Here is a 56,853-nt window from a genome sequence, read left to right as displayed (position 1 = left end):
AGTCCAGGCTGCGCACATCCGTATAGGGCGGAACGGCGTAGATCCGCTTCTCGCGGCCGGCCCCGAAGAGCTGCAGGGCCGGCATGCGGTGCATCTTCGGGTTATCGAACTTCGGCGTCGGGGACGGGTCCATGACGTAGCGTCCGTCGACCTCGACCGGATAGGCATAGGTCGTCGCGATGTGGCCGTGCCGCGCGATATCCTCATAGAGCTTCACATGCATGAGGCCGTATTCCGCGAGTGCGTGCAGCTTGCGGGTTTCCGTCTCGCGCGGCTCGAGGAATCGCAGCGGCTCAGGAATAGGCACCTGGAAGACGAGCACCTGGCCCGCATGGAGCGGATGTTCCGGAATGCGATGCCGGGTCTGAATGACGGTTGCGTCCTGCGTGTGCGTTGTCGTGGCGACGCCGGCGGTGCGCTCGAAGAACTTCCGGATCGAGACGGCATTCGTCGTGTCGTCGGAGCCCTGGTCGATGACCTTCAGGACATCGCTCTTGCCGAGAATGGAGGCCGTCACCTGCACGCCGCCCGTGCCCCAGCCGTAGGGCATCGGCATCTCGCGCGAGGCGAAGGGCACCTGGTATCCGGGAATTGCGATCGCCTTCAGGATCGCGCGGCGGATCATCCGCTTCGTCTGCTCGTCGAGATACGCGAAATTGTAGCCCGTGAGACCTTCATTCTGCGCTTCCGCCCTCATTCGGCTGCCTCCCGGGTTTCGACGGCGTCTTCGGATGCGCGCGAAGCGTGCTCGGCGCGCATCCGGCGAACGAGTTCGAGCTCGGCCTGAAAGTCGACGTAATGCGGCAGTTTCAGGTGCTCCACGAAACCCGTCGCCTGCAGATTGTCGGCGTGTGACAGAACGAATTCCTCGTCCTGCGCGGGTCCCTTGATCTCCTCGCCCAGCTCGCGCGCGCGGAGCGCGCGATCGACCAGCGACATCGCCATAGCCTTGCGTTCGCTCTGCCCGAACGCGAGGCCGTAGCCGCGAGTGAACTGGGGGGGCACCTCGGCGGAGCCCTTGAACTGGTTCACCATCTGGCATTCGGTGACAGTGAGCGTGCCGAGCGGAACCGGGAAACCGAGTTCTTCCGGCATGAACTCGACCTCGACCTCGCCGACGCGGATCTCGCCGACAAAGGGATGCGTGCGCCCGAAACCGCGCTGCGTGGAATAGCCGAGCGCGAGCACGAAGCCTTCGTCGCCGCGCGCAAGGGCCTGGAGCCGCAGATCGCGATCCGCCGGGAAGCTCATGGGTTCGCGCGTGAGATCGCCGACGGGCAGTGATGGGTCTGGCGCGGACTCACGCTCGATGAGGTCCTCGTCGCCAAGAAGATCGGTGACGCGCGGCACGATTGTTTCGGCGGGCGCTGCGGGCGCCTCGGCTGGTGGGGGCGGGTCTCCTTCCGCTGCAAGGGCGAAGTCGATGAGGCGATGAGTGTAATCGAAGGTCGGCCCAAGGACCTGTCCGCCGGGGAGGTCCTTGAAGGTCGCCGACACGCGGCGGCGGATTTCGATCGCCCGGGTGTCGATCGCCTCCGTGCTGCCGAAGCGCGGCAGCGTGGTGCGGAAGGCACGCACCAGGAAGATCGCTTCGATCACGTCGCCGCGCGCCTGCTTGAGCGCCAGCGCCGCAAGCTCGCGATCGTAGAGCGAACCTTCCGTCATCACGCGATCGACGAGAATCGTAAGCTGCTCGGCGATCTGCGCGACCGACAATTCGGGCACTGCCGGATCACCGCGCCGTGCATGCGCCAGGAGGAGATGGGCGTTGTCGATTGCGGCTTCGCCGCCCTCCACTGCAACATACATCGGCTCAACTCTCCCCGATGATCCTCACGGAGCGGGGCAAGCCCGCGATCTTGCCCGGTGCGATGAAGAGCCAGTCGACGCCGAGCGGAAAGAGTGAACGGTTGCGAAGAATCTGATCGCGAAATCCATCCGGCTGAGGATTCGGTGCGAATGACCGCTCCGTCTCGATCCCCGGTCCTCTCAAGCGAAGCCCCAGCCCGTCATCCAGCGACGTGACGGCCAGCACGATCGTGGTCGATCGATCGGGGTATTCCGGCGTTCCGAGGGCGAAAGCATCGAACGATGGACAAAGCCGCGGCTCGCAAATGAGCGCGAAGGCGCTGTCGGCCGGGTCCTCGACGATCGCGGCGCCGGTGTGAAAGCGCAGATACTCGGCGACGGCTGGGGCCGCAGCGAGAGGCTCGTCGAGCCAGAGCGGCGCCTCATGATCGGCCAAGGCCAGCGCGACTGCCGCGAGTTCCGGAGTGAGCGGCCGTGGCGGTTCGAGATCCGTGGCGAAGGTCCGGATCTCGCCGGGCGATGCGAGCGCATGCATCACGGCGCTGAACGCCTGCTGTGAGGCGGTGACGGGATCCGCGAAGCTGAGAGCAAGGCCGGTCATCGTCAATCTTCCCCACGCACCATCGTAAAGAAATTCACCCGGGTGGCCGCAATCCGGCGCGCCCGCACCTCGCGTTCCGTTGCAATGCGCGCTTCGATCGGTGCCAGGGCAGCCGTGACGGCATCGCGTCGCTCCGGCGCCTGAATCAGGGCGTCGAGGGTCGCCGAAAGGTGCGCCTTTCGGCCGTCACGGCCGAGCTGATAGGAAAAGCCCGTGAGGCGCTCGTCGACTCGGACGGCGGCACGCGTGACGGTGGCCTCCCCGAGATTGAAGGGCGCCCCATCGCCGCCGATCCGCCCGCGCACCATGACGAGCCCAGTCTCGACGGGGCGGAGATCCTCGATTTTCCCGATGTCCCCGAGGCCGTCCAGTGCGGATTCGAGCTCCGTGCGCACTGCTTCGGCGCAAAGCGCCATTGCCCAGCGCCGCTTCGCAATTTCAGGTGGGAATTCCGTGTCGAGCATCTTGGGCTCCGCACTTCACCGCAACGTTGTCTAGTGTTATAGACAACCGAACAAAGTGGTCAAATGAAGTTTCGATGACAGTGGAGACTCTGCCTCTGGAGCGCGGCAAGGGACTGGCCGCATGGCGACAGATCGCCGAACGTCTGGAAACGGACATCACCTCTGGTGCCTGGGCTGCAGGAGAGCAGTTGCCACCGGAATCGGCGATTGCCGAACGCTTCGGCGTTAATCGCCATACGGTCCGTCGCGCGCTGGCAGCGCTCGCGCAGCGCGGCATTGTGCGAGCAACGCAAGGTCGCGGTACCTTCGTTGAGACGCCGCCACTGCCGTACCCGATCCGTCAGCGGACCCGCTTCTCCGAGGCCGTCACGCAGGCAGGCCGCGAGGCCTCGGGCGATCTGATCGGGTCGCGGATCGTCGAAGCCTCCGAGCGGGAAGCCAGGGCCCTCGCGATCGAGCCCAGCGAGAATCTCCTCGAGCTGCGAACGATACACCGGGCCGACAATACGCCGCTCTCGATCTCGCGCACGCTCTTGCCGCTCCCGCGCTTCGCCGGTCTCGACAGAACATTTGCGCAAACCGGCTCCCTGACACGCGCCTATGCGAAACATGGGGTGCCGGACTATGTCCGCATCGCGACCCGCATCTCCGCACGAGGAGCGAGCACCGAAGAGGCTGCACTCCTCGAAATGCCTGCCGGACGAGTCGTGCTCGTGGTCGACAGCGTCAATGCCGAGCCGACCGGGTCGCCGATTCAGGTGACGCGTGCCCTCTTCGCAGCCGACCGCGTCGAAATCGTTCTCGAACCCTGAGCGCACCTTTGCGGATCAGCCCTTGCCCTGCGCCGACCGCCCGATCAGCGTCTGCCGCAATCGGCTCGATATGAGATCGATCACGGCGACCATGACGAGGATCAGGAGGATGATGAAGGATACGGATTGCCATTCGAGCGTGCGGATCTGCTCGGACAGGTGAAGCCCGATGCCACCGGCGCCGACGATGCCGATGATCGTGCTCGAGCGCGTGTTCGACTCGAAGTAGTAGAGCACTTGGCTGCCGATGACCGGCAGGATCTGCGGGATGATGCCGTAGCGGATCTGATGGAGCCGCGAACCGCCGGTTGAGGTGACGCCTTCGACGGGGCGCTTGTCCGCAGCTTCGATCGCTTCCGAAAACAGCTTTCCGAAAGAGCCGATATCGCTCATCATGATCGCGAGCACGCCCGCAAACGGACCGAGCCCAACCACGTTGATCCAGAGGAGCGCCCAGATCAGCGCATCAACGCCCCGTATGCCGTCGAGAACGCGGCGGGACGCGAACTGCACGAGCCGGTTCACGGTCGTGTTGCGGGCGGCCACGAAGCCGATCGGGAAGGCAATGATCGCGGCGAGAAGCGTGCCCAGGAAGGCGATTGCGAGCGTCTCCGCCAAGGCATGGAAAATCAGAACCGCTTTCGACCAACTCCCGGGATTCGGCGGCAACATCAGCATCACAAGCGTGCCGAGTTCACCGATACCCTTGATCATACGCTCGAAGGAAAAGCCGAGCCGCCAGAACCCGACTAGCATCAGCCCAGTGAGAGCAACCACCACGGTGACCGTGACGAATCTGCGCTTGAGCGGCGGATGAAAGACCCAGGGATGGCGCGCCTGTAGACCACCGAGATCCGCGTGTGCTCTGTCACGGAGAGTGTGGCTCATCGGTTCCACTCTAGGCCGAGCAGAGCATGGCGCAGGCGCTCGGTCGCAAGGTCGATCAGCATCACGGTGAGGATGATCAGAAGCAGGATGGCCGATACGTCCGCATAGTAGAACTTGCGGATCGCCTCGATGAGGTCCTGACCTATCCCGCCGGCACCGACGAAGCCCATGACGGATGCGCCACGCACATTAATCTCGAAGCGAAGGAGCGCGTAGCTCGCGAAATTTGACAGAACCTGCGGCACCACGGCGAAACGGATCGCCTGCACCCAATTCGCTCCCGTGGAGGTCACGCCCTCGACAGGCTTCAAGTCAACGTTCTCGACCACCTCGGAGAAAAGCTTTCCGAGTGCACCTGCGGTATGGATCGCGATGGCCAGCACGCCCGGCACGGCGCCAAGGCCGAAGGCGATCACGAAGATCAGCGCGAAGACGATCTCGGGCACGGTGCGGCAGAATTCGAGAAAGCGCCTTACACATGTGCGCAGGATGCGTCGCGGCATGAGATTGGCCGCTGCGAAGAAGCACAGAAGGAACGCCGCGACTCCCCCGAGCATCGTTCCGAGATAGGCGACGAGGATCGTCTCGGCGAGCAGTCCAAGCCACTTGTCGAGCCCCCAGAACCATTCCGCTGGATCCGTCCAGACCCGCTGCCCGGTGGCAGGGCCGGAATCGAATGTCAGGATTCGATCGAAATAGCTGAAGAAATTGCCGAAATTTCCGAACAGCTTTTCGATATCGACTTCCGCGACGACGGCCGACAGGGCGGTGAGGCCTGCCAGAACGGCAGCGAACAGAATCGCCCGCGCCCGCTTGGCGGCGCCCGCTTCGGAATATCCCCGCGCAAGGACCTGAAGGCGCTCATCCGGCAACTGCGGAAGAACCGTCGACATGAATTCAGATTTCATCCGTGACCGTGAGAGTCTGCGGCATGCTTTCGCGAGTTCGTTGAGCGCAGCGCCGATACCCCTCACCCGGACGCTTCGCGTCCGACCACTCCCACAAGGAGAGAGGCGAAGCTTCACCTCTCCCTCGATGGGAGAGGTCGCCCCGAAGGGGCGGGTGAGGGGGTGGCGCCGACGGTGGGAATCACACGCCGGCGACCACGATCAGAGATTACGAACGCGCGCGGCGGAGCGAGTCGACGAACTTGATCAGCTCGACGATGGGCTCATAGGCCGAGTGATCGACCGGAACCCACGGACCTTGCTTGCCCTCATAGATCTTGTTGAAGGCCTCCGGATCCTTCTGCGGCATTGCAAGCACGGTGTCCCGGATCGCCTTGCGGAGATCCTCCGGGAGATCCGAGAGATAGGCCATTGGCGAGTTTACGATCTGGTCGGACTTGAAGATCATCCGGAAGTCTTCGGCCTTGACCATCTCCTTTCGGGCCATGCGAAGCAAGTTGGATTCGTTCTCGTCGTTCCACCAGTTGAAGGCGGCGTCGCAGGTGCCCTGCTGTACGCCGAGCACCGCATTCTCGTGAGAGCCCGCATAGACGACCTTGGAGAAGAACTGGTCCGGCTTGATCCCCATCTTGTTCATGGCGAAGCGCGGCACATTGTTTCCGGACGTCGAATTTGGATCCACCAGGCAGAGATTCTTACCCTTGAGGTCTTCGATCTTCTGGTACGGCGAATTCGCCTTCACCCAGAGGACGGAGTGATATCCCTTGGTGCCGTCGACATTTGTCTCGATCGCGAACGGCTCGATCTTGGCGCCCGTGGTGGTGGCGCGCGCGTAGGATGCCGGTCCATACTGCGCGATGTGGATGTTGCCGGAACGCTGCCCCTCGATCACGGCGGCGTAATCATTGGCGATACGCAGCGTGACCTTGGTTCCGAGTTCCGTCGAGAGATATTTCATGAGCGGCGCATAGCGTTCAGTGACGCCGGACGCGTTCTCGGACGGAATGACGGCGAAGACGAGTTCCGGATACTTGGATTTCCAATCCTGCGCCTGGGCGGCGCCGGCGATGGCGAATGCCGCGGCGGCCCCGAGAACGAGACGACGGGTCAGCATGGAGAGTGCTCCTGAGAGTTGCGATGGAACGCCCCGTTCGGGGCTCTGTCAGGCGTTAGGCCTATGCCGCGGCGAGCGGCACGGACCGGGCGACCTCGACCCGGCTCGACCCATTCAAGCGCGAAGCCTGCACGGATTCCTCGATGTCGATCACGTCTCCGACCTCGAGGCCGTAGAGCTCCCGCGCCACGTCTTCGGTCAGGTGCAGGGCGCTTCCGTCGAACACGACGCGGCCGGCGGACATGCCGATCAGGCGATCGCAATAGGCCCGCGCGAGATCGAGAGAGTGGAGGTTGCAGAGGACCGTGATCCCGTAATCGCGATTGATGCGCGAGAGTCCGTCCATCACGATCTTGGTGTTGCGCGGATCGAGCGACGCGATCGGCTCGTCGGCGAGAATGATGTCTGGCTCCTGGACGAGCGCGCGTGCGATCGCGACGCGCTGCTGCTGACCGCCTGAGAGCTGGTCCGCCCGCTGCGAGGCGAGGTTCGCGATGTCGAACTGCTCGAGAGCCGCGAGGGCAATCGCACGATCCTCCACGGAGAACGACTTCAGGAGCGAGCGGTGCAGGGGGGCCTTGTTGAGACGCCCGATGAGCACATTCGTGAGGACATCGAGGCGACCGACGAGGTTGAACTGCTGGAAGATCATGGCGCAGCGGGCGCGCCAATCCCGCAAGGCCTGGCCCCGCAGTGCCGTGACGTCGACGCCGTCGATCACGATGCGCCCTTCACTCGGATCCGTGAGACGGTTGACCATGCGCAGGAGCGTCGATTTGCCGGCACCGGAGCGGCCGATAACCCCTACGAAGGAGCCACGCTCGATACGCAGGGAAACCTTGTCGACGGCCGCCTTCTCACCGAAGCGACGGGTCAGTTCATCGATGGATAGCATGTGCTGCTCCCGTTGGACGGGAAGCGCGTAGCGCCGTCACCTGACAGTCGGATGACCCCTGCGTGAAGCTTCCATGACAGCCCTGCGGACAGCCGGAGTGACATAAGCTGCCACCGGTTGGTCAGCGCATCGTCACAGCAACGTACCGAGCGCAGCACGCTCGATCACGCGGAAGCGCCGATCGGGTCCGTCCTGCCGAAGGAGCGAAATTGCGTCGATCATGACAAGCGGAAGCCCGTCGCAGAGCTGAGCGAGCCGTTCGAGCCAAAGGGCGCGCCGCTCTTCCCGGAGCGCTCCCGTCAGCGTCATGTGGAAGCGGAACTCCTCAAAGACGTAAGGGTAGCCCCAGCGGTCGAGAAGCGCAGCCTGGCGGCGCGGCATCGCGTCCGGGTCGCGGCGCGCCCGCTCGGCCTCGGTGAGCGGCGCACGGTGTGCCTCGAAGGCCGCGACGCATTCGGCCGCAAACAGCGCCAAAGCAGTCGAGGGAACAGCAGGAACGAGCGCGACGAAACGTCCGAGGAGCACAGGCACCAGCGCGCCAAGTTCGACGGGTGGGGTCTGGGATGCGAAAGCCGTGAGATCTCGCCGAAGGGCTACCTCAGAGCTTCCCTCTGGGAGACGGAACGGCGCCTTCAGCGTCGCATGGAAGCCGTAGCGCCGCGGATCCTCAGTGAAGCGGTGCTGCTCCTCGGTATCGATGCCCGGCAGAGCCGGTTGCGGCCGAAGCTCACCGGTATTGCAATCGTAGCCCAGGAGCGCACTCCCGAACTCGCTCAAAGGGTGACCGGGAGGCGGCGTGAAATAGAGCGCGTATCGGATCTGCATGGCCAATCGGAAATGAGGAGAGAGTGTTCTCGCGAGGGGAGATGTCAGGTCCGTGACACGATCACCGCCGGGTCGCGAAGAAACCTTTGAGGAGTTCTGCAGCCTCGGTCTCGCTCAAGCCGCCGTAGGCTTCGGGCACATGATGGCAGGTGGCACTTGAGAAGAAGCGGACGCCGCTTTCGATGGCGCCACCCTTCGGATCTGCCGCTCCGAAATAGACACGCCGCAAGCGCGCGAACGAAATGGCCGCGGCGCACATCGTACAGGGCTCGAGCGTGACGTAGAGATCGCAGCCGGTGAGGCGCTCATCGCCCCGGGCTCTGCACGCTTCGCGGATCGCTAGGATTTCCGCATGCGCCGTCGGATCGTTCAACTCACGAGGCCGGTTGCCGGCCCGGGCGAGAAGGCGCCCGTCGCGCACGATCACCGCCCCGACCGGGACCTCTCCCCGCTCTGCGGCCGCCCTCGCCTCCTCGAGAGCGAGCCGCATGGGGTCGATTCGATCCGGCTTTCTCAGCCCCTCAGTCATCGCCCTCGCGTCCTCACGACCTCTCTGCTATCAGGCCGCAATGACCGACAACGACAACGACGACAAGCGGGGCCGGCCGCGGGGCCGCTCCGAAGGACAGCGCCCACGCGGAAGACCGCCGCAACGGGACGCTTCGACAGGCCGGCAGGATACCAAGCGCTTCGGCGCGAAGAGCTTCGGTGGGCCGAAAGGCGACCGTGCCGATAGAGGAGAGCCACGTGCTGGCCGCGACCGCAACGAACGTCGCGGGCCGGGCAAGGCTGCCTTCGGCTCTCGGGACGAATTCCGCGGCCGCGGCGAGTTCCGCGAGAGACGCGACGCGCCCGAGGGCAGAGGCCGCGATCGCGCCGATTTTCGCAGCCGCGGCGACAAGCCTCTCCGCGGAGAGCGGAGCGGACCCAGCACAAGAGAAGGCTTCCGCGAGACCGGTCGCGAGACGCACGGCAAGAGGACTGCCACTCCGAAGCAGGAGGCCGATGTCGCTGCGATTCCTGCGCCTCCGCCGGAGCCTGCCGAGGAACGGATCGCGAAGGTGATCGCGCGGGCCGGAATCGCTTCGCGGCGCGATGCCGAAGCCATGATCGAGCAGGGCCGCGTGACGCTGAACGGCGAGGTGCTGCGCTCACCCGCGGTGAATGTATCGCCCGACGCGGTGATCACGGTGGACGGCGAGCCGCTCCCCCTGAAGGAGCGCACCCGCCTGTGGATCTTCCACAAGCCGCGTGGCGTCGTGACGACGGCGCGTGATCCGGAGGGGCGCCAGACGGTGTTCGATATTCTGCCCGATGACCTGCCTCGGGTCGTCTCGATCGGGCGGCTCGACATCAACACCGAGGGCCTGCTCCTCCTCACCAACGACGGCGGCCTCGCAAAGGTCATCGCCCATCCTGATACCGGATGGCTGCGCCGCTACCGCGTGAGAGCCCACGGCGATGTCACGCAGGCCGATCTCGACCGGCTGCGCAACGGCGTGACCATCGACGGCATGGAATACGGCCCCGTGGAAGCGAAGCTCGACCGCGTGCAGGGCGACAATGCCTGGATCACGATGGGCCTGCGTGAGGGGAAGAACCGCGAGGTGAAGCGGATTCTCGAGCATCTCGGCCTCACCGTGAATCGCCTCATCCGCTTGTCCTTCGGCCCGTTTCAGCTCGGTGATCTGGAGGTCGGACTCGTCGAGGAAGTGAAGACTCGCGTGCTGAAGGATCAGCTCGGCGAGACGCTGGCAGCCCAAGCCGGCGTCGACTTCGAAAGTCCGGTGCGCGAACCGATCGCCCCCTTCGGGGCGAAGCCAGGCGCACCGGAGCGAGCCGAAGAGAAGCCGCAACGCAGGCCTGCAGAGCACCGCGCCGAGCGCCGTTTCGAGGATCGCCCATCGCACCGCCGCTTCGACGAGCGCGAACGACCGCATCGCCCCCGTCAGGACGAAGACGCCCGTCCACTGCGCGGCACGCGGGACGAGCGGGAACGCCGGACGTCCTGGCGCGCCGACGAGGAGGAGAATCCACGCAGGCCGGCGAGGCCGCCCCGGCGTGGGGCCGATGCGAAGCAGGATCGCGCGGCGAGCGGCACCAAGCCGCGGCAGCGGGTCGGTGCGGTGGCCTCACCCGAGGGTCGGAGGGTGGTCGTCGAGCGCCTCGTAAGCTCTCCGAAAGAGGAGGCGCATCCGCCGCGCCACGCCCGACATGGCGCTGCGCGCGATGAAGCCCGGACCTCACGCGGTCCGCGTCGGGCCGGCGGATTCGAGGCCGAGTCACGCCACAGAGGGCCGCGGCACCCTGCTCCCGCCGGCGAGGATCGGCCACGGCGTGGTCCTCCGAAGCCGGGCGGCCCACGTCCGGGCGGACGCCCGGGCGGCAAGCCGGGCCGGCGCCCGTAACGCCTGCACGCGAGCCGCATCGTGAGAATCGTCGGAGGGCGCTTCCGGGGAAGGAATCTCGGTGGCCCGCATTCGGATGCCATTCGTCCGACCTCGGACCGCCTGCGCGAGACGATCTTCAACGTCCTCGCGCATGCTTATGACGATCCGGTCACGGGCGCGCGCGTGCTGGACCTCTTCGCGGGAACGGGTGCCATGGGCCTGGAAGCGCTGTCCCGCGGAGCGGCCTTCGCACTGTTCGTGGACGACGGTGCGCAGGCCCGCGGCATCATTCGCGAGAACATCGACGCGCTCGGGCTCGGCGGATCGACGCGTCTCTTCCGGCGGGATGCAACGCGGCTCGGCGCGGCCGGACCGATCCCGCCCTTCTCGCTCATCTTCTGCGATCCGCCCTATGGGCGGGACCTTGCCCCGCGCGCCCTCGCCTCCGCGGCCGAGGGCGGCTGGCTCGCGCCAGGAGCCCTCACCGTCGTCGAGGAAGCGCAGGGCACCACGGTGGTGTTGCCCGACGGCTTCTCCGAGATCGAGCGTCGCGACTACGGCGAGACCCACATCGTCTTCGCGCGGTTCGGGAGCGAGCAGCAGTCCGGCTAGGCCGCTTCACCCACCATTCGGCTCATCCTGGCGGCCACATCTCCAATCGAGACCGCTCATCCGTGCGCTAGATCACACACGAGCATCGGTTCGTGCGTTGAGGACCGCATGCAGGTGCGTGATAGCACGGACCTATCGAACCAGTAGCTATTACAAATTTCCAATCCGCCGCACACGGCTGCACCATCGTCCTGCAGCCCATGACGGGAGGTCATCATGGTCGTTGGAATCTCTGAAGGCTCCACTTGGCGGTGCGAAGTGCTTGCGGAAACCGATGGCTATCTCGTGCAGGTGAGAGACCTGCAGACGAGCCGCGTCGAGGCTTCCGATTGCATGCTGTTCCGCTCCGCGGTGACGGCATTCGCCTACGCGAATTTTCTCACTGCTCTGGATCAGACCGCGGCAGCACGGCTCGCCGGTGAGGAAACCTGCGATCTCGAGACCGAACTCGATGAACGGCGGCTCGCTTTCAGCACCATCGCAGACCAGTTGTTCGATCGCGGGATCGACACGTCACAGATCGCGGCCTGGGACGACGAGGAGCCCCGTCTCCCCCGCCATCGGCTTCATTAAATCCCGAACTGCCAGCATAGGGAGTACGGCCATGCAGACCATTCAGCATCTCAAGCAAGGTCTCACCGATTTCTGGCATGAGCTCACGCGGGAGTTTCACAGCTCCTATCGACCAGAGCTTCACTACATGCGCGGTCCCGGGCCGAAGTGGCGGGAGAAGTACGGGGCTGCGGAGTGATGGCCTCGTGCGGTTTGCTTCCGTCGGGAGTCTGTTGAGAATTGCGCCATTTGCATTGTGCGAGTTCGGAGGGGCGAGTGAGGGTGACGGCGCCGAGATTTCAAGCACAGCGCATCATCACCCTCTCAACTTCACGAGCCACTCCCGCAGTTCCGTCTTCAGCACCTTGCCGTAATTGTTCTTCGGCAACGCCTCTACGACATGATAGATCTTCGGTCGCTTGAAGCGGGCAATATGATCGAGGCAATGCCGATCAAGTGCGGACGTCTCGATAACGCACCCTGGCTTCGCAACCACGAAGGCGACGACCTCCTCTCCCCAATCTGCGTGGGGCCGGCCAATGACGGAGACCTCTGCAACGGTCTCGTGCAGCAGGAGCGCCTCTTCAACCTCTCGTGGATAGATGTTCGTGCCACCGGAGATGATGACGTCCTTCGACCGGTCCTTCAGGGTGAGGAATCCCTCCTCGTCCATGACGCCGACATCACCGGTCCAGAGCCAGCCGTCACGAAGGGTCTTCGCGGTCGCCTCCGGATTGCGCCAATAGCCCTGCATGACGGCCTCGCCGCGCACGAGGATCTCGCCAGTCTCGCCGGGCGGTAGAATTCGGCCGGATTCATCCGCTACCTGCACTTCGACCACCGCCTGAGCACGACCGACGGATGCGAGGCGTTCACGCCAGCGCGGATGTGTGCGGTCGGCGACGAGATCACGCTGCAGAGCCGTGATGGTCATCGGGCTTTCGCCCTGGCCATAGATCTGGACGAAACGCGGCCCCATGACGGCGACCGCCTCCTCGATATCCGCGACGTACATGGGCCCGCCGCCATAGACGATCGTGCGCAACCCCTTTCCGTCGCTGCCGGTTGATTTCGCATGCTCGACCAGCCGCCGGACCATCGTCGGAGCAGCGAACATCGAAACGCTGTCGAGCGTTTCTGCCAGGGCAAGGATCTCCGCGCCGTCGAAGCCTCCGGATTCCGGGATGACGTGACGAGACCCTCGCAGCACGTGCATGAAATTGTAGAGCCCCGCGCCATGCGACAGCGGCGCCGCATACAACGCGGCTTCGGTCGGCAGGACGTCGTTGACGTCGACGAAGTAGGAGAGCGCCATGGCGTGCAGATTGCCGTTCGACAGCATCACGCCCTTGGGCTTTCCCGTCGTTCCAGAGGTGTAGAAAAGCCAGGCGAGATCGTCCCGGTACCGCGGCACCGGGGCACCCACTGCTTCGCACCGGCGAAGTGCTTCGAAATCCGAACTGCCGACTGCAACCGCGCGCTCGTGGCCGACGGCGTCCTTGAGGAGCGGCCCGAGGCCGTCTGCGCCATCCTCGTCAACGAAAACGACCTTCGCTTCGGCATCACCGATGATCCACGCCGCCTCCCTGGGATGTAGCTTCTGGTTGATCGGGACTGCGACGGCCCCTGCGTGCCAGATCGCGTAGAACAGCTCGAGATATTCGACGCGGTTCGCGAGGAAGAGCGCGGCCCGGTCGCCAGGGCTCACCCCGAAACGATCCCCGAGCCCCCCTGCGAGGTGCATCACGCGTCTCGCGAAGCCCGCGTAATCGGCAGCAACATGCGTGCCGGTGAGAAGCGCCGGCGCGAGCGGCGACCGTGTTGCAGACCGCATCAGCCATTCGGAGAGATTCATAACGCCGCCGGTGCTCTCTGATGCCCCAAGTATCGGGCCGAAACAGATGCCAATGTTCTCGGACTTTGCAACCGCGTCGTTACAATTGTGTCCGGCGGGGCTCCTGCCTAATTTGCAGTGCCGGACTGAAGCGCGCTTCTAAAGGCGCGTGCCCGTCACCCGGATCGGCTGCGAGCGAAGAGTCCAATCGGAATTCTCTGCCGCGACGACGATCACGAGGCGGTCCGCCTCGCCGGCCCAATCGGGGATGCGCACGCTCGTCCGCAGGGTCCCGTCCGACCCCGTCTTCGCCCGCTCGATCACCTGATAGGCCGCTTGCGGCCGGCCGGCGCCGATCACCACGTTGGTATCGCGCGGAAGGCCTTTCGCCGTCACGGTGACGGTCGCGCCGACCGGGCCCTCCGACGGTGAAACTGAGATTGTCCCTTCGCCGGTCTCTGCCGGATTGCCACGGAGTTGCTCGCTCCAGCGTTCCAGGCGCTGGCGCAGATCGGGATTTTTGGCCAGGATGTCTTCGGCCGTGGTCTGCGCATCCCGGGCAAGCCCCGACAGCAGATCCGCGGCCTCGTTCGCGAAGGAGCGTAGCCGTCCGACGAGATCCGAATCCCCCGGACTAGACTCGCCGCGGATCCTGATTTCCATGCCAGCGCGCAGATCGCTCGAGCCATCGACGCGAGGGTTGAGGCGCATCAGGCTGCGCTCGCTGACGTTGCATCGCTGCGCGATGCTGCTCAGCGTGTCGCCACCCTGAACCGTGACCTTGTCGCCGCAGGCTGCTGAGGGCGTCTGGGCCTCGGCAGCACCAGTTCCAGCGGCGAGCAACACCGCGACAAGGGGGAGAGCGAATTCGAGCCGCCTCATGGCAGATCTCCCGTTGGAGGGATTTTGGGAGCAACCGCGACCATTCTCTCAAGTTCCCTTCCGCGGGCGCCAAGGTGCCGAATGAGCAACCTCAGGCTCGGACGCGGAACCCTCCGAAGTGCTATTCCCGGCTTGCAAGTTCCGGAGCCGGCAGTCTAAGCACGGCTCACTCCCAGCATCATCAGGTTGTCCTCATGCCCCAGTATCGCTCACGTACGTCCACTCACGGCCGCAACATGGCAGGCGCCCGTGGCCTCTGGCGGGCGACGGGCATGAAGGACGAGGATTTCGGCAAGCCGATCATCGCCGTCGTCAACTCCTTCACGCAGTTCGTCCCGGGCCATGTGCACCTGAAGGATCTCGGCCAGCTGGTCGCGCGCGAGATCGAGAAGGCCGGCGGCGTCGCGAAGGAGTTCAACACCATTGCAGTGGATGACGGCATCGCCATGGGCCATGACGGCATGCTCTACAGCCTGCCCTCCCGCGAGATCATTGCCGACTCCGTCGAGTACATGGCGAATGCCCATTGCGTGGACGGGCTGGTCTGCATCTCGAACTGCGACAAGATCACCCCCGGCATGCTCATGGCGTCCCTGCGCATGAACATCCCGACCGTGTTCGTGTCCGGCGGCCCAATGGAGGCCGGCAAGGTCAACCTGCGCGGCAAGCTCCGAGCTCTCGACCTCGTCGACGCGATGGTCGCTGCCGCCGATGATACACTGACCGATGACGAGGTCCGGACGATCGAGCGCTCGGCCTGCCCGACCTGCGGCTCGTGCTCCGGCATGTTCACGGCGAACTCGATGAACTGCCTCACGGAGGCGCTCGGCCTGGCACTGCCCGGCAACGGCACGGTGCTAGCGACCCATGCCGACCGCAAGCGCCTCTTCGTCGAGGCCGGGCACCTCATCGTTGACCTGGTGCGGCGCTACTACGAGCAGGACGACGCCTCGGTGCTGCCCCGCGGGATCGCCACCTTCGAGGCCTTCGAGAACGCGATGACCCTCGATATCGCCATGGGCGGGTCCACCAACACGGTACTGCACCTCCTCGCCGCGGCGCACGAAGCCAAGGTCGATTTCACGATGCGCGACATCGACCGGCTTTCTCGCCGGGTTCCGGTGCTCTGCAAGGTCGCTCCTGCGGTCCCGGACGTTCATGTCGAGGATGTACACCGCGCCGGCGGCATTATGGGGATCCTGGGCGAGCTCGATCGGGCCGGCCTCGTGCACCGGGATGTCGGGAGCGTGCATGCCGAGACCCTCGGCGATGCCCTCGACCGTTGGGACGTGCGGCGCACCAGCAGCGAGGCGGTGCGGACCTTCTTCGAGGCCGCGCCGGGCGGGGTCCCAACGACAGTGGCCTTCAGCCAGGAGCGCCGCTACGAGGAGCTCGATCTCGACCGCGAGAAGGGTGTCATCCGCGACGCGGAGCACGCCTTCTCGAAAGATGGCGGCTTGGCGGTGCTGACTGGCAATCTCGCCGAAGATGGATGTATCGTGAAGACGGCGGGCGTCGACGAAAGCATCCTAGCCTTTAGGGGGCCAGCGCGCGTATTCGAGAGCCAGGATGCGGCCGTGCAGGGCATTCTCGGCGGGGCCGTCAAGGCCGGTGACGTGGTGGTCATCCGCTACGAGGGGCCCCGCGGCGGGCCGGGCATGCAGGAAATGCTCTATCCGACGAGCTATCTGAAGTCGAAGGGCCTCGGCAAAGCCTGCGCGCTGATCACGGATGGCCGCTTCTCCGGTGGCACCTCCGGCCTGTCGATCGGACACGTGTCCCCCGAAGCTGCAGAGGGCGGGCTCATCGGGCTCGTCGAGGAAGGCGACCTCATCGAGATCGACATCCCGAACCGCACGATCCGGCTAGCCGTGCCGGATGAGGACATCGCCCGACGTCGTACCGCCATGCAGGCGCGCGGCGACAAGGGCTGGAAGCCCGCCAACCGCCAACGGACGGTCTCGACCGCGCTGCGGGCCTATGCCGCCATGACGACGAGTGCCGCGAAAGGGGCAGTCCGGGTCGTGCCGGAATGAGGGTGTTCCCCGGGCGATCCTGACGCATGAAATGGCCTTCCGGCACCACGCTGTCATTGCGCGAGCCGGAGGCCACCAATCCAAGAGCCGTGCGCACCAACGTCCGGATCGCCACACCACCACTCGCCATGGCGGCAAACGCGATAATGCTCTCTTTGACTTCTGCCAATGACCTCCGCTTCGCAGAATTGAACTCTCGAGAGCACTCCAGCAGGAACCGCGGTAGTGCTACGTCCCGATGAGGATCAGCCGAAGGACATGGAGGGGCATCCGATGGACTCGGCTTGCTCAATTCCTCGAAATAGGGATCCTTTCGCCCCGAAATAATCCGTTGCACTTCGTGACGGCTCTGCAGGCAAATAGTTGAAGTGCGGAGACCGATCGTGGCGCGATATTTCTTCCACTTGGCCGACCTGTACGACGCCATTCCCGACGAGGACGGTGTTGAAATCTCGAATCTCGAGGACGCTCGCACGGAAGCGTTGACGCAGATCGAGGAGTTGTGGCGATCCGATCCATCCTCGGCGATCGGCTGGGCCGGCTGGCGCCTCCATATTGCCGACGCCGCCGGCGTGGTCGTTTGCTCGATCAGGCTCGATCAATCCTTCCGCTGATCGAGCATATCCAAGGAAGGATGTGAAGGCAGGCTCGGAGCGGGCTCTCCGGAGCGTCCGCGTCGAAGCGGAAGGCCCTATCCGGCATCGCTCCCGCTCCCATAGAGGCTCCTGGATGACCAGGCGGGAAGCTACCTCTTAAGGAGTAGCATGACACCGCCATGAGGCGGAGCCGGCCTCCCGGATGGACAGCATTCGCCATGACTTCGGCAGGCATCAAGGGAGATCCGGCCTGATTTCTCCAGATGATCCAAGCCATCGACCTGATCGGCCGTAGGGGAAGGTGCGACCCACTTGGGCAAGCGGCACGTCGACAGCAATAGATCAAGCCCTTGCGCGATGTTAAATTTACGTTAATGTTGTTGACCGTGGGGGTAGCGAGTATCCCGCCAAACACTCGCGCTCCGACCTGGTTCGGGTATCTTCCGGTGCATGCCGCGTCAGAACAATGGCTTAGCGCGTCTCGAGTGGCCGATAGGTTTTCAAGATCTGCGGCGTCTCTTGGGAAGCTTGCAGCGGAAGCGACAGGTTACTCTTGGGCACCCACGACGAGGTTGCGTTCAATGCCTCCTTCACTCCGTGGGGTACTCTTCCTCACGGATGATTGTGCCGAGTTCCGGTTCGCGTAGGGAATGGGTAGCGAGCACGGGGCATCCCGGGCTTGAATATCGTGGAGGACATGCATTCCGGCCTGGAGAGGCAAACAGCCGATTACTCTGGTATGGAACTGCGCATCGTCCTTGTCACGAGCCACCTCCGGGCGTGAAGCGCTAGTCGTGCGTAATGCGTAAATCTCGAGGATGAGAGACGGATCTGCTCGGTCGCCGGCATCTGGCTTCGCTCAGTGCCCGAGTGCATCCCGATACAGACGAAAAGTTTCTTCGAGGTCATTCGAAGTGGAACTTCTGAGAAAGTGAAAGGGCGGCAACATGATTGATTTGCATTCAGTCCCGGAGCGAGCGGAGAAGTCGCGGCCTAACGGATCTCCAAGAACAAAGGAATTGGAGGGCGATGTGCTTAATCAGATGCCGCCTCCAGCTGAGCGGACGATCGTACTCATCGATCACAGGGTGCTGAGCCGCGAGTGCCTCGCTCACGCCCTGAAGGCAACTGACACCGGCTCCGCGATCCTGTCGTTCTCATCGGCAGCCGAATGGCTGGAACAGCGGCAAGAAGCGGCGCCTGCTTGCCTGGTTATACTGCACGTCAACCAGGGCCGGCTCCACAGTCAGGAACTCGCGCGCGAACTGACGCTCATCAAGCAAGGGCCGGGCGCCCCTCCGGTCGTACTCCTCTCGGACGAAGAAGATCCGGAGGATATCATCGGTGCCCTGAACAATGGTGTGCAGGGATACATCCCTTCGAGCGTACCGCTCAGCGTTGCGGTCGAGGCAATGCACTTGGTCGCTGCCGGCGGAACATACGTTCCCGTCAGCAGCCTTCTGACCTGCCGCCGCACGATCGAGACCTCGGATCAGACTGTCGCCGAGAATAGCGGAAGCGGTTTCACGAGCCGTCAGACAGCGGTGCTGAAAGCCTTGCGCGAGGGGAAAGCCAACAAGATGATCGCGTATGAACTCAACATGTGCGAGAGCACGGTGAAGGTTCATGTCCGCAACATCATGAAGAAGCTCAAGGCCAGGAACCGGACGGAGGTGGCATTCAAGACAGCCGAACTGTTCGCGGCCGAGGATCGGCGCCGGATGATGCTGGAGAACCACTGAAGCGGCAGCCCTCAGGGCTTAAGTCTCCTGCACTTTGACAGGACTAGCGAGACAGGTTCTCACGACGCAGCAGAGCGGAACGCTTACCCGAGGTGGAGTCTGCAATCTCAAACCGAGGTGACTTCAGGCGAAGCATATCCGGTTCGGCGTCAAGAAATGCAGGTCGCTGAAGTTGAGAGCCGATTCCGTGACAGCGGAATCGGCTCTTGCCTTTGGACAGGGCGGTCTCGATCACCCACGACGTAATCGACGTGTCGCCGGATCACTATGTGCTGACGGAAGCGACGCGCGGTTGATGCGACAGGCAATGCGCCGCTCATGTGTACTCTCGGCAGCGCTCCTTACCGCCGACCGAACAATCGCTCGATGTCCGAGAGTTTCAACTCCACATAGGTTGGCCGGCCGTGGTTACACTGGCCCGACAAGGGCGTGGCTTCCATTTCGCGCAGGAGCGCATCCATTTCCTCCGGCTTCAGCCGGCGTCCGGCCCGCACCGAACCATGGCAGGCCATTCGCGAGAGCAGGGCATCCATGCGTTCGCTCACGGCGGTACGCCCGTCATCCGCTTCCGCGAGAGCGTCGGCGACATCCTGCACCATCGCCTTGATGCGTCCCCCGGCGAGCGCGGCCGGCACTTCGCGCACGAGCACCGCGCCCAACCCGAAGCTTTCGATCACGAGTCCGAGTTCTTCGAGTTCCTGCTGCGCCGCGGTCACGCGGTCGGCTTCGACGGGTTCGAGTTCGACGACCTCCGGGATGAGGAGGAGTTGTCGGGCCACGGACCGTTCCGCACGCTCGCGCTTCAGCCGCTCGTAGACGAGCCGTTCATGGGCCGCGTGCTGGTCGACGATGACGATGCCGTCCCGCGTCTGCGCAACGATGTAAGTCCCGTGAATCTGTGCTCGCGCAGCGCCGAGCGGTGAGTCGAGAGATGCTTCGGCATGCGTTGGCACGGTGCGGATGTCGGCCGATGGAGCCGACACGCCCGGAAGCGCCGGAGCGTCCTCTCGAAAGCCGGTGTTCCCGTGTGCAGGTTCCAGCGGCGCCTGCCATCCTGCGAAGGTGGAGGCGTGCCGGAAGGATGGTACCTGGGCGGAAACGACGTGCGGACGCATGCCGCCCCTCTCGGGACGCAGGCTCTCGAGCGTGCGCGTGCCGCCGGTACTCGCAGCGCGAAAGCCGCCGCGCAATATGGCTTCGTTGAGCGCTGCGATCACGAGGCCGCGCACAAGCGACTGGTCCCGGAAGCGCACTTCCGTCTTCGCCGGATGGACGTTGACATCAACGGAGCCGGGATCGAGTTCGAGCATGAGTGCGAGCACCGGGTGGCGCTCCCGCGGCATCACGTCGGCATAGGCGGCACGAACGGCACCCAAGAGCAGCTTGTCGCGCACGGGCCGGCCATTGACGACGAAATGGACGTGCGTGGCTGCGCCACGATGGTAGGTCGGCAGGCCGGCAAAGCCCCGCACGGAAACGCCTTCCCGCGAGACGTCCACGGGCACGGAGTTCTCGCTGAACTCGGAGCCGAGAACGCGACCTGCGCGACGCAGCAAGCCGGTCCGATCCGGAGATTCGGCAGCGAAGCTGAACGGGGTGATGTGGTCCCCGGCAAGCGTGAAGCGTACACCCGGATGTGCAATGGCGAGACGGCGGATCGTCTCCGCCACGGCCTGCGCCTCGCTGCGGTCACTCTTCAGGAACTTCAGGCGAGCCGGCACGGCACCGAAGAGATCGCGCACCTCGACGCGTGTTCCAAGGGCGGCGGCAATCGGCCGGACCTCGCCCTTGCGACCGGACTCGACAACGATGGTGGAGCCAGTCGCCGCATCGGCGATGCGCGTGATGATCGACAGATGCGCGACAGCGCCGATCGACGGCAATGCCTCGCCCCTGAAGCCCAGCGTCTCAATGGCAAAGAGATCGCCGTCGGGCAGCTTCGACGTGGCATGTCGCTCGACGGCGAGATCGAGGTCGCCCGGAGTCATGCCGCGCCCGTTGTCGACGACGCGGATCAGACGGCGCCCACCGGCCTCGATGGCGACCTCGATCGAGGTCGCGCCGGCATCGAGAGCATTCTCGACAAGTTCTTTCACGACTGCTGCGGGACGTTCGACCACCTCCCCCGCAGCAATGCGGTCGATCAGAACGGGATCGAGTCGGCGAACGGGCATGCCTCGCCTCAGTCGGCCTCACCCGCGAGATACTTCTTCGCGAGAATCTTACCCTCCTCGACGGCCGGCTGATCGAAAGGATCGACACCCATGGCACAGCCAGCGAGGATGGTCTCGAGCATGAAATGCATGAGGAGTTCTCCGAGCATCTTCTCGTTGAGACGCTCGAGATGGATCTGCCGGGTCGGGCGGCCATTCCGGGCCAGCGTATCCGCGGTGGCGCGTCCCTGGGCGGCGACGAGATCTCCGATGTGCTTGCCCGCGAAACCCGCTTCGCCGGCCCGCTTGGCGAGCTGTGCGTCGATCACCGGGCCGATGCCTGCCACGGCCGTCGTGATGACGGTAAACAGCTTATCCTTCGGCCCGGCCAGATAGAGCTGCAGCTGGCTGTGCTGATCGACCGGTCCGATCGCAGCGACCGGCTGAGAGCCCTTGCCGTCCTTGCCCAGACTCTCCGCCCAGAGCTGCACCCACCAGCGGGTAAACCGCTCGAGGCGATCCGCATAGGCAGCAATGACCGTGATCGCCTTCCCGTGCTCCATCGCGGCGACCGACAGGGCAGCCCCCAGTGCGGCGGGTATCTCTTTAATCCTTTTGCCGGAGAGCACTGGCGCCAGGGCCTCGGCTGCGCCAGCCCGTACGGCTGCGGGATCGAGCCCCATGACTGCGGCCGGCAGGAGGCCGACATTGGTGAGCACTGAGTAGCGTCCGCCCACTCCGGTGTGGTGATCGAGGAACCGGACGCCCTCCGGCTCGAGAAGATCGCGCAGAGCATTTCGCACGCCTGGGCGGCGTGGTTCGGACAGCCCGAGAATCGACTCGGCGGGTGATGCTTTCAGGCCTGCCCGATGCAGGGCCGAGAGCACGGCAATCGTCTGCATCAGGGTCTCACCCGTGCCGCCCGATTTCGACACGGCGACAAAGCGGGTCGTGGAGAGAGGAAGCCGGTGCAGAATGTGCTCGAAGGTGACGGGATCCAGATTGTCGAGGAAGTGGATGCGCGGGGCATCCGTGAAGCGACCGGCCCCGGGGACCGCATAATCCTTCAGTTGCGCAAGCGTCTGCCCGCCCAGGCTCGACCCGCCCGTCCCGAGCACGACGACATCGGTGGCGTCCTGACGAAGCATGGACGCGGCGCTGCGAATCTCGGCAAGATCGACCGTGGTCGAGGGCAGTCGCAGGAGCGCCAGTCGGCCCGTCCGCTCCTCGTCCCGCAGGCGCTCGACGGCCTTCTCGACCCGAGCCGACGCCTTGTCGAGCGCCTCCTGCGCCAAACCTCCGTCGCCGATCCGGGATTCGAGTGCGAGATCGATCGTCTGCTGCAGGCCCATCAAAGACGCTCCGACTGACTCCAGGACGCGGACGATAGGGCAGCGGACGCTTCCGGGCTAGAGCATGGCGCTTCCAACGGCGTCCGGATTTCCGAAAAGGCCATGCGCCCCAAAGCCTTGGGAGCGGCAGGGCTTCAGCCGGAGGGCTGAGGCTCCCGATGCCGGGTCGCGGATCACACGTGTAGCATCCAATACGGCGGGATCCGTAATTGGCTCACAAGCCGGTCGGCCGACCTGCGATTACGACGAGCAGACGCTCGTCTCCGAGGATCCGCTCTGCGACGCGTTGCACGTCCTCCTCGGTCACGGCAGTTACCATCGCGTTCCGGCGCGCCACGTAGTCCACGCCCAGGTTCTCGAACGCGATCTGCGCCAGATTGTGGGCGATCTTCGTCGATGTGTCGAAGCCGAGGGCGTAGGATCCGACGAGATAGTCCTTGGCCTTCTGCAATTCCTGCTCGGTCGGTCCCCCGGCGCGAAGACGGGCCAGTTCGCCGGCGATCACTTCGAGGCACTCGCCCACGCGCTCGTTCTTCGTCGCCGTGAACCCCCAGGTCATGGCCGCAGCCCGATAGCTCACGAGAGACGTTCCGACGCTGTAAGCGAGGCCCCGCTTCTCACGTACCTCCTGGAACAGACGCGATGTGAAGGCGCCTCCTCCTAGGACGTGGTTGAGCACATAGGCCGGGATGAAATCCGGATCGCGCCACGGGATGCCGGCAGTCCCGAAACGGATGACCGATTGCGGGACGTCGAGATCGACGACGACGCGCGAACCGCGCCCGCCAAGGCTCGTGGGCGGAACCGATGTGAGGGGTTCCGCCTCCGGAAGCTCGCCAAAGACCTTGTCGACGAGCAGACTGAGTCGCTCCGCATCGATGGCCCCGACGACGGCGACCTTCACGCGATCCCGGCCCATGACACGTCGATGGAGCGCGACGAGATCATCGCGCGTGATCGCCTCTACGCTCTCGATCGTGCCCGATGTCGGCCGACCATAGGGATGCCCCGGGAAGCCCTCTGCGAAGAACCGCCGCGTGGCCATCACGCCGGGATCGTTCTGCTGATAACGTAGGCCTGCAACCGTCTGGGCTCTCACACGCTCGACCGCAGGCAAGTCGAAGCGCGGTTCTGCAAGCGCCAGCCGGAGGAGTTCGAAAGCTTCGTCGACATGCCGGACGAGGGTCTTCAACGAGCCTCCGGTCGCATCGGGCCCGGCATTGAAGGAGATCTCGATGGCGCGCGACGCCATCCGCTCCTGGAACGCATCGGAATCGTAGGGGCCCGCGCCCTCGTCGAGAAGGCGTGCCAGCATCTGCGCGACGCCCGGACGACCGGCCGGGTCCTGGGCGGCCCCTCCTTCGAAGGTGAAGGCCATCGCGACGAGCGGAACGACGTCGGAGGCGACCTGCCAGACTTCGATCCCCTGCGGAGTCACGAAGGTGGTCACGGCCGTGGGCGACGCATCCCGTGAAGCGATGGTGGTCTTCATCGTCATCGAGATGTTCCCCTTATGCCTTCTCAAGGTAACCCGTCACCGACCGGCGCGACACGAGATATCGCTCCGCGACGCTAGCGAGTTGCTCTCGCGTGACGGCTTCGACTTCTTCCGGCCACCGCTGCACCTGCTCGATCGTTTCACCGATCGCGAGCGCGGAGCCATAGATGCGGGCAAGCGACGACTGGCTGTCCGTCTGATAGACGGTTTCCGCGAGAAGCCGGGTTTTCGCACGCTCGATCGCGGCGGGGTCGAGCGCATCGCCGGGCACGCTGGCCAGCGCCTCGTCCACTTCCTTCTCGAGTTGCTCGAGTGAGACGCCCTGTGCGGGAACCGCGTAGACGCTGAAGCGGGTGTCGTCCATCGCGGAGGTCATGTACCAGGCTCCGGCATTCACGGCGACATGCCGCTCGAGGACGAGCCTTCGATAGAGAAAGGAGGTCGGGCCGGATCCGATCACCTCGGCGAGGAGGTCGAGCGCCTGCCCTTCGCCATTCTCGGCCGTCTGGCTCGATGGAACGAGGTAGAGTCGCTGCAGCGTCGGCTGCTCGACTTTCGGATCCGCCACTGTGAGGTGACGCATGGCGCGAGGCTCTGGCTCCCGCGGCCGGAAACGCACGGGGCGCGATCCGCGCGGAGCGATCCGGCCATAGGTCCCCTCCGCGAGCCGGCGCACGGTATCGGCGGTAACGTCTCCCGCCACTACGAGGATCGCATTCTCCGGCGTATAGAACCGGCGGTAATAGGAGAGCGCATCCTCGCGCGTGAGCCCCTCGATCTCGTGCATCCAGCCGATGATCGGGATACCGTAAGGGTGATGCATGAAGAGCGAGGCTGCCATGGCCTCGGAGAGCTGGGCCGACGGATCCGTTTCGACACGCATCCGCCGCTCCTCGAGCACGACTTCCCGCTCGGGCGTGACGACGCTTTCGTCGAAGCTCAAGCCGGTCATGCGATCGGCTTCGAACTCCATCATCGTGCCAAGATGCTCACGTGCCACCCGCTGAAAGTAGGCGGTGTAATCGAACGACGTGAAGGCATTCTCCTGCCCACCGAGGCTCGAGACCACCTTCGAGAATTCACCGGCCGGATGCCGCTCCGTCCCCTTGAACATCAGATGCTCGAGGAAATGCGCGATGCCCGACTTCCCGATCGGGTCGTCTGCGGAGCCGTTCCGATACCAGATCATGTGCGTCACCACCGGAACGCGATGATCCGGGACAACGACGACATCGAGGCCATTACCGAGCGTGAAGGACTGGACGAGCGGTCCTCCGCCATTCGTTCCGCCAAGGGGCGAAGCCTCGGTGCGCAAGCTGAGCGGAGAAGCGCTATTCGCGATCAAGGGAGACCTCTCGGCAAGGAACAGTAACTCGACGCAACGGACTTATGCCGCGATGTGCGACAAGCAAGCGCAGCCGCACATCGCGCCGATGCGACACGATCGGCGGAGGAGAGAGGGAGGCTATCGTCAGCGCCCCATCCAACGCTCATAGGCGTGGTCGATCGGGGGTTCCTGAGTGGCTTTCACAGGCGCTCCGGGGGCCGGACTCAGCAGACCCGCCGGCGGATCACTCAAGTAGCGCCGCTCGAGCGGCGCGGAGTTGCGCTCCGCGAGTTGGCTGGGCGTGCGCAACTCCTCCGGTTCGAGCCTGGATTTCTCGCTCGGTCCTCGGTACGGGGTCGTAATCTGTGCACCTGGCCGCCGACCATAGCCCCGTAGCTCCTCGATGCTGAGCCGCGAATTACGGTTCAGGCGATAATAGTCGGTCTCCTCGTAGCGCTTCGACGCTTCCGCGGCTTCGCGCCGGGCAGCTGCGACGTCGGGATCCCGGGGCCAGCTGGCGTGTGCCTCGACGGCCTTCGAATCGACCGGCGGAGGAAGGTTCAACTGGGGCGGCACCACGAGCGGAGCGCGCTCCCGATAATCGATCCGCGGCGGATCCTTCGGGATGATCCCCATGTTCCCGAGGAGGCTCTTCACCGCTGCGCCCTCTTCCTGCGCCGCAGCCGGCAGAGCGGTAGCAAGCGCCAGCGCAGCCGCGCAGACGAGCAAGGAACTGAAACGCGCATGCTTCATAGCAACCCCACCTAGTCTTCCCCTGGGCTTTTACCGCCCTGGTCTCCTCGGCCTCGAGACCGGATCATGCGCCCGCAGGCCTGATGCTCCATTCCGGCGAACATGTGGCGTTCACGCCGGGTCATGCTCCGGCCCGCCGTGATCTTGGGCCACTCCGCCTCTTCTCGATGACGAAGGAGTCATAGAGGAGCCCGAGAACACCCGCAACGATGGCCGCGTCTGCCACATTGAAGACGTACCACGAGAACGACATCACGTGGAAATGGATGAAGTCGAACACCGCGCCATGGGCGATGCGGTCGATGGCGTTCCCGACCGCGCCCCCGGCGATGAGACCCAGGGAAAGCGCAAGGAGGGTGCTCTGCGTTCTCCTGATCCAGGCCCCCAAAGCGAGTGCTGCGACGAGCGAAATTCCGATGAGGAGCCAACGGCCGAGGTCGTTGTGTTGCTGGAAGAGCCCATACGAAATTCCACGATTCCAGACGACGATGAGATCCAGAAACGGCGCGAGCCGGACAGGCTCACGCAAGGGAAGATCGTAAAGATACAGAAGATAAAGCTTCGTTACCTGATCGACGAGCATGACCGCGACAGCAGTCGAGATGCCGAGGCGCGACGCGTTCACGGCTTCCTGCCGGTCGGGTGATGACAAGGGAGCCTATTGTTGGGGAAACGCAGTGTTTCCCCCCTCACCCGCCCTTCCGGGGCGACCTCTCCCACGAGGAGGAATATACATTTGGGTTCGTTCTGCCAAATTGGGGCGATCTCTCCCGCCAGGGGAGAGGTGATGTGCCGGCTGCGCGCGCTCCACCTCTCCCCCGACGGGAGAGGTCGGCTGCGTAGCAGCCGTGTGAGGGTGGCAGCATCGCCGCCGGGACTCATGCCGCCTTCCTCGCAACTTCCCATTCCCGCAGCGCTTCGGCATCGCGGGGGGTCACGTCCGGATATTCGGGATCGGACCCGACCTCTGGGGTGATCTTCCAGGAGCGAGCGCATTTGCGTCCCTCGGCGGGCTCATAGACAACGGCGACGCCGCGGACGTCGTCGAGACGGAAGGCCCCGGCGGGGCCCTCCCCGCGCTCGAGCTTGAGGGCGGAGGTGATGCAGATCTCCGCGAGATCGAGTCCCTCGACTGCTGCGAAGAGTTCATCGTCATTGATGAACACCCGCGGCGCGGCCTCCAGGCTGGCGCCGATCCGCTTGTTCGCCCGCTCGATCTCGAGCGCCCCGGTCACGACGCGGCGGACCCGGCGCACCTTGGCCCAGCGTGCGGCCAGGATCTCATCGATCCAGGTCTGCGGCACGTCCGGAAATGTTTCGAGGTGCACCGATTCTCCATCCGGATGACGCGCGAGCCAAGCCTCCTCCGCCGTGAAGGCGAGGATCGGTGCGAGCCAGAGCGTCACGCAGCGGAAGGCCTGATCGATCACTGTCAGCGCACTCTTGCGAGCAGTGCTCGAGCGGGGATCGCAGTACAGCGTGTCCTTGCGGATGTCGAAGTAGAATGCGGAGAGATCGACGGTCATGAAGCCGTTCAGAAGCGCCACGATCCGCTTCGTGTCGAATTCGCGGTAGGCTTCCCGGATCTCGCCGTCGAGTTCCGCAAGCCGATGCAGGATGAAGCGCTCGAGCTCGGGCATCTCCTCCGCCGGCATCCGATCCTCGGGCCGGAAATGATGCAGGGACCCGAGCATCCAGCGCACGGTGTTACGCAGCTTGCGATAGGTCTCGACGAAAGTCTTCAGGATCTCCGGACCGATGCGAAGATCGTCGGAGTAGTCCGAGGCGGCGACCCAGAGGCGAAGGATGTCCGCACCCGACGTCTTGATGACGTTCTGCGGTGCCGTCACGTTGCCGAGCGATTTCGACATCTTCTGTCCCTTCTCATCGAGCACGAAGCCGTGAGTGAGGACGACGTCGTAGGGTGCGCGGCCGCGGGTGCCGCAGCTTTCGAGCAGCGAGGAATGGAACCAGCCGCGATGCTGGTCCGAGCCCTCGAGGTACATCACGCTGTCCGGACCGCCATCGACCTTGCGGTTTGCGGCGAGATCCTCGCGCTTCTCGAGCGTGAAGCTGTGGGTCGAGCCTGAATCGAACCAGACATCGAGAATATCGGTCACCTTCTCGTAGCGCGTGGGATCATACCCGAACGGCTCCAGGAACCGGCTGCCGTCATCCGCGAACCATGCATCGGCACCCTCCGCCTCGAAGGCCGTTGCGATCGCCGCGTTGACGCGCTGATCGACGAGGACCGCCTGGCTCTCGCGATCGACGAACACCGTGATGGGAACACCCCAGGCCCGCTGGCGCGAGACAACCCAGTCCGGGCGGTTCTCGATCATGCCGGTGATGCGGTTCTCGCCACTCTCCGGCACCCACTGCACTGTCCGGATCGCCGAAAGCGCGCGCGTGCGAAGGGTGTCCCCCTCGCCCGACAGCGGCTTGTCCATGGCGATGAACCATTGCGGCGTGTTGCGGAACAGGAGCGGCGCCTTGGAGCGCCAGGAATGCGGATACTGGTGCTTGAGACGCCCGCGCGCGAGGAGCGCGCCGACCTCGATGAGCTTGCGGATCACGGCTTCGTTCGCGCCGGCATCCTTGCCCTTATCGTCGTAGATCCGCTCGCCCGCGAAGAACGGCACGTTCGCGAAATAGGAAGAGTCCTCGGCGACCGTATGCGGGACTTCGCGGGTACCGCAGGCCTCGAACACCGCCCTGTGGCGCACGAAGGTGTTGTAGTCGTCCGCACCATGGCCGGGCGCCGTGTGGACGAAACCCGTCCCCGCATCGTCCGTCACATAATCAGCCGGAAGCACCGGAACGTCGAAATCCCAATAGCCGCCGGCGCCTTCGGCCCCGCGGAAGGGATGAGCGCAACGCTCGATCATGACCGACAGAACGCCCTTGACTCGCTCGTACGCGGTCACCCGCGCTGCCGCGAAGACATCTGCGGCGAGCTTGTCTGCCAAGACGAGGAGATCACCGGTCTTGGCCCAGTTGTCCTCGGGCGCCTCGGTGACGCGATACAGCCCGTAATCGATGTCGCCCCCGAAAGCGATCGCGCGGTTCGCGGGGATTGTCCAGGGTGTCGTGGTCCAGATCACGACCGACGCATTGGCGAGATCCTGGTCGAGAGTCCGGATGATCGGGAACTTCACCCAGATCGTCGGCGAGGTCTTCTCTTGATATTCCACCTCGGCTTCGGCGAGAGCGGTCTTCTCGACGGAGGACCACATCACGGGCTTCGAGCCGCGATAGAGCTGGCCGGTTTCGGCGAAGCTCATGATCTCGCGGGCGATCTGCGCCTCGGCATCGAAAGCCATCGTCGAATAATAGTGCTCCCAGTCACCCTCGACGCCGAGACGGCGGAATTCGTCCCGCTGGATATCAATCCATTTCTCGGCAAAGGCCCGGCACTCGCGCCGGAACTCGATCACCGGCACATCGTCCTTGTTGCGACCCTTGCGGCGATACTCCTCCTCGATCTTCCATTCGATCGGCAGGCCGTGACAGTCCCAGCCCGGAACGTAGTTGGAATCGTAGCCGAGCATGCTCTGAGAGCGGACGATGATGTCCTTGAGGATCTTGTTGAGGGCATGCCCGATATGGATGTTGCCGTTGGCGTAGGGTGGGCCGTCGTGAAGGATGAAGCGGGGCCGGCCTTCGGCGCGCTCGCGCATGCGGCGGTAGAGCGCCATCTCGTTCCACCGCTCCAAGAGCGCGGGCTCGCGCTGCGGAAGACCGGCGCGCATCGGGAAATCCGTCTGCGGCAGAAAGAGAGTTTCGGAATAGTCGCGAGCCGTGGCTGCGGACTTGGGAGGCTGGTCGTTCATAGCATCGAGCGGTCGGGCGGCTTCGAGCGAAGCCGCTTGGCGGAACAGGGGCGCGGAGCAGTTCCCCGGCCTTCGGCACGATCAGGCCGAGGCCGGGCCGGTAATTCGCAGGGCGCGCGGGACACAGGCCGCGCGGGAGGCCCGTCGGATCATGGACATGGCCAGCCTTATAGACTGCCGCCCGATGGGAATAAAGCGTCGCCGGAAGCCTGCGCTGCAGCAGCAAACGCCTCGATGAAGGAGCGCTCGGTCGCGGTCCGGAGATGATCTCGCGCCTCCTGCGAGTCGCGGTCCATGCGGGCGACGAGGGTCTCAACACTTGCGAACCGCTCCTCGCCGCGAATCCAGGCGACGAATTCGACATCGATCGTCGAGCCGTAAAGGTCTCCCTCGAATGCGAAGAGGTGGACCTCGAGCAATGGGGCGCCATCGTCGAAGGTCGGCCGTCGCCCGAAGCTTGCGACACCGTCATGGACCCGATTACCGAGGCGGACCCGAACTGCGTAGATCCCGTGCCGGAGCCGGCAATCATCATCGAGCCGAAGGTTGGCCGTCGGATATCCGAGAATCCGCCCGCGCTTGTCGCCATGCTGCACGCTGGCGCGAACGAGCCACCGATAGCCGAGGAGTTGGTTCGCCTCCTGCACACGTCCCTCTTCGAGAAGGCGACGAATTAGGGTCGAGGAGATGATCTCGCCCTCCGCGGAGACTGCCGGAACGATCAGGCACGAAATACCGGCCGCTCCGCAAAGTGCCGCGAGTTGCTCTGGATTCCCGGAGCGTCCCCGCCCGAAACGGAAATCGTGCCCAGCCACGACCGCTCCGACCCCGAGCCGCCCGACCAAAAGCGAGCCGACGAATTCCTCGGGAGAGAGCGCTGCCAGGGCCGGTCCGAACGTCTCGACGAAGGCTCCGTTGATGCCGAGTTGCTCGAGGACGGCAAGCTTCACGGGTTCAGGCGTGAGCCGGAACACCGGATTCTGCGGGTTGAACCAGGTGCGCGGATGAGGCTCGAAGGTCAGGACAGCGCTCGGGCGCCCGTTCGCCTGTGCCGCATCCCGGGCAGCTCCGACGAGGTGCTGGTGGCCCCGGTGCAGCCCATCGAAATTGCCGATCGCAACCGTCGCGCCGGCAAGCGCCTGCGGAGGGGCGGAAGGATTCCGGGAAAGGGTGAAGGAAGATGGCATGGTCCGATGAGGCCGGGAACCTGTAGAAAACCACCCAGCCGGTCAAGCATGGGAGGATCCGGAATTGGTGCCGCGCCCCTCGATGCGCGATTAACCGCTTCGAAACGGGCGACGACTTAGGCTCCGCACGATGGCTCCTGGAGAGCCAAGTTCAATTTGACGCTGCCAGAAAGGCAGCCCTGAAGCGGAGCCGGAGGGATGGCGCTAGACCTCGCGATGCCGATTCTCGTCGTCGATGATTATCAGACGATGGTTCGGATCATTCGCAACCTGCTCAAGCAGCTTGGATTCGAGGATATCGACGACGCATCGGACGGAACGACCGCACTCCAGAAGCTCAAGCAGAAATCCTATGGGCTCGTGATCTCCGACTGGAATATGGAGCCGATGACCGGCTACGAGCTGCTTCGCCACGTCCGGGCCGACGATTCCCTGCGCACTACTCCCTTCATCATGGTGACGGCCGAGTCGAAGACCGAGAACGTCATCGCCGCCAAGAAGGCAGGCGTCAACAACTACATCGTCAAGCCTTTCAACGCACAGACCCTGAAGAGCAAGATCGAGGCTGTCTGCGGCGCGTAAGGCCCACCCTCCTTTCTCCATACCGATCATTTGATTATGCCCTTTGCCGCAGCACGCCGCCTTGGTGCCGAACTCCGCGGGCGACGCAAGGAACAGACCGTCGCTCAGCAACCGGATGACGTGCGGGCCTTCGTTCGGGAACTCGCGGAAGTCGCCGACTATCTCCAGCACATTAGGCGTGAGATCAACGCGCTGCGCGCCAACGAGATCTGGCGCGAGAGGCTGCCGGAAGCGGGACGGGAGCTTGGCGGTGTCGTCAAAACGACGGCCTCGGCGACCCACCGCATCATGGGCGCAGCCGAGGAGATCCTTGCGATCCGCAATGCTCCGGGCGAGCAGTACCGAAGCCTCGTTGAATCGAAACTGATCGAAATCCTCGAGGCCTGCTCCTTCCAGGATATCACCGGCCAGCGCCTGAACCGGGTCGCGGAGGCCCTGTCTCAACTGGAGCGGCGCCTCAACCATTTCGCCTCTGCAGTCAGGGCGCGCGATGCCGAGGACGAGCGCGATCCCGAAGCGCTCCTCCGCAATGCCCGGCGCGAGGCCCTTCTCCTGCACGGGCCACAGGACGAGGACAGCGGGATCGCACAGGAAGAAATCGACAAGCTCTTCAGCTGAGGGGAGCGCTCTCCGGCATCGACCGATCGAAGCGGTGCCGGAGCGGGACGTCATCCCCGCCCACAGATGCCGAACCTGTCCGGCGCCTATGCAGCCCAGACCAGCGTATCGATCACGCCCTTCGGGCGAAGGACCTGAGGCTCCAGCCACGAATGCACCGTGGCTTCGTCGAGCGGCCCTGCAGCGATCCCGAGTTCCGCACTGTGGATCCCGCGCGCCACCAGCAGAGCGTCGATGCCGAATGCCGTAGCCCCCGCGATATCGGTCCGCATTGCGTCTCCGACGGCCAGAATCCGCTCGGCCGGGATGGTGTCCGCCCCGGAAATGCGCCGAGCGGTCGCGAGCGCAGCCTCGTAGATAGGCCGGTGCGGCTTGCCCGCATAGTAGACCTCCCCGCCCATCTCCTCATACGCAAGGGCCAGCGCGCCCGCGCAGGGAATCAGCGTGTCGCCGCGCTCCACGACGAGGTCCGGGTTCGCGCAGATCATCCAGAGATCCCGCTGCCGCATCGCTTCGAGGCGCGGTCGATACATCTCGACCGTTTCCTCATCGTCATTGTCGAAGCCGGAGCAGACGACATAGTCCGCTTCCTGGATCGATCCGAACTGAACCGAAAGCCCGTCGAAGATCGGCCGGTCCCGGAGCGGGCCCAGATGGTGCACGACCTGTGTGAGGCGCTCCTCCACGGCCTGCCGGGTGAGGTCCCCCGAGGTCACGATCGCATCATAGGCAAGGCGCGGGACAGCGAGACGATCGAGCTGCCGGGCAACGGACTGACCCGGCCTCGGGGCGTTGGAGACGAGAATGACGCAGCCCCCGTCCGACCGGAAACGCATCAATGCATCGCTCGCATCCGGGAATGCGACGAGGCCATCGTGCAGAACGCCCCAGACGTCGCACAGGATGACGTCATAACGGGGAGCGAGTGCTTTCAAGCCGCTGACGAGAGCGACGGGCTGTTTGTGAATAGCGGACATGCTCGAAGTCGGGTGGACAAGCGGTTCGCCGCCTATATCAGACCGCGCGTCTTAGGAAAGCGCGGAACGGCTTGCGCTCCTCCGACTCGGACGCAGGGCTGCCCTGAACCGCAACGGATACGCTCGGCTCAGCCATGGGCGTTTTCACTGTATCCTCCGCCGCTTTCGCGACGGGGTGCGCGTGGAACACCTCCGACCGCACTACCCGCGGAGGTGCAAAGACGAAGCCTTGCGCAAGAGGCACGTCGAGGTCGATGAGGTCCGGAACGACCTCCTCCCGTTCGACTCTCTCCGCGATGAGCTGAATGCCGGCACGCCGAAGGACGGCCGCGAGATCACCGAGCTCGATGTCGAGACCATTCTTTGGGTCGGCATTCGCAAGGAGATCTGCCGCAATCTTCACGAATCGAACGCCTCGATCGGCAAGGGCGATCGGATCGATCCGCAGATCCGTCGCATGATCGAGCGCAAAAGGAACGCCTTTGTCGCGCAAGGCCGCGAGAGCGCCGGCCTTCTCGATATCGAGACTGCGCCAGCAATGCTGCGGCAGTTCGAGGACGACCTTGCCGGCCACATCGGGTGCGGCATCGATGATCCGCGCCACGCTCCTCAGGAAGCCCGGCTCCTCGATCGAGCGCGACGACAGATTCACGCTGACGATCGCTTCGCTGCCGCGTGACACGAGATGCCGCGCGATCGAGATGGCTCTCTCGAGCATCCGACGATCGAGCTCGGATACCCGGCTCAACCGCTCCAGCACGGGCATGAATTCTGCCGGGACGAGAACTGTGTCGTCCGCCAGGCGCAGCCGGGCGAAGGCCTCGTAAAATCTCACTTTCCGCTGGGGAAGAGCGACGATTGGCTGGAGGTGCAGTTCGAGCCGATCCGTCTCGAAAGCCTGTACGATGGCACCCATCCGGTGGACATCAGCCTCCGCGAGAGACACCAGCCGACGAGTCTGCGGTAACAGCAGCGGATCGACAGGCGCCTCGGCTGCGGGAGCGACCTCCCGCGGCAGAACCGGTTTTTCGGCAGCCTCCGGCTTGTCGATAATCTTCTGAGCGAGGCGCTCCTTGAGCTTATCCATGTCGCGATCATGTGCTGCGACACTGTCAGCAAGGTCGCGCACGAGCCCGCCAAGCACGCTCAGCTCTCCCGTCACTTCGACGACTGTCGAGCGGAGCGCGGGATCCAGCGTCGCATTCTGACTTCTCGCGATTCGCTGCTCGAGCTGAATCAGGCGATTTGCAATCGCTCCGATGTCACGCGACGACTTCTGCTCGACACGCTTCAGCTTGCGCATCTCGCTCCAACAGAATGCAATTCCGGCACCTGCCGTTACGTGAAGCGCAATAATTGCAAGTGGCGCTCCGGCCAGGAGCGACATAGCGCCCACGAGACCGCCGGCAGATGCTGGAACGGACCATGCTTGCAGCTGGCGGATAGCGCCAGCCTTCGACTTAAACGTCGATACCATCGGATGCCCCCGCCCCGTGGTTCGAACCCGTATCCGGGCGAATCATTATCTGAGTTAATATCTTGTTCTCTTTGTCGCCGACCGGCCCCGCATCTGCAAGCCTCCGAAGCGATTCTGCTCTACCACCCGGGATGCAGCAGCGACCGCGGGCATATCATTGGAAGTTTGCGGAGCCCGCCACGCAATCCTCGTCTCGGGCGGACCGAAGCCTCCTCTTGCCGGCGCGGACCTCGCGACCGACATCAGGGAATACGTGTTCGGGAGTGGACGATGGAGCTTCGGAAGGATCTTCTGATGCAGGTCGACGGGATGACCTGCGACGGCTGTGTTCAGGCCGTCACCAAGGTCATTCGCCGTTTGGACAGCAAGGCCGACGTGGAAGTCGATCTCGCCCACGGGCGTGTGCGGATCGAGACGACCGCCTCGAGCCTCGAACTGAGCGATGCTCTCACCAAGGCTGGCTACACGGCACACGCCATGACCGGGTGAACCTTCACCAATCCTTAACGGATCGAGAGGGTGCGGCTCATGCCGGCAGGCCCGCGGCATCGAGCATCTGGATGAGCCGCTCACGAATTTCTTCTGCGAAATTCCAGCGGCCGAGCGCGCTCCTCGTGCTTTTCCCATATTCCGGCTGAAGCCCGACCAGCCGATCAGCCAGCGCCTTCACGTCGTCCTTGCGACCTTCCTGCTGAGCGACTGCGATCTTGGCGACGAGCCCCAGGATGTAGTCCGGCTCGACGATGCGGGCCGCCGCCGCCTTAGCGGCAGGCCAGTCGCCTTCCATGTAAGCGGCGAGAAACCGGAAGAAGTCGTACCAGGGCGGATAGGCCGGATTCGCTTCGGCGGCGCGGTCGATCAGCTGAACGCCCTCCCGATAACGGCCTAATCGGACATACCGGGAGCCGAGTTCCGCCAGAAGGTTCGTGTCATGGGGATTGAGTTCGAGGAGATGCCTGCCGATGCCCAGCGCCTGGGCCGTATCCCCGCGTGCGAAGAGGACCGCCATCATGGCGTAATTGGTCTGAGCGCTCTCGGGCTCGGCCTCGATCGCACGCCGGGCTGCGGCAAGGGCTCGGTCCAGCGGTTCCGGGCGCAGATTGCGCTCGGTGCGATATTCATCGAGGTAGATCAGGCTCAGAGCCGCAAGAACGGTCGCAGCGCCCGGATCGTCCGTTACGACTGCCTCGAGACAGTCGCGCGCTTGAGCATGCATCTCTGCCGAAGGCGACCTCCAGTAGTCGCGCGCCATCAGCAGGCAGCGTGTCCGCTCATCGACCCGGCTACGCCGCCGCAGGTCCGCCTCCAGCACACCGTAGGGCTGTGCAACGGCCGTTCCGATCCGTCCCGCCAGCTCCGTCTGAATGAATTGCGTATTGCCGGAGGCGTGGAACGTTCGGGTCCAGACCACCTCCCCGGTCGGTTGGTGGGTGAGCCTCACGGTCGCATCGCCGATCCCATCTCCAACCGTAGCGGTCAGGAGATAGCCGCGTCGGCTCCCTGGGTGGGACCCGGCCGCGAGATCGATGACCTCGATCTCATCGAAGCGCGCCAGGACGTCGATGAGAGCGCTCCTCAGGGCTTCCGGCGAGATGCTGCTCGACCCGATTCGTTCGACGGGTCCGACGGCCAGGGTGGATTGCGTCTCCTTGCCCAGGGGTGTTGCCGAGGTCACATTCTCCTGGCGGACGAAGACCTCGATCAGGCCTGCTCCCGCTGCAATCAGGCCGGTCAGGACGACGAGAAACCCGATCGCCGCCGCTGCCGCCAAGCCGCGCCGTGCCGGGAGGAATCTCGCCATCCACCCCGCTTTGCCTGCCTGGGTCGGCTCTGCTTCGATGCCCGTCCCGACCAGCACAGGTGCCGGGCCGATCTCGGGTATGCCGGCCTCCTCCCGAAAAGGCTCCTTCGACGGTACATCAATAGGCGGTGCGCTCGCCTCCTCGGCCCGCTCGAATCGCGGAACATAGCTGCCTCGCGGGATCCGGATTCTGACCGGATCGCCCTTGCCGCTCCCCGCATAGTAGAGGTCCAGGGCGCGCCGAAGCCGTCCGGCCTCGACGCGAACGATGGGATCGGTTTGCGGGTCAAAGTCCGGCGGGCGCCCGAGGGCGCGGGTCGCGATCGTGTAGCCCTTGATCTCCTGCGCCTCACCCGCCAGCGACCGCTCGACCACGAAGGTCAGAAAGCTGACGAGCTGCGGCGTGTTGCGAAACGCTTCGCTCAGCGTAACCCGCTGCAGCGCAGACCGGATCTCGGTGGGTGACGGATGCTCGGGCGTCAAGGAGGAGTTCCGGAGGGAGAATGCGGATCGAGGATGGAACGGTACTAGGCGCTCGTGGCCGGCACCGCTACCCGAGTACCGTTTCATCCGACGCAGGTCGACCCAATCGGTGAACCACGGGAACGTGAGTGGCCAAACTATGCCACTCACCCAACCTTGCTTCCTTGACGGGCATCAAGCTGGAGCCGAAAAGCTTGACAGCCGGATAACGGTTGCCTGCGGTTGAGCGAACCATCCGGATGCCTCGTCGTTCACTTCGAATCAAGCATTCATGACAACAGACATCGAGATCGCCCGCGCAACACCCCTGCGGCCCATCGTGCAGATTGCGGCCCGGGCAGGGATTCCCGAAGTCGCACTGGAGCCTTTCGGCCGCTACATAGCAAAGCTTCATCGGGACTTCGTTGCGGAGGCCTGTGCACGGGATCCGGGCAAGCTCGTGCTGGTCTCGGCGATCAGCCCCACCCCTGCCGGCGAGGGCAAGACCACGATGACGGTCGGTCTCGGCGACGCCCTCAACCGGATCGGCCGCCGGGCGATGATCTGCCTCCGCGAGCCGTCTCTCGGGCCCTGTTTCGGGCAGAAGGGCGGTGCAACGGGAGGCGGGCGGTCTCAAGTCGTGCCGATGGAGCGGATCAACCTGCATTTCACGGGCGACTTCCATGCCATCAGCACAGCTCACAACCTGCTCGCCGCACTTATCGACAATCACATCTACTGGGGCAATCGCCTCGACATCGATTCCCGCAGAGTCTCGTGGCGGCGGGTGCTCGACATCAATGACCGCGCCCTCAGAGAGGTCGTGGTCGGGCTCGGCGGCCCGCCGAACGGCTTTTCCCGGCAGGACGGCTTCGACATCACCGTCGCCTCCGAGATCATGGCCGCGCTCTGCCTCTCGCGCGACCGGGCCGATCTCGAGGGGCGCCTCGGCCGGATGATTGTGGCCCGAACCCGCGAGCGCACACCCGTCACGGCCCGAGATCTGCAGGCGGTCGGGGCGATGAGCGCGCTGCTTCTGGACGCACTCCAGCCGAACCTTGTCCAGACCCTGGAGGGTTCGCCCGCACTCATTCACGGCGGCCCCTTCGCGAACATTGCGCATGGCTGCAACTCAGTCATTGCAACCCGCACTGCCCTCGGCATCGCCGACATCGTCGTGACCGAGGCAGGTTTCGGGGCGGATCTCGGAGCCGAGAAGTTCATCGACATCAAGTGCCGGCAGGCAGGTCTCTCCCCAGCCGTCTGCGTGGTCGTGGCCACGTTGCGGGCTCTGAAAATGCACGGCGGTGTCGCGAGAGCCGACCTGGCGCGGGAGAACACCGATGCGATCGAGCGCGGATTCGTGAACCTCGAGCGGCATGTGGAGAACATGCGGCGGTTCGGATTACCGGTCGTCGTCGCCGTGAATCACTTCGAATCGGACACATCCCCCGAATGGCAGCGCTTCTCGGAACTGTGCCAGTCCCGGCTCGGCACGGATGCGATCCTCTCCCGGAGCTGGGCCGAAGGCGCCGCAGGCGCCCTTGATCTGGCGCGTCGGGTCGCGGCGCTCTGCGACAAGCCCGCGGAGCCGGTCCACTTTCTCTATCCGGATGCACTCCCCCTCACCGACAAGATCCGCACCATTGCCCGCGAGATCTACGGAGCAGCCGACATCGCGATCGACGGCCCCGCCCAGGAACAATTGCGCGACTTCGAGGCTGCCGGTTTCGGCAATCTGCCAATCTGCATGGCCAAGACCCAGTACTCGTTCTCGACCGACCCGTCCCTGCTCGGAGCGCCCTCCGGCCATATCGTCGAAGTGCGCGAGGTACGCCTGGCGGCGGGGGCCGGTTTCGTCGTGGCGATTTGCGGAAACATCATGACCATGCCGGGCCTCCCGCGCCTGCCGGCAGCGGAGCGGATCCACGTCGACGGGCAGGGACGGATCGAGGGCCTCTCCTGATCGAGCCCACGGTTCCAAGACCGGATCGATGCAATCTGGACCGAGTGCGATCCGGTCGCCGGGACAAGGTGCTTGCCGGGCCCTGCCCTGCAGGATAGAGCGCTTCTGTCCTTGGGCACGCCCCGGCGCCTTTGCACATTGGCGCGTAGAGAGGCGGCCCATGAGACATCCGGGGCAGAAGCCACTGCCTCGCCACTTCGACTCTCGATACCTCAGGCCCGCCCGATCATGGCAAAATTCGAAAAGCTGAAAGCCCGAATCCCACGCGGGTTCGTAGATCGTGGACCGGCAGAGATTGCGGCGACCGAGCGGATGCTGGCTGCGATCCGCGAGACATACGAGCTCTACGGCTTCGAGGCCGTCGAGACGCCGTTCATCGAGTTCACCGACGCGCTCGGGAAGTTCCTGCCGGATCAGGATCGCCCCAACGAGGGGGTCTTCTCCTTTCAGGACGACGACGAGCAATGGCTCAGCTTGCGCTATGATCTGACGGCGCCTCTAGCCCGCTACGTTGCCGAAAATTTCGATGCATTGCCGAAGCCTTACCGGAGCTATCGGGCTGGCTGGGTCTTCCGCAACGAGAAGCCCGGCCCGGGGCGCTTCCGGCAGTTCATGCAGTTCGATGCGGACACGGTCGGCGCGGCCAGCGTCGCGGCCGATGCGGAAATCTGCATGATGGCCGCCGATACCCTGGAACGGGTCGGGATCCCGCGGGCCGACTTCGTGATCAAGGTGAACAATCGAAAAGTGCTCGACGGCGTCCTGGAGTCGATCGGGCTCGGTGGCGAAGAGGCCGCCGGCCAGCGGCTTGCCGTGCTCCGCTCGATCGACAAGCTCGATCGCCTGGGTCCCGAGGGCGTTCGTCTCCTCCTCGGTGAGGGCCGGCGGGACGAGAGTGGCGACTTCACGAGAGGAGCCGGCCTCTCTCCGGACGCCATCGCGCGCGTCCTCGCCTTCACGTCGGCCCGGCGCCAGGACAATGCGCCCACCGCTGCGGCACTCAGGGAAGTCGTGGCCGGCTCGCCGAGAGGCGAGGAAGGCGCGCGAGAGCTCGAAGAGATCGCAAGCCTCGTGGCGGCCGCGGGATACGAGGATCGCGTCGTGATAGACCCGTCAGTGGTACGGGGCCTCGAATACTATACGGGCCCCGTCTACGAGGCCGAGCTCACGATGACCGTGACTTCCGAGGACGGACAGCCGGTCCGCTTCGGTTCAGTCGGCGGCGGCGGCCGGTATGATGGGCTCGTGGGGAGGTTCCGCTCCGAACCAGTGCCGGCAACCGGCTTCTCGATCGGCGTTTCCCGGCTGTTCGCGGCCCTCCAGGCAATCGGCAGTCCGATCGTGTCGGGCGCCGGACGCAACGGCCCCGTCGTTGTGCTGGTGATGGATCGCTCCGAGATCGCGGCCTACCAGCGCATAGTCGCGGCCCTGCGCTCTGCCGGGATTCCGGCGGAGCTCTATCTCGGCTCCGCGGGCATGAAGGCTCAGATGAAGTATGCGGATCGTCGCCGGAGTCCGTGCGCGATCATTCAAGGCTCCGACGAGCGGGCACGGGCTGAGGTTCAGATCAAGGATCTCGTCGAGGGCGCCCGGGCTGCAGCCGCCATCACGACGAACAAGGAATGGAAGGCCGCTCGGCCGGCTCAGTTCTCGGTACCGGAAGACGAACTCGTCAGCGCTGTCCGGGATCTCCTGGCCCGCCATTAAGGCTGAGGGGCTGCTCCTCGGCCCGATCGACGGTCGGCGACTTCACGTCCTGGCCCGCCGTTGTATCGGGAACTCCCGGCCAAGCCTGACGGTTGTTCCTGAACCCGACAACACGAGGCGGTCATGGCAAAGGACAAATCGAGCAAGAGCAAGGGCAAGAAAGCCAAGAAGGCGTCGTCGGATAGTGTCGCGGGGGTGAAGGTCCCAAAGACGATTCGGAAGTCCTCCTGGTTCAGCACGCTTTTCGATTCGCCGCTCGGACGGGAGATTCTCGCTGACGCTCTCATCGCAGCCGCCGGTGCCGCCGCCGCTGCCCTGACGAAGACGCGTCCGGCCCAAGCAGTGGGCCATGCCGTGGCGGATAGAGGATCCGACGCAGCGGCCGCGACCCGAGACACGGTCCAGACGGCTGCCGGAGCAGTGGCAGAGGTTGTCGCGGATGCGGCGCGCAACGTCCTGCCGACCGCACTCCTCGGCGAGACGGAGGACGACAAGCAGGAGGCGAAGGGTCAGCGGACGCGCTACGTTCACCGCGCGAGCGATCACCAGAGCCGAAAGCATTCGAGAAGGTCCGCGAAGGACGGCTGATCTCTCAGGTGCTCTGCAGTCCCGTAGCGGTTGTTCGGGGAGCAGGGCTCCCGATCCGTTCACCCTCAGCTGCGAAAACCGTCGCCATTCCCGGACGCCGTTGATACAGACGGCGCGAACGACGGAGTAGCGGCTCTCCGCAGGCGGCGAGTCCCCTCCTCCTTGATGCTTCGCGTTCCCGACGAGCCGTAGCCGGCTTTGTCGCGGAACGCCCTGACGAGCTGGGACGGTGACGGGACAAAGCGCTTCCGAGACGCTCATCGAGGTCTTCACGCGGGAGGGATACCTGCGCGTCGAGCCTTCCGTGCTACAGCCGGCGGACATCTTCGTCGAGCTTTCCGGAGAGGATATCCGCCGTCGCATGTTCGTGACGCAGGATGCGGAAGGGGCCGAACTCTGCCTCCGGCCCGAATACACGATCCCGGTTTGCCTGCTGCATCTGCACGGCGGCTTCGAGAATCCCGGTTCCTATGCCTATGCCGGTCCGGTCTTCCGTCTGCGGACCGGCGAATCCGGCGAGTTTCTACAGGCTGGCGTCGAATCCATCGGCCGTTGCGACCGGACGGCCGCTGATGCCGAGATTCTGTCCCTGGCGCTTCAGGGACTCGAACACCTCGGCCAGCGGAACATGAGAGTCCGGCTCGGGGACATGGGAATCCTCAATGCCCTCATCGATGCCCTTGGCGTTTCCGCGCCGACGAAGCGTCGGGTGATCCGTTCCATCGTCTCCGGACGCGGCCTCGTTGGGCTTGGCGGCGCGGAATCCGGAGGACCGGAGCATCCGGGCCTTCTCGCCGCGATCGAGGGGCAGCCGCCCGAAGCCGCAAAAGCCCTGATCGAGGATGTTCTGTCGATTGCCGGCATCGCCCATGTCGGAGGGCGGAGTGCGAGCGAGATCGCGGACCGGTTCCTGGCCCGGACGGTCGATCGCTCCGTCCTGGCCGACGAGGCACGCCGGATCCTCGATCTCTACCTCGGCATCAGCGCCGATCCGGATACGGCAGCGGCCCGGATCCGGGCCCTCGCGCGAGATGCGGGTGTCGAGATCGATGCGGCCCTGAGCACGTTCGAGGAGCGCACCGGGTTTCTCGCCGCGCACGGCATCAATGTCGCGAACCTCTCCTTTGCGGCCGCCTTCGCACGCAATCTCGACTACTACACGGGCTTCATCTTCGAGATTCACGACGTAACGCGTTCGCACGAGAGGCCAATCGTCGGTGGCGGACGTTACGACAGCCTGCTCCAGCATCTCGGAGCGTCGGCCCCGGTGCCGGCCGTCGGCTGCTCCTTCTGGCTCGATCGAATCACACAGGGAGCATCGGTCGACAATGGTCGATGAGCCACTCATCCTCGCCGTGCCGTCGAAAGGGCGGCTCCAGGAGAACGCTGCTGCGTTTTTTGCGCGAGCCGGCCTAGTCTTCAGTCAGACGCGGGGCGCGCGGGACTACCGCGGGACCCTGGCCGGGGTCCCGGGTGTCGAGGTGCTCTTCCTCTCGGCCTCCGAGATCGTCAACCAGCTTGCCGCCGGCGCGGCTCATCTCGGGATCACGGGCGAGGATCTCATTCGTGAGCAGGTCGCGGACGTAACCGGCGCGTTCGAACTGCTGACTCCGCTGGGCTTCGGACAGGCCAATGTCGTGGTTGCGGTTCCGCAGGCTTGGATCGACGTGCGGACAATGGCCGACCTCGAAGAGGTCGCAACCGACATGCGGGTCAGACATGGCCGCAAGATCCGTGTCGCGACCAAATACGTGAACCTGACTCGCCGCTTCTTCGCGGATTACGGCATTTCGGATTACCGGATCGTCGAAAGCCTCGGAGCAACCGAGGGCGCACCCGGCTCAGGAGCCGCCGAACTGATCGTCGACATCACGACGACAGGAGCGACGCTCGCTGCAAACGCACTGCGGGTCCTCGACGACGGCGTGATCCTGCGCTCGGAGGCCAATCTGGTCGCCGCTCTGCGTGCTCCGTGGTCGGACAGCGCCCGGAGAACCGCCCAAACAGTGCTGACACGAATCGCAGCCGAGGAACTGGCCAGGACCACGCGGGAGGTGAGGGCCGGGTTCGAGCAGATCGATCAGGAGGAACTCGAAAGGGTCGTGGGACCGCTCGGTGCATCGCTCCGATATGCGGCGGAGCCGGGCGGCGAGGTGGTTCTCCAATGTCCGGTATCGAGACGATTCGATGTCGTTCACGCTCTGCAAGGCCTCGGGGCGCATAACGTCACCGTACGGAAGGTCGAATATGTCTTCGAGCCGAGCAACGCGCTGACGGACAGGCTGCTGCAGCGCCTTTCCTGAAAGGCAACGGCGATATCGGCCTCGCGAGATCGGCAATTCTTGTGGACGTTTCGGCATCCTGCTTCCCCGCGGCCGTATCACTAGCCTCCATGTCGAGCACGGCCGTTGCCTCTCGCGAGGGCGCCCCGTATGGTCCCGGCGTTTTCGCATATCCAAGAGGTCCGGATGCTCCTCCCTCGTCTCGTGGGGCTCGCCGCCGTCCTGTCATGCGTGGCCTGCGCCGATACTCAGACGCCTGCGCCCCGCGCCGATACACAAGCGCAAGCGGCCAAGGTTCCGCAGCCACGACAGGAGAAGATCTTCCCGGTCGGCTCGTCGTGGACGGCGGTCAGCCTGAACGGGCGGCCATTCACCGGAGAGCGCCCGAGCTTCACCCTGAACAAGCAGTATCGGGCGAACGGCTTCGGCGGGTGCAACACCTACTCCGCCACGGCCTATCCGCTGCGAGAGCAGGGATTCGTCGTGAGTCCCTTCGTCCTGACGAAGAAGTCCTGTGACCGGGCCCGGCAGCAGAGCGAACAGACCTTCCTCGTGGCGCTCCGAACCGCTGCGAAGTGGGATATCCAGGGCAGCACGCTGACGATCGAGGGTCAGAACGGGACCTTGCGTTTCGAGCGCGCGATGTGACGTTCGCGGGACCTGTCGGGTTTCGCGACGCCGCACTGCCTATTGCGCGGCGACGACGTCCTGCCGCGCGACGGGCTCTGAGATGCCCCCCTCCCCTGGCCGCATCTCGATACGACGATCGTGGAACTCTGCGAGCGTGGAGCGATGCCCGATCGACACGATCGTCGTATCGGGAAGGATCTCGCGGATGACCCGGTAGACCTCGGCCTCCGTGGGCTCGTCGAGCGCCGCCGTCGCCTCGTCGAGGAACAGCCAGTCCGGCCGGGCGAGAAGCGCTCTCGTGATGGCCAGGCGCTGCTGCTCGCCGAGCGAGAGCACATGGGTCCAATGCTCCTCCTCGTCGAGGCGCTCAACGAGATGATTGAGTCTCACGGCCTGCAGCGCTGCGATGACCGTCGCATCGTCATAAGCGCCGTCGAGGGCCGGATACGCCACGGCTCCCTTCAGCGTGCCCATCGGAATATACGGACGCTGCGGCAGCAGCATCATGGTGGCGCCGGCGGGAGTTTCGATCCTGCCCTCGCCGAAGGGCCAGATTCCTGCGATCGCGCGGAACAACGTCGACTTTCCGGAGCCGGAGGGCCCCACGAGAAGGGTCGCCTCGCCGGCCCGAAAGGTGAGCGAGTGCGCCCGGACGATGGTACGGCCGTTCGGCAGGTCGAGCCGGAGGTCGGACACGCTCAGATCCGGGCCATTGGTCTGCTCGAATTCAAAGGCCTGCGCGGCTCCGACTTTCCTGGCTCGGGCCATCGAATCCTCGAATGAGGTCAGCCGGTCGATGACTGCCTTATAGTCGGCGAGGCTCTGGTAGAAGTTGATGAAGAAGGAGAGCGCCCCCTCGACCCGGCCGAAAGCGCTCGCGACCTGGGTCATGACCCCAAGCGCGATCTTGCCCGAGAAATAGAACGGCGCCGCGAAGACGAAGGGAACGACCGAGTTCGAGTTCTCATAGAAGGACGTGAACGCGATCAGGCGCTTGGTCACCGCGATCAGCTGATACCAGTTGTCGATGACCCGGTCGAACCGGCTGCCCAGTCTCTGGCGCTCGGCTTTTTCTCCTTCGAGCAGCGCGACCTGCTCGCCGTATTCGCGCAGGCGCGCGAGGCCGAACCGGAAATCCGCCTCATAGCGTTCCTGCAGGAAGTTCAGCCGGATCAGGGGCCGCCCGATGAGGTGCGTCACGATTGTCGCGCCTGCCGCGTAGACGAGCGCGATCCAGAACAGGAGGCCGGGAACGACGATATCGGTTCCGGGAAGCGTAAAATCCGCGGAGATGCTCCAAAGGATCACCGAGAACGAGACGAGCGTCGAAACCTGGGAGAGGATTCGCAGCGTGAAGGACATCGTCGTCGAGGTGAACTTGCGGACATCCTCCTGAATCCGCTGGTCCGGGTTATCAGTCTGCCCACCGAGGATCGTCATGCGGTAGTGGTTCGCGTCGCCGAGCCAGCGCGCGGTGTAGAAGTCCGTGAGCCAAGCGCGCCAGCGGATCTCGAGCGTGGACTGCAGCACGTACTGGTAGATCGCCACCACGACGAAGACGACGACCCAGAACACCCAGACCGTCAGGAGAAGCCGCCAGAACTCCTCGCCGTTCTTCTCCTGGATGGCGTTGAACCAATCCCGATTCCAGTAGTTGAAGCGCACGCTGATCGCGACGAGCGCGAATTGCAGCGCGATCACCACCGCGACGAGCCCGAGCCCGATCCACCTTTCCTGGGCGCGGATCCGGCCGAAGGGCCAGAGCTGCAACGTGCCGACATCGCGGGACTCGAAATACGGGTCCGTCAGGCTCATGATCGTTCGGATCACGGGGATGCGGGAAATCGCGAGCAGCACCCCGACGAAAACCGTGGCCGCGATCGGCATCGCCACCGAAGGCTCTCCGACGAGGTCCGGCGAGACGAGTCCGGAGGCCCGCAGCACATGGATGAGCGTCAGGCAGATCTGCACTGCCGAGACCAGCGAGATCAGGAGCGTCAGATATATCGAGACGCTCCGTGCCAGGAAAAGAATCCCTGCGAGTGCCAGGGTCGCGAGCGGAATGATCAGCGACAGTCGATCTCCTGCCAAGCTGATCAGCAACAGAACCGCGCCGAATACGGCTACGGCCGCGCTCGCGATCCTCATATGTCGTTACCTCCGTCACTCATGCGTGAGCCATAGAGAGATTTACGCGGCGGGATCAAGGCCGCCCCGGAAATGGGTTCCGCCTTCACGAAGACTTGTTGGCCAGTCCCGACCTAAGGTACGACTTTCGTCGTCCCCCCTTGCAAAACAGCCAAGCTTTGGCCCAAAGTGCGGCCGCTTTGCCGCGAACCCAGAAAATCCAGCGGCAAGGGAGGAAGACAGGATGACAGACAACAAGACGACCGGCAAAGCCAAGGCATCTCGCCGCCGGTTCCTTCAGGTCGCGGCTTTGGGCGGTGCAGCAACCGTTGCAGCCCCCCAGATCTCGAGAGCGCAGACCGCAACCTGGAAGTTCCAATCGACTTGGCCGAACCGGGACATCTTCCACGAGTTCTGCAACGACTTCGCCAAGCGCGTAAACGACATGTCGGGCGGCCGGCTCAAGCTGGAGGTTCTCGCCTCCGGAGCCGTCGTGCCGGCCTTCCAGCTCCAGGACGCTGTCCATGCCGGCATCCTCGACGGCGGCCATGGCGTGTCCGCCTACTGGTACGGAAAGAACAAGGCCTATGCCCTGTTCGGCACGGGTCCGTCTTTCGGCTGGAACGCCAATTCGTTCCTGGGCTGGATGAATTACGGCGGCGGATACGACCTCTACAACGAGCTCACCCAACAGATCCTGAAACTCAACCTGGTCGCCTTCCTGAGCGGGCCGATGCCTGCCCAGCCCCTCGGCTGGTTCAAGCAGCCGCTCAAGTCGGCCGACGAGTTCAAGGGATTGAAATATCGGACTGTCGGACTCGCCGCCGATCTGAAGCGCGAGATGGGCACCGCCGTCACGATCCTGGCGGGCGGCGAGATCGTTCCCGCGCTCGAGCGCGGCGTGATCGAAGGAGCCGAGTTCAACAATCCTTCCTCCGACTCGGTGCTCGGCTTCGCGGACGTCTCGAAGAACTACATGCTCCGCAGCTATCACCAAGTCGGCGAGTCGTTCGAGATCATCTTCAACAAGGCGAAATTCGATGGTCTCGCGCCGGAACTGAAGGCGATCGTCAAGTATGCGGCCGAGGCAGCCTCCGCGGATATGTCCTGGAAGGCGCTCGACCGGTATTCGAAGGACCTGGAGCAGCTTCGCGCAAAGGGCGTCAACATTACCACGACGCCGGACCCGATCCTGAAGGCGCAGCTCGACGCGTGGAACAAGGTGATCGACACCTACTCCACCGACGCCTTCTTCAAGAAGGTCATCGACAGCCAGAAGGCCTGGGTGCAACGCACCTACGCCTATGAGCGGGCCAACGAGCCGTCCCGCGACATGGCCTTCGATCACTTCTTCAAGACGACCTGAGAACTAGAGTCCTCTTCGTCTCGAAACATCTCCCGCCCTCGTCCGACCCGTACCGTCAGGCCCAGGGTCGGTCGGGGGCTTCGTTTGCGTGAGCATTCATGCGGTTCATTCTCCTTATCGACCGGGTCAACACGGCCATCGGCAAGACAGCCGGCTGGGCGATCGTCGTTCTCACCTTCGCGATCTGCTACGAGGTGTTCTCACGCTACATCCTTCGTTCGCCGACCGAATGGGCGTTCGACGCCAGCTACATGCTCTATGGCCTGCTCTTCATGCTGGCGGGGCCCTACACGCTGGCTCGCAACTCCCACGTGCGTGGTGATTTCCTCTACCGGGCTTGGTCTCCCCGTAACCAAGCCCGCCTGGACCTCGTCCTCTACTTCCTCTTTTTTTCCCTGGGATCATCGCCCTCGCCTATTCGGGTTATGGATTTGCAGCCCTCTCCTTCGCGATGAAGGAGCAATCCATGAACTCGCCGAACGGCCCTCCCATCTATCCGTACAAGGCGCTCATCCCGATCGTCGGCGTCCTGATGCTGCTGCAAGGCGCAGCCGAGGTCGTCCGGTGCATCGTGTGCCTGCGAAACGGTTTTTGGCCGGAACGGCTGCATGACGTGGAGGAGACCGAGAGGCTGATCCTCGCCCAGGCAGAAGAACAGAATATCACCGAAGGTCGCATCTGATGCTTGAATCGCTGGGGATCGGTAACCCTGAACTGGGCGTGCTGATGCTCGTCCTATTCGTCTTCTTCATCATGCTCGGGTTCCCGATTGCCTTCACCTTGATGGCTCTCGGATTCGGGTTCGGCTACATGGCGATGGGCGACATCGTCTTCTCGCTCGTCGTCCAGCGCGCCTATTCCGTGATGACCAACGACACGCTGGTCGCGATCCCGCTCTTCGTCTTCATGGGATACATCATCGAGCGGGCGAACATCCTCGATCGGCTGTTCCACTCGATCCAGCTCGCACTGTACCGCCTGCCTGGTTCGTTGGCCCTGGCGACCCTCCTGACCTGCGCGCTCTTCGCGACGGCAACCGGCATCGTCGGAGCGGTCGTGACGCTCATGGGGCTGCTCGCGTTTCCGGCCATGCTGCGCGCAGGCTACGACGTGCGCCTGTCGGCCGGCGTCGTCTGTGCAGGCGGGTGTCTCGGCATCCTGATCCCGCCGAGCGTGATGCTGATTCTCTACGGCGCAACGGCAGGTGTTTCGGTTCCGAGGCTCTACGCCGGCGCCCTGTTCCCCGGGCTGATGCTCGCCGGCCTCTACATAGGCTACGTGATCGTGCGCTGCATCCTGAATCCGAAGCTCGCGCCAAAGCTCCCGCAGGAAGAGCGCGCTGGATCCGTCGGCGAGATCATATGGGCGCTCGCGACATCGTTCTTCCCGCTTGCCGTCCTCATCCTCGCCGTGTTGGGCGCCATCTTCTTCGGCATCGCGACTCCGACGGAAGCGGCCTCGGTCGGTGCGTTCGGCAGCCTGCTCCTCGCGGTAGCCTACCGCTCGCTCGATCTGGGCAAGGTCAAGGAATCCGTGTTTCTAACGGCCCGCACTTCCGCGATGGTATGCTGGCTGTTCGTGGGATCCTTCATTTTCTCATCGATTTTCGCCTTTCTGGGCGGACATCATCCGATCGAGAACTTTGTGACGAGCCTGAACCTGTCTCCGTTCTGGTTCCTGATCCTGACCCAGGTGATCATCTTCGTCCTGGGCTGGCCGCTCGAGTGGACGGAGATCGTCGTGATCTTCGTGCCGATCTTCCTGCCACTCCTCGACAATTTCGGCGTCGATCCGATCTTCTTTGGGATCCTGATCGCGCTGAACATCCAGACGTCGTTCCTGTCGCCGCCGGTCGCGATGGCGCCCTTCTATCTCAAGGGAGTCGCTCCCAGGCATGTGAACATCAACGACATCTTCCGCGGGGTCATGCCGTTCATCTTCCTGGTCATGGTCGCGATGGCGATCTTCTACGCCTTCCCGCAGATTGGCCTGTGGCTCCCGAACATGTTGTATCGGTGACGGGTGCAGATTGCGGCCCCATGAAGTCATTGGGGCCGCAGTCATCCGGTCGATTGCGGCTCCTCTGCGTGGTTGCGCGCCGGAGGCCGTACACACAGCCCTTTCCACCGCACTTCGTCCTTGCGAGCCGGAGGCGAAGCAATCTACCCGTCGACGAGTGCGCCGCTGGATTGCTTCACTTCGTTCGCAATGACGGTGAGGGTCTGAAGACGGGCAGTGCAGAGCCGGAACCGGAATAAGCGCTGGTTCCACTCGGTCGTTGCGAGCCTAAGGCGATGCAGCCCGGGAAACGAGCGCACGTCGCCGCCAGCCGATCAGACCTCACAAATGAGAGGCGCACCGGCGACTATTCCATCCGGTATCTCTCGACGGCCTGTTCATCCCAAGCCAGCCCGCTCCCTGGTGTTGCCGAGACAACAGCATAACCATCCTTGATCGCGAGCGGCTCTTGCAGGATCGGGATTGCCCAATCGACGTATTCGAGCCAGCCGCATGTGGGTGTCGCGGCGAGCAGATGCGAACTCACCTCCGGGAACAGGTGGGATGACATCTCGATCCCGCGAGCGGCCGCGATTCCTGCAGCCTGCATCCATCCCGTGACACCGCCGATGCGACCAAGATCGGGCATCACTGAGTCACAGGCGCCAGCGGCGAGCGCGTCTGCCATGGCTTTCGGCCCGTCGAAGTTTTCTCCGATTTGGACCGGCAGCGAGAGTTCGCGGGCGATCGTCGCGCTCCCCACGTAGTCATCGTGCCGGATCGGCTCCTCGAGCCAGAACAGCCCCTCGCTCTCGAGAACTCTACCGCGCCTCAGCGCCTCTGCCACGGAGAGTGCCTGGTTGTAATCCACCATCACCGCGATCTCATCCGGGAGCCGCCGTCTCACGGCTCTGGCAACGGCCAGATCCTCCTCCAGTGTCGCGTATCCGAGTCGCAGCTTGACGGCCTTGAAGCCCCCCTCGAGCAGCTTGATGGCTTCTTCGGCCGCCGCATCGGCTCCGATCAGCCCGAGACCGCTGCTGTTGTAAGCGCGAACTGGTTTCGACGCACTGCCGAGGAGTTGCGCGAGCGGCAGGCCCGCTGCGTGCGCGACTGCATCCCAGAGAGCGGCATCAAGGCCGGAGAGCGCCATCCGTACGATACCGGTGACGCCGATCAGAGCGAAGCGGCGTCCGAGCAAGGCAGCGATTTCGAGAGGAGCGGCTCTCTGCCCTTTCACGAGGGCGAATGCATCCTGGAGAACCTCGATGATCGCGCGCGCGCCACTCCGGCGATAGCAGAACAGATATGCCCGGCCCGTCACGCCTTCCTCAGTCTCGAGGTCGATCAGCAGAAGCGGTGCGAGCCGGATCACGTCGGCGCTCGTGCCGAGCGCGAAGGTCATCGGCACTTCGACCGGAACCAGCCGCAGGCTGCGAATCGTGAGGGCGGGTGGCGCGGGCGTATTCATTCAGACCGCCGGTCGACCGTCAGCGTAAAGAGCGAGGATGTCGGAAATCGCCCGGTTGAGCGGCGTCGCAACACCGGCCTGTTCGCCGAGCGCCACTACGCCACCGGACAGCCAGCGTACCTCGAGCCGATTTCCGCGCTCCAGATCGTGGTGCATGGACGATGTCATGTCGTAGGCAACCTCGTCTGCGAACTTGAGGCGCTGCTCGGCATAATCCGCGTCCAGATTTACGCCCTGTGCCCGCCCGACATCGACGACCTCCCGCATCACGTCGAGCAGGAAAGCCCTCGTCTGCGCATTCGTCCGGATTGGGCCGATCGTCGACCGCATCGTCGTCGTAGCGCCCGAGAGACCGACGAGGAAAACGTATTTCCGCCAGATTTCCCGACGGATATCCGAACTGAGTTCGGCATTGATGCCGCCGCGCCGACACGCCTCGAGCAAGGCTTCACCGCGCTGAGATCGCGTGCCGTCGAACTCGCCGAAGACGAGCCGCTGCATGGGCCCGGTCTGGCGAATGACGCCGGGTCGGTCAATTGTGGTGGCAACATAACCGACGCCGCCCATGATCTGCGCGGGATCGTAAGCCGCCCGAAGGTACTCGTCCTTGAGCACGCCGTTCTGGAAGGAAATGATCGTCGTCCGGGGCCCGATCATTGGCCTGATCAGTTGCAGCGCCTGCTCCGTATCCCAGAGCTTCACGCCGAGAAGGACGAAGTCGCATGGGCCTGCGTCTCGCGGGTCCTGAACTGCATTGACCTTGGCGACGTGCAGCGGCTCGGGTCCCTCCACGGAAAGCCCATGCTCCCGCATGGCTGCGAGATGCGCTCCCCGGGCAATGAAGACGACATCGGATCCCCCAAGAGCAAGGCGGGCGCCGAAATATCCGCCCAGGCCTCCGGAGCCCATGATCGCAATTCGCATGTCATATCCCTGTCGCGAGAACCGCGTGAGGCTCCATCGTGGGTTGGCCGGTGTCAACCGGCCTCCCCTCTCCGCTTCGGTCTGACCGGTGGTTTCGCGTGGAGAATGCGAGACGAGGCTCTCGCACTGCTGCGCACCACCTTGCGGCTTTTCTCGCGAGATTGCCGCACTTTACCCCTCAGGCTGCCCGAGATATCGAGGCGCACAATTGCCACTTTGCCGATTCTATCACGACGGACCCTTCTTTTGACTGGCTCCCTGGTCCTGAATGTCGATGATGACGAGGCCGGGCGCTATGCTCGCAGCCGCGTCCTCCGTCATGCCGGGTTCGAGGTCATCGAGGCGGCGACGGGTCATGAAGCGCTGGAGCTCACGGGTGAGCGGCACCCGGAATTGGTGCTTCTCGATGTCGGGCTGCCCGACATCAGCGGCATCGAGGTTTGCCGCGCCATCAAGCACCGTTTTCCCACGACACTGATTCTCCAGGTCTCGGCAGCCTTCACTGATGATCGCGACCATCAGCATGCGCTAGAAGGTGGCGCAGACACGTTCCTGACCGAACCTGTCGATCCTGGTGTGCTTCTCGCGACGGTCAGGGCCCTTCTGCGGCTGCGCGCTGCCGTCGCCGCAGAGCGGAAGCAGGCCGAGGAACACCAGCGTTTCCTGGTCGCTGAACTTTCGCACCGCGTGAAGAACACGCTCGCGATGGTCCAGTCGATTGCGACACAGACCCTGAGAGATGCCACAAGTCTGGAGGAGGCCAGTGAGGCAATCGGGGCTCGGATCGCCGCTCTCGCGCGCGCGCATGATCTCCTCGTGCAGGAACAGTGGGCGCGTGCGAGCATCAGAAGCGTCGTCAAGGCTGCCACGTCCATGCACGAAGGTGCCGACGGACAGCGGTTCGACGTGCATGGCCCGGAGCTCCAGCTCGGTCCGAAGGCTGCACTGGGGCTGGCTCTCGCGCTCCACGAACTCTGCACGAATGCCGTGAAGTTCGGTTCACTCTCGAATACGGGCGGGCGCGTCGAACTCGCCTGGGAGATCGTACAGGAGAACGATGAGCCTCAACTTCATCTCAGATGGGCGGAAAGGGACGGGCCCAAGGTCAATGCTCCCTCACGCAAGGGCTTCGGGTCACGATTGTTGAACCGCGGTCTTGCCGGGAGTTTCGGCGGTACGGTCGAGCTCTCTTATCCGCCGACGGGCGTCGTCCTCATGCTCACGGCTCCGCTTGCTGCCGTGCGGGCCGCGAACGGTTAGCCGCCCCGGCGCGCCGACACTGCATTCCACCTTATCGCGGAACGATCAGACGATATCGCTCATCCGCTTCTCAAAAGGGAGAGGGTGATCGCCCGGGCGGCCTGTTCCGCCATGCACCGATAGCCCAGATCGTTCAGGTGGAAGTGGTCGCCAGCCAGGTACAGCCTCTCCGCTCCGGCCTGCTGGTGCGCAAGAAACTGCATCGCCTCGAATCTGCGCACGAGAGGCACGCGATTCAGCTGGGCGATTTCATCGATGATGTCGATGAAATCGTTGTAGACCTCGCTCTCACCGAGCCTGCTCGTGTATTGCGGATCGACGAGAACGGTATCGACCCGATTCTCCTTCAGCCATTTGAGGGTGTTCTCGAGCGTCCGCGCGAAGCTCTCGGCAGAAACATTGGCCAGGGCATCATTCGTCCCGACCTGCCAGATCACGAGATCCGGTGCGGATTGTGAAACCCTCGCCCTGATCCGATCCGCCGTAGCGGCAGCCAGTTCCCCGGACAGGCCCAGATTGGTGACCTCGAAATCGATCCCGGCAAACAGCTTTTCGAGCTCGCCCTCGAGGCGCACCGGGTAGGTGGCGAGCGCCGACGAGGCGCCGACACCGGCGGTCGACGAGGATCCGAACGCCAGGACGCGAACGGTTCTCCCCGCCTTCAGGGCAGCCTTCGTCCGCTTCAGGGTTGCCAACGTGTAGAGTTTCGATCCGGGTGCCCGGCACTCGGGTGACAGGCTCGCCAGTCCTTCATCCGACGATCGCGCTCTCAAGGGAGCGTAGGAGAGCACCAATCCCAAGCCGATGGCGAGCGTGCCGCAGAGAAGCGCCAGCGACCATCGGGTTCCTGCGAAGCGCGTTTCCTGGGGCATTTCGGTTCCGGGGTGGATCGGCAACAGGAGCTGGAGAGCGGAGTTTTCGTCAAGGCGCGCGTGCCCTCGGCGAAGGCGGGTTCGAACCACCGATCGAGAGGGCGATCACGCGGGCCACGTATTCGGGAACGCAGCGGCGGCCAAGCTCCTGGAGCAGAAACTGGTTGCGTGCCGCATCGGTCTTTTGCTGTGACAGGAAGCGCAAGGCGCTGAAGCGCAGCACGAGGGGTGTGCCGGTGCGCAATGCAACATCCCTGATCGCTCCCACCAGGCTCTCGTAGTAGCCGTCGCCTGCAACTGCTGCCGTGTAGGGTGGGTCGATCAGGATCACGTCGATTTCGTGAGAGTGAAGCCAGTCGACGAGTTCGCGCACGGATGTGGCAAACGGTTCGATCTCGGTTCTAGCCAATGCGTCATGCAGGCCAACCTTCCAGACGAGAAGATCCGGCCGGATCTCTGTGACGGCATTCTCGATGTGCTCGGGAGCATCCGAGGCCATCTCACCGGGAATTCCGCGAGCCTCCACATCCACATATCTGGTCGAGAGTACGTTCCGGAGTTCCTCCTCGAGACGGGACCCATAGGTCGGCGACGCCGGGCCTGCTCCGATTTCGCCTCCCGAGGCCCCTAGCGCCAGAACCTTGAGGGGACGCCTTTCCGCAAGGATCGCCGCAACCCTCTTGAGATCGGCTACCCTGTAAAGCTCGTCCGCCGGAGCACGACATTCCGGGGAGAGGCTGCCGTCCAGGACGTCGGCTCCTGCCGCCGAAGTGCCCGACGGCATATTCTGCTGGCTGATCTGCGCGGCAGCCGAGGCGGCTGACAGCGGAAGGATCAGCGCGAAAGCGATGACCTGGGGGAACGGGAACGCCATTCGGCAAACCATGCGGTAAACCACAATCCCAACATACCAGCACCTACGAGGCAGGTGTCCAGTACAAAGCTTCGCGGTTCGGCGCTCCGGATCAGTTGCGCAACGAGATCCAGGATAGAACCAACCGCGAACACTGAGAGGGAGTTCCGGCCCAGCGCCGAAAGGAAGCTGGTCAGCCCCGGCAGGCGATACTGGATCCACGGATACATCTGGTAGAACGCCAGGACCACCATAGTGAAGTCGAACATGCGAGCCGGTGACAGGTTCGACTTGTCGAACAGGAACAGGAGCCGAGGTTCCGGAACGTTGAACGGATCAGGCTTCAGGTCCCAAAGGCTGATGGCGATTCCTGGGAGGACACCGAGCAGTGCAAGCGGCAGCAGGCGCTTGGCCCAGGATCTGAACGTTTCGCTCTCCCTCGCCCAAACCGAGCTGAGGAAGCCAGAGACGAACAGGAATTGCCAAGCGAGCGGATTGAAGAACCAGTCCCCCTCCCCGGGCCAGTTCGGCAGATTGAGCTCCAGGGTGAGGGCGGTCAGATAGATCATCGCCGACAGAGCAAAGGCCAGCCAGCGCCGGAACCGCGCCAGAAGAATAAAGACGGGCGCAATAGCGAGAAGCGCGACGTAGAGCGGCAGAATGTTGAAATAGCCGAGCTGATAGCTGAGCAGGACGAAGCCGACCGAGGCCTGAACCGGATCCGAGTAGAACAGACCTGCATTGTGCCATTCGAGCAGGAGCGGATTGTCCAGGTAGAGTGCCGCGCCGGAAATGATGGCGAGCGCCAGAACCGCGATAACAAGCTGCGCGCGATAGACCTCGATCGTCCGGTAGGAGAGGCGAAGAATGACCCTCGTCGGCGGTTCGGGAACTCCCTTCGATTCGGTCGCCAGCGCCAACGACCAGCCGGCGAGAAACACGAAAAGCTCTGCAGCGTCAGAAAGGAAATAGCCCGAGTAAGTAAAGCGCTCGAAAAAATTGCCGGGAATATGATTGATGAAAATCGTGACGAGGGCGAAACCGCGCCAGAAATCGACTGCATTCGGCTCCCGCAAGCAGATTCTCCACGATAGGACACTGCACGCCCGACTCAGGTGAATATCGCCAGATTTCGCTTTGCGCCGAAATATCCTGGCTGGCTCCTGTTCGGAGCGTCGCACCTTGGCGAATGGCTACCGATTTGCGCGTGCTTCGCCGCTTTAGCACCATCCGCAGGGTGGTGAGAACTACAGCCCCCGCGCGTGCCGCTGATACAAAAGGGCCCCGGATTGCTCCGGGGCCCCTGGTTCTATGGTGAGCCTGGCTGGGCTTAGAAGTCCATGCCGCCCATGCCGCCCATGCCGCCGCCCCCCGGCATGGCGGGCGGGGCCTCCTTCTTGGGCGCCTCGGCGACCATGGCTTCGGTGGTCACGAGCAGGCCCGCCACCGAGGCGGCATCCTGGAGCGCGGTGCGCACCACCTTGGCGGGATCCACGATGCCGGCCTGCAGCATGTCGACATACTGCTCGGTCTGCGCATCAAAGCCGAAGCTCGGCGTCGAGTCGTCCGTGATCTTGCCGACCACGATCGAGCCCTCGACCCCCGCGTTCTCCGCAATCTGACGCACCGGGGCTTCAAGGGCGCGCAGCACGATCTTGATGCCGGCCTGCACGTCGGGGTTATCGCTCGACAACTTAGCCGCCGCCGCCTTGGCGCGCAGAAGGGCAACACCGCCGCCCGCCACGATGCCCTCTTCCACTGCAGCGCGAGTGGCGTTCAGAGCATCATCGACGCGGTCTTTCTTTTCCTTGACCTCGACCTCGGTGACA

At 64.1% G+C, this 56,853-nt stretch carries 52 protein-coding genes (1 of these 52 cut by a window edge); 22 read left to right on the top strand and 30 right to left on the bottom strand.

What is annotated here, in order from left to right; all coding sequences use genetic code 11:
- The 4 genes in view from BN1233_RS25645 to phnG are tightly spaced (at most 4 nt apart) and all read right to left on the bottom strand, a layout consistent with a single transcriptional unit that may run on beyond the window.
- Positions 1 to 697 carry the 5' portion of an alpha-D-ribose 1-methylphosphonate 5-phosphate C-P-lyase PhnJ gene (locus BN1233_RS25645; protein ID WP_046866438.1) on the bottom strand. 251 nt of this gene lie to the left of the window's left edge, so the window shows 697 of its 948 coding nt (coding positions 1-697); its start codon is at positions 695 to 697; the stop codon falls past the left edge of the window.
- Positions 694 to 1,809, bottom strand: coding sequence for a carbon-phosphorus lyase complex subunit (locus BN1233_RS25640; RefSeq protein ID WP_046866437.1), 1,116 nt, complete (start codon positions 1,807 to 1,809; stop codon positions 694 to 696). The genes BN1233_RS25645 and BN1233_RS25640 overlap by 4 nt, the downstream gene beginning before the upstream one ends.
- Positions 1,810 to 1,813: 4 nt before the next feature.
- Positions 1,814 to 2,410, bottom strand: a complete 597-nt coding sequence (gene phnH / locus BN1233_RS25635; RefSeq protein WP_046866436.1) for a phosphonate C-P lyase system protein PhnH — start codon at positions 2,408 to 2,410, stop codon at positions 1,814 to 1,816.
- Positions 2,411 to 2,412: 2 nt separating this feature from the next.
- Complete coding sequence (phnG, locus tag BN1233_RS25630) at positions 2,413 to 2,874, bottom strand: phosphonate C-P lyase system protein PhnG (protein WP_244470729.1); 462 nt, start codon at positions 2,872 to 2,874, stop codon at positions 2,413 to 2,415.
- 74 nt (positions 2,875 to 2,948) lie between these two features.
- Between phnG and phnF the strand changes: the two genes are divergently transcribed.
- Entirely contained in the window at positions 2,949 to 3,686 is a 738-nt protein-coding gene (gene phnF, locus BN1233_RS25625) for a phosphonate metabolism transcriptional regulator PhnF (protein WP_046866435.1), read from the top strand.
- Between the two features lie 15 nt (positions 3,687 to 3,701).
- Here phnF and phnE (BN1233_RS25620) read toward each other — a convergent pair whose 3' ends face one another.
- The 6 genes from phnE (BN1233_RS25620) to BN1233_RS25595 form a co-directional block, all read right to left on the bottom strand.
- Positions 3,702 to 4,574: a phosphonate ABC transporter, permease protein PhnE gene (phnE, locus tag BN1233_RS25620; protein ID WP_046866434.1), complete on the bottom strand. Its 873-nt coding sequence runs from the start codon at positions 4,572 to 4,574 to the stop codon at positions 3,702 to 3,704.
- Positions 4,571 to 5,467, bottom strand: a complete 897-nt coding sequence (gene phnE, locus BN1233_RS25615; RefSeq protein WP_046866593.1) for a phosphonate ABC transporter, permease protein PhnE — start codon at positions 5,465 to 5,467, stop codon at positions 4,571 to 4,573. The genes phnE (BN1233_RS25620) and phnE (BN1233_RS25615) overlap by 4 nt, the downstream gene beginning before the upstream one ends.
- 223 nt (positions 5,468 to 5,690) lie before the next feature.
- Complete coding sequence (phnD, locus tag BN1233_RS25610; protein ID WP_046866433.1) at positions 5,691 to 6,596, bottom strand: phosphonate ABC transporter substrate-binding protein; 906 nt, start codon at positions 6,594 to 6,596, stop codon at positions 5,691 to 5,693.
- A 61-nt stretch (positions 6,597 to 6,657) separates the two neighbouring features.
- Positions 6,658 to 7,491: a phosphonate ABC transporter ATP-binding protein gene (gene phnC, locus BN1233_RS25605; protein WP_046866432.1), complete on the bottom strand. Its 834-nt coding sequence runs from the start codon at positions 7,489 to 7,491 to the stop codon at positions 6,658 to 6,660.
- A 132-nt stretch (positions 7,492 to 7,623) separates the two neighbouring features.
- The gene (locus tag BN1233_RS25600) at positions 7,624 to 8,316 is read right to left on the bottom strand and encodes a DUF1045 domain-containing protein (protein WP_046866431.1); all 693 of its coding nucleotides are present in this window, start codon (positions 8,314 to 8,316) and stop codon (positions 7,624 to 7,626) included.
- Positions 8,317 to 8,377: 61 nt separating this feature from the next.
- Entirely contained in the window at positions 8,378 to 8,845 is a 468-nt protein-coding gene (locus BN1233_RS25595) for a nucleoside deaminase (RefSeq protein WP_046866430.1), read from the bottom strand.
- 40 nt (positions 8,846 to 8,885) lie between these two features.
- Here BN1233_RS25595 and BN1233_RS43320 point away from each other — a divergent pair, with 40 nt between their 5' ends.
- The 4 genes from BN1233_RS43320 to BN1233_RS47285 all read left to right on the top strand — a co-directional run bounded on the left by BN1233_RS43320 (position 8,886) and on the right by BN1233_RS47285 (position 12,069).
- Positions 8,886 to 10,724, top strand: a complete 1,839-nt coding sequence (locus tag BN1233_RS43320; protein ID WP_052763933.1) for a pseudouridine synthase — start codon at positions 8,886 to 8,888, stop codon at positions 10,722 to 10,724.
- A 21-nt stretch (positions 10,725 to 10,745) separates the two neighbouring features.
- On the top strand, positions 10,746 to 11,318 hold the full coding sequence (rsmD, locus tag BN1233_RS25585; protein ID WP_046866429.1) for a 16S rRNA (guanine(966)-N(2))-methyltransferase RsmD: 573 nt from the start codon (positions 10,746 to 10,748) through the stop codon (positions 11,316 to 11,318).
- Between the two features lie 216 nt (positions 11,319 to 11,534).
- Positions 11,535 to 11,891 carry a hypothetical protein gene (locus BN1233_RS25580; protein WP_046866428.1) on the top strand — a complete coding sequence of 119 codons (357 nt, stop codon included), beginning with the start codon at positions 11,535 to 11,537 and terminating at the stop codon, positions 11,889 to 11,891.
- Between the two features lie 31 nt (positions 11,892 to 11,922).
- Complete coding sequence (locus tag BN1233_RS47285) at positions 11,923 to 12,069, top strand: hypothetical protein (RefSeq protein ID WP_154678296.1); 147 nt, start codon at positions 11,923 to 11,925, stop codon at positions 12,067 to 12,069.
- Positions 12,070 to 12,186: 117 nt separating this feature from the next.
- Here BN1233_RS47285 and BN1233_RS25575 read toward each other — a convergent pair whose 3' ends face one another.
- Both BN1233_RS25575 and BN1233_RS25570 read right to left on the bottom strand, forming a co-directional pair.
- Entirely contained in the window at positions 12,187 to 13,725 is a 1,539-nt protein-coding gene (locus BN1233_RS25575) for an AMP-binding protein (protein ID WP_046866427.1), read from the bottom strand.
- A gap of 138 nt (positions 13,726 to 13,863) precedes the next feature.
- Positions 13,864 to 14,586, bottom strand: coding sequence for a lytic transglycosylase (locus tag BN1233_RS25570; protein WP_046866426.1), 723 nt, complete (start codon positions 14,584 to 14,586; stop codon positions 13,864 to 13,866).
- Between the two features lie 194 nt (positions 14,587 to 14,780).
- Here BN1233_RS25570 and ilvD point away from each other — a divergent pair, with 194 nt between their 5' ends.
- From ilvD to BN1233_RS25555, 3 genes are all read left to right on the top strand, one after another.
- Positions 14,781 to 16,622: a dihydroxy-acid dehydratase gene (gene ilvD / locus BN1233_RS25565; RefSeq protein ID WP_046866425.1), complete on the top strand. Its 1,842-nt coding sequence runs from the start codon at positions 14,781 to 14,783 to the stop codon at positions 16,620 to 16,622.
- A 383-nt stretch (positions 16,623 to 17,005) separates the two neighbouring features.
- Positions 17,006 to 17,236: a DUF6894 family protein gene (locus tag BN1233_RS25560; protein WP_046866424.1), complete on the top strand. Its 231-nt coding sequence runs from the start codon at positions 17,006 to 17,008 to the stop codon at positions 17,234 to 17,236.
- Between the two features lie 1,013 nt (positions 17,237 to 18,249).
- Positions 18,250 to 18,960 carry a LuxR C-terminal-related transcriptional regulator gene (locus BN1233_RS25555; RefSeq protein WP_187144367.1) on the top strand — a complete coding sequence of 237 codons (711 nt, stop codon included), beginning with the start codon at positions 18,250 to 18,252 and terminating at the stop codon, positions 18,958 to 18,960.
- A 341-nt stretch (positions 18,961 to 19,301) separates the two neighbouring features.
- Here the strand turns inward: BN1233_RS25555 and mutL are convergent, their stop codons facing one another.
- The 8 genes from mutL to BN1233_RS25515 form a co-directional block, all read right to left on the bottom strand.
- Positions 19,302 to 21,134: a DNA mismatch repair endonuclease MutL gene (gene mutL, locus BN1233_RS25550; RefSeq protein WP_046866423.1), complete on the bottom strand. Its 1,833-nt coding sequence runs from the start codon at positions 21,132 to 21,134 to the stop codon at positions 19,302 to 19,304.
- A gap of 8 nt (positions 21,135 to 21,142) precedes the next feature.
- Positions 21,143 to 22,465, bottom strand: a complete 1,323-nt coding sequence (locus BN1233_RS25545; protein ID WP_046866422.1) for a glucose-6-phosphate isomerase — start codon at positions 22,463 to 22,465, stop codon at positions 21,143 to 21,145.
- A 214-nt stretch (positions 22,466 to 22,679) separates the two neighbouring features.
- The gene (locus tag BN1233_RS25540) at positions 22,680 to 23,963 is read right to left on the bottom strand and encodes a M16 family metallopeptidase (protein WP_052763931.1); all 1,284 of its coding nucleotides are present in this window, start codon (positions 23,961 to 23,963) and stop codon (positions 22,680 to 22,682) included.
- 13 nt (positions 23,964 to 23,976) lie between these two features.
- Complete coding sequence (locus BN1233_RS25535) at positions 23,977 to 25,305, bottom strand: M16 family metallopeptidase (RefSeq protein ID WP_425311746.1); 1,329 nt, start codon at positions 25,303 to 25,305, stop codon at positions 23,977 to 23,979.
- 129 nt (positions 25,306 to 25,434) lie between these two features.
- On the bottom strand, positions 25,435 to 26,043 hold the full coding sequence (locus BN1233_RS43315) for a hypothetical protein (protein WP_048708219.1): 609 nt from the start codon (positions 26,041 to 26,043) through the stop codon (positions 25,435 to 25,437).
- Between the two features lie 121 nt (positions 26,044 to 26,164).
- Positions 26,165 to 26,668 carry a signal peptidase II gene (gene lspA / locus BN1233_RS25525; protein ID WP_046866420.1) on the bottom strand — a complete coding sequence of 168 codons (504 nt, stop codon included), beginning with the start codon at positions 26,666 to 26,668 and terminating at the stop codon, positions 26,165 to 26,167.
- A 253-nt stretch (positions 26,669 to 26,921) separates the two neighbouring features.
- Complete coding sequence (gene ileS, locus BN1233_RS25520) at positions 26,922 to 29,876, bottom strand: isoleucine--tRNA ligase (protein ID WP_046866419.1); 2,955 nt, start codon at positions 29,874 to 29,876, stop codon at positions 26,922 to 26,924.
- Between the two features lie 167 nt (positions 29,877 to 30,043).
- Entirely contained in the window at positions 30,044 to 31,063 is a 1,020-nt protein-coding gene (locus BN1233_RS25515; protein WP_063776643.1) for a bifunctional riboflavin kinase/FAD synthetase, read from the bottom strand.
- A 198-nt stretch (positions 31,064 to 31,261) separates the two neighbouring features.
- Between BN1233_RS25515 and BN1233_RS25510 the strand changes: the two genes are divergently transcribed.
- Both BN1233_RS25510 and BN1233_RS25505 read left to right on the top strand, forming a co-directional pair.
- On the top strand, positions 31,262 to 31,645 hold the full coding sequence (locus tag BN1233_RS25510; RefSeq protein ID WP_046866418.1) for a response regulator: 384 nt from the start codon (positions 31,262 to 31,264) through the stop codon (positions 31,643 to 31,645).
- 36 nt (positions 31,646 to 31,681) lie between these two features.
- Positions 31,682 to 32,263: a protein phosphatase CheZ gene (locus tag BN1233_RS25505; protein WP_082145646.1), complete on the top strand. Its 582-nt coding sequence runs from the start codon at positions 31,682 to 31,684 to the stop codon at positions 32,261 to 32,263.
- An 86-nt stretch (positions 32,264 to 32,349) separates the two neighbouring features.
- On the opposite strand, the gene BN1233_RS25500 is transcribed toward BN1233_RS25505, so the two are convergent.
- Together BN1233_RS25500 and BN1233_RS25495 are read right to left on the bottom strand one after the other, a co-directional pair.
- Positions 32,350 to 33,240, bottom strand: coding sequence for a TIGR01459 family HAD-type hydrolase (locus BN1233_RS25500; protein WP_046866417.1), 891 nt, complete (start codon positions 33,238 to 33,240; stop codon positions 32,350 to 32,352).
- Positions 33,241 to 33,277: 37 nt separating this feature from the next.
- A complete protein-coding gene (locus tag BN1233_RS25495) occupies positions 33,278 to 34,543 on the bottom strand; it encodes an EAL domain-containing protein (protein ID WP_048708223.1) in 1,266 nt (421 codons plus the stop codon).
- Positions 34,544 to 34,987: 444 nt separating this feature from the next.
- Between BN1233_RS25495 and BN1233_RS25490 the strand changes: the two genes are divergently transcribed.
- On the top strand, positions 34,988 to 35,206 hold the full coding sequence (locus tag BN1233_RS25490) for a heavy-metal-associated domain-containing protein (RefSeq protein ID WP_046866416.1): 219 nt from the start codon (positions 34,988 to 34,990) through the stop codon (positions 35,204 to 35,206).
- A gap of 37 nt (positions 35,207 to 35,243) precedes the next feature.
- Here the strand turns inward: BN1233_RS25490 and BN1233_RS25485 are convergent, their stop codons facing one another.
- Positions 35,244 to 37,001: a tetratricopeptide repeat protein gene (locus BN1233_RS25485; protein ID WP_046866415.1), complete on the bottom strand. Its 1,758-nt coding sequence runs from the start codon at positions 36,999 to 37,001 to the stop codon at positions 35,244 to 35,246.
- Positions 37,002 to 37,272: 271 nt separating this feature from the next.
- On the opposite strand from BN1233_RS25485, the gene BN1233_RS25480 reads away from it, so the two are divergent.
- The 6 genes from BN1233_RS25480 (at position 37,273) to BN1233_RS25455 (ending at position 44,171) form a co-directional block, all read left to right on the top strand.
- Positions 37,273 to 38,946, top strand: a complete 1,674-nt coding sequence (locus BN1233_RS25480) for a formate--tetrahydrofolate ligase (protein ID WP_046866414.1) — start codon at positions 37,273 to 37,275, stop codon at positions 38,944 to 38,946.
- Between the two features lie 228 nt (positions 38,947 to 39,174).
- Positions 39,175 to 40,653, top strand: coding sequence for a histidine--tRNA ligase (gene hisS, locus BN1233_RS25475; RefSeq protein WP_046866413.1), 1,479 nt, complete (start codon positions 39,175 to 39,177; stop codon positions 40,651 to 40,653).
- A 123-nt stretch (positions 40,654 to 40,776) separates the two neighbouring features.
- Positions 40,777 to 41,241, top strand: a complete 465-nt coding sequence (locus BN1233_RS25470) for a hypothetical protein (RefSeq protein ID WP_046866412.1) — start codon at positions 40,777 to 40,779, stop codon at positions 41,239 to 41,241.
- Between the two features lie 229 nt (positions 41,242 to 41,470).
- Complete coding sequence (locus BN1233_RS25465; protein WP_046866411.1) at positions 41,471 to 42,580, top strand: ATP phosphoribosyltransferase regulatory subunit; 1,110 nt, start codon at positions 41,471 to 41,473, stop codon at positions 42,578 to 42,580.
- The gene (gene hisG, locus BN1233_RS25460) at positions 42,570 to 43,544 is read left to right on the top strand and encodes an ATP phosphoribosyltransferase (RefSeq protein ID WP_046866410.1); all 975 of its coding nucleotides are present in this window, start codon (positions 42,570 to 42,572) and stop codon (positions 43,542 to 43,544) included. The genes BN1233_RS25465 and hisG overlap by 11 nt, the downstream gene beginning before the upstream one ends.
- 165 nt (positions 43,545 to 43,709) lie before the next feature.
- On the top strand, positions 43,710 to 44,171 hold the full coding sequence (locus tag BN1233_RS25455) for an META domain-containing protein (RefSeq protein ID WP_244470731.1): 462 nt from the start codon (positions 43,710 to 43,712) through the stop codon (positions 44,169 to 44,171).
- A 39-nt stretch (positions 44,172 to 44,210) separates the two neighbouring features.
- Here the strand turns inward: BN1233_RS25455 and BN1233_RS25450 are convergent, their stop codons facing one another.
- On the bottom strand, positions 44,211 to 46,301 hold the full coding sequence (locus BN1233_RS25450) for an ABC transporter ATP-binding protein/permease (RefSeq protein ID WP_082145644.1): 2,091 nt from the start codon (positions 46,299 to 46,301) through the stop codon (positions 44,211 to 44,213).
- Between the two features lie 223 nt (positions 46,302 to 46,524).
- On the opposite strand from BN1233_RS25450, the gene BN1233_RS25445 reads away from it, so the two are divergent.
- From BN1233_RS25445 to BN1233_RS25435, 4 genes are all read left to right on the top strand, one after another.
- Complete coding sequence (locus tag BN1233_RS25445) at positions 46,525 to 47,646, top strand: TRAP transporter substrate-binding protein (RefSeq protein ID WP_046866409.1); 1,122 nt, start codon at positions 46,525 to 46,527, stop codon at positions 47,644 to 47,646.
- A 98-nt stretch (positions 47,647 to 47,744) separates the two neighbouring features.
- Complete coding sequence (locus BN1233_RS50815; protein ID WP_342341669.1) at positions 47,745 to 48,101, top strand: TRAP transporter small permease subunit; 357 nt, start codon at positions 47,745 to 47,747, stop codon at positions 48,099 to 48,101.
- A gap of 11 nt (positions 48,102 to 48,112) precedes the next feature.
- Positions 48,113 to 48,328: a hypothetical protein gene (locus tag BN1233_RS50810; RefSeq protein ID WP_342341668.1), complete on the top strand. Its 216-nt coding sequence runs from the start codon at positions 48,113 to 48,115 to the stop codon at positions 48,326 to 48,328.
- On the top strand, positions 48,328 to 49,665 hold the full coding sequence (locus BN1233_RS25435; RefSeq protein WP_187144366.1) for a TRAP transporter large permease: 1,338 nt from the start codon (positions 48,328 to 48,330) through the stop codon (positions 49,663 to 49,665). The genes BN1233_RS50810 and BN1233_RS25435 overlap by 1 nt, the downstream gene beginning before the upstream one ends.
- A 346-nt stretch (positions 49,666 to 50,011) precedes the next feature.
- On the opposite strand, the gene BN1233_RS25430 is transcribed toward BN1233_RS25435, so the two are convergent.
- On the bottom strand, positions 50,012 to 51,115 hold the full coding sequence (locus BN1233_RS25430; protein WP_046866408.1) for an enolase C-terminal domain-like protein: 1,104 nt from the start codon (positions 51,113 to 51,115) through the stop codon (positions 50,012 to 50,014).
- Positions 51,116 to 52,039: a ketopantoate reductase family protein gene (locus BN1233_RS25425; RefSeq protein ID WP_046866407.1), complete on the bottom strand. Its 924-nt coding sequence runs from the start codon at positions 52,037 to 52,039 to the stop codon at positions 51,116 to 51,118.
- 246 nt (positions 52,040 to 52,285) lie between these two features.
- Here BN1233_RS25425 and BN1233_RS47280 point away from each other — a divergent pair, with 246 nt between their 5' ends.
- On the top strand, positions 52,286 to 53,299 hold the full coding sequence (locus BN1233_RS47280) for a sensor histidine kinase (RefSeq protein ID WP_052763929.1): 1,014 nt from the start codon (positions 52,286 to 52,288) through the stop codon (positions 53,297 to 53,299).
- A 59-nt stretch (positions 53,300 to 53,358) separates the two neighbouring features.
- Here BN1233_RS47280 and BN1233_RS25415 read toward each other — a convergent pair whose 3' ends face one another.
- From BN1233_RS25415 to BN1233_RS49865, 4 genes are all read right to left on the bottom strand, one after another.
- A complete protein-coding gene (locus BN1233_RS25415) occupies positions 53,359 to 54,171 on the bottom strand; it encodes an SGNH/GDSL hydrolase family protein (RefSeq protein WP_046866406.1) in 813 nt (270 codons plus the stop codon).
- A 49-nt stretch (positions 54,172 to 54,220) separates the two neighbouring features.
- Positions 54,221 to 55,045, bottom strand: a complete 825-nt coding sequence (locus tag BN1233_RS25410; protein WP_046866405.1) for an SGNH/GDSL hydrolase family protein — start codon at positions 55,043 to 55,045, stop codon at positions 54,221 to 54,223.
- Positions 55,006 to 56,100, bottom strand: a complete 1,095-nt coding sequence (locus BN1233_RS25405) for an OpgC family protein (protein WP_046866404.1) — start codon at positions 56,098 to 56,100, stop codon at positions 55,006 to 55,008. The genes BN1233_RS25410 and BN1233_RS25405 overlap by 40 nt, the downstream gene beginning before the upstream one ends.
- Positions 56,101 to 56,354: 254 nt before the next feature.
- Positions 56,355 to 56,853, bottom strand: a 499-nt coding sequence (locus tag BN1233_RS49865) for a TCP-1/cpn60 chaperonin family protein (RefSeq protein ID WP_046866615.1), incomplete at its 5' end; no start/stop codon positions are given.

This window comes from Microvirga massiliensis (assembly GCF_001006805.1).
Lineage (GTDB): Bacteria > Pseudomonadota > Alphaproteobacteria > Rhizobiales > Beijerinckiaceae > Microvirga > Microvirga massiliensis.
Note: the sequence above shows the minus strand (reverse complement) of the source record. Positions and strands in the feature narration are given on the sequence as shown.

Bases quoted from the DNA above. Each gene is read 5' to 3' on its own strand.
- mutL (WP_046866423.1), bottom strand. From the start codon at position 21,134: ATGCCCGTTCGCCGACTCGATCCCGTTCTGATCGACCGCATTGCTGCG.
- phnD (WP_046866433.1), bottom strand. From the start codon at position 6,596: ATGCTGACCCGTCGTCTCGTTCTCGGGGCCGCCGCGGCATTCGCCATC.
- BN1233_RS47285 (WP_154678296.1), top strand. From the start codon at position 11,923: ATGCAGACCATTCAGCATCTCAAGCAAGGTCTCACCGATTTCTGGCAT.
- BN1233_RS43315 (WP_048708219.1), bottom strand. From the start codon at position 26,043: ATGAAGCATGCGCGTTTCAGTTCCTTGCTCGTCTGCGCGGCTGCGCTG.
- hisG (WP_046866410.1), top strand. From the start codon at position 42,570: ATGGTCGATGAGCCACTCATCCTCGCCGTGCCGTCGAAAGGGCGGCTC.
- BN1233_RS50810 (WP_342341668.1), top strand. From the start codon at position 48,113: ATGAACTCGCCGAACGGCCCTCCCATCTATCCGTACAAGGCGCTCATC.
- phnF (WP_046866435.1), top strand. From the start codon at position 2,949: ATGACAGTGGAGACTCTGCCTCTGGAGCGCGGCAAGGGACTGGCCGCA.
- BN1233_RS25580 (WP_046866428.1), top strand. From the start codon at position 11,535: ATGGTCGTTGGAATCTCTGAAGGCTCCACTTGGCGGTGCGAAGTGCTT.
- hisS (WP_046866413.1), top strand. From the start codon at position 39,175: ATGGCAAAATTCGAAAAGCTGAAAGCCCGAATCCCACGCGGGTTCGTA.
- phnH (WP_046866436.1), bottom strand. From the start codon at position 2,410: ATGACCGGCCTTGCTCTCAGCTTCGCGGATCCCGTCACCGCCTCACAG.
- BN1233_RS25495 (WP_048708223.1), bottom strand. From the start codon at position 34,543: ATGCGCAAGCTGAAGCGTGTCGAGCAGAAGTCGTCGCGTGACATCGGA.
- BN1233_RS25510 (WP_046866418.1), top strand. From the start codon at position 31,262: ATGGCGCTAGACCTCGCGATGCCGATTCTCGTCGTCGATGATTATCAG.
- BN1233_RS25545 (WP_046866422.1), bottom strand. From the start codon at position 22,465: ATGGGCCTGCAGCAGACGATCGATCTCGCACTCGAATCCCGGATCGGC.
- BN1233_RS25490 (WP_046866416.1), top strand. From the start codon at position 34,988: ATGGAGCTTCGGAAGGATCTTCTGATGCAGGTCGACGGGATGACCTGC.
- BN1233_RS25425 (WP_046866407.1), bottom strand. From the start codon at position 52,039: ATGCGAATTGCGATCATGGGCTCCGGAGGCCTGGGCGGATATTTCGGC.
- ilvD (WP_046866425.1), top strand. From the start codon at position 14,781: ATGCCCCAGTATCGCTCACGTACGTCCACTCACGGCCGCAACATGGCA.
- BN1233_RS25410 (WP_046866405.1), bottom strand. From the start codon at position 55,045: ATGGCGTTCCCGTTCCCCCAGGTCATCGCTTTCGCGCTGATCCTTCCG.
- BN1233_RS25445 (WP_046866409.1), top strand. From the start codon at position 46,525: ATGACAGACAACAAGACGACCGGCAAAGCCAAGGCATCTCGCCGCCGG.
- phnE (WP_046866593.1), bottom strand. From the start codon at position 5,467: ATGTCGACGGTTCTTCCGCAGTTGCCGGATGAGCGCCTTCAGGTCCTT.
- BN1233_RS25435 (WP_187144366.1), top strand. From the start codon at position 48,328: ATGCTTGAATCGCTGGGGATCGGTAACCCTGAACTGGGCGTGCTGATG.
- phnG (WP_244470729.1), bottom strand. From the start codon at position 2,874: ATGCTCGACACGGAATTCCCACCTGAAATTGCGAAGCGGCGCTGGGCA.
- BN1233_RS25430 (WP_046866408.1), bottom strand. From the start codon at position 51,115: ATGAATACGCCCGCGCCACCCGCCCTCACGATTCGCAGCCTGCGGCTG.
- BN1233_RS25575 (WP_046866427.1), bottom strand. From the start codon at position 13,725: ATGAATCTCTCCGAATGGCTGATGCGGTCTGCAACACGGTCGCCGCTC.
- BN1233_RS25640 (WP_046866437.1), bottom strand. From the start codon at position 1,809: ATGTATGTTGCAGTGGAGGGCGGCGAAGCCGCAATCGACAACGCCCAT.
- BN1233_RS25505 (WP_082145646.1), top strand. From the start codon at position 31,682: ATGCCCTTTGCCGCAGCACGCCGCCTTGGTGCCGAACTCCGCGGGCGA.
- phnC (WP_046866432.1), bottom strand. From the start codon at position 7,491: ATGCTATCCATCGATGAACTGACCCGTCGCTTCGGTGAGAAGGCGGCC.
- BN1233_RS25595 (WP_046866430.1), bottom strand. From the start codon at position 8,845: ATGACTGAGGGGCTGAGAAAGCCGGATCGAATCGACCCCATGCGGCTC.
- BN1233_RS50815 (WP_342341669.1), top strand. From the start codon at position 47,745: ATGCGGTTCATTCTCCTTATCGACCGGGTCAACACGGCCATCGGCAAG.
- BN1233_RS25540 (WP_052763931.1), bottom strand. From the start codon at position 23,963: ATGACGATGAAGACCACCATCGCTTCACGGGATGCGTCGCCCACGGCC.
- BN1233_RS25515 (WP_063776643.1), bottom strand. From the start codon at position 31,063: ATGCCATCTTCCTTCACCCTTTCCCGGAATCCTTCCGCCCCTCCGCAG.
- BN1233_RS25415 (WP_046866406.1), bottom strand. From the start codon at position 54,171: ATGCCCCAGGAAACGCGCTTCGCAGGAACCCGATGGTCGCTGGCGCTT.
- BN1233_RS25570 (WP_046866426.1), bottom strand. From the start codon at position 14,586: ATGAGGCGGCTCGAATTCGCTCTCCCCCTTGTCGCGGTGTTGCTCGCC.
- BN1233_RS25470 (WP_046866412.1), top strand. From the start codon at position 40,777: ATGGCAAAGGACAAATCGAGCAAGAGCAAGGGCAAGAAAGCCAAGAAG.
- phnE (WP_046866434.1), bottom strand. From the start codon at position 4,574: ATGAGCCACACTCTCCGTGACAGAGCACACGCGGATCTCGGTGGTCTA.
- BN1233_RS25480 (WP_046866414.1), top strand. From the start codon at position 37,273: ATGACAACAGACATCGAGATCGCCCGCGCAACACCCCTGCGGCCCATC.
- BN1233_RS25500 (WP_046866417.1), bottom strand. From the start codon at position 33,240: ATGTCCGCTATTCACAAACAGCCCGTCGCTCTCGTCAGCGGCTTGAAA.
- BN1233_RS43320 (WP_052763933.1), top strand. From the start codon at position 8,886: ATGACCGACAACGACAACGACGACAAGCGGGGCCGGCCGCGGGGCCGC.
- BN1233_RS25450 (WP_082145644.1), bottom strand. From the start codon at position 46,301: ATGAGGATCGCGAGCGCGGCCGTAGCCGTATTCGGCGCGGTTCTGTTG.
- ileS (WP_046866419.1), bottom strand. From the start codon at position 29,876: ATGAACGACCAGCCTCCCAAGTCCGCAGCCACGGCTCGCGACTATTCC.
- BN1233_RS25455 (WP_244470731.1), top strand. From the start codon at position 43,710: ATGCTCCTCCCTCGTCTCGTGGGGCTCGCCGCCGTCCTGTCATGCGTG.
- BN1233_RS25600 (WP_046866431.1), bottom strand. From the start codon at position 8,316: ATGCAGATCCGATACGCGCTCTATTTCACGCCGCCTCCCGGTCACCCT.